The organism is Xanthomonas sp. NCPPB 1067 (genome assembly GCF_020783795.1).
Taxonomy (GTDB): Bacteria; Pseudomonadota; Gammaproteobacteria; order Xanthomonadales; family Xanthomonadaceae; genus Xanthomonas; species Xanthomonas melonis.
The window spans coordinates 1-57,671 of sequence record NZ_JAJGQG010000003.1 but is presented as its reverse complement, the minus strand read 5'-3'; the positions used below and the strand labels follow the sequence as shown (position 1 = coordinate 57,671).

The 57,671-nt window shown below is 65.2% G+C and carries 37 protein-coding genes, 1 other RNA gene and 1 pseudogene; 16 read left to right on the top strand and 23 right to left on the bottom strand.

Annotated features, from left to right (window positions below; translation table 11 throughout):
* Positions 1 to 352: 352 nt before the first annotated feature.
* The 3 genes from leuB to leuC all read right to left on the bottom strand — a co-directional run bounded on the left by leuB (position 353) and on the right by leuC (position 3,654).
* Positions 353 to 1,426: a 3-isopropylmalate dehydrogenase gene (leuB, locus tag LL962_RS03515; RefSeq protein ID WP_228315925.1), complete on the bottom strand. Its 1,074-nt coding sequence runs from the start codon at positions 1,424 to 1,426 to the stop codon at positions 353 to 355.
* A 64-nt stretch (positions 1,427 to 1,490) separates the two neighbouring features.
* Positions 1,491 to 2,138: a 3-isopropylmalate dehydratase small subunit gene (leuD, locus tag LL962_RS03510; RefSeq protein ID WP_228315924.1), complete on the bottom strand. Its 648-nt coding sequence runs from the start codon at positions 2,136 to 2,138 to the stop codon at positions 1,491 to 1,493.
* A 67-nt stretch (positions 2,139 to 2,205) separates the two neighbouring features.
* Complete coding sequence (gene leuC / locus LL962_RS03505; protein ID WP_228315923.1) at positions 2,206 to 3,654, bottom strand: 3-isopropylmalate dehydratase large subunit; 1,449 nt, start codon at positions 3,652 to 3,654, stop codon at positions 2,206 to 2,208.
* 117 nt (positions 3,655 to 3,771) lie between these two features.
* Here leuC and LL962_RS03500 point away from each other — a divergent pair, with 117 nt between their 5' ends.
* On the top strand, positions 3,772 to 4,656 hold the full coding sequence (locus LL962_RS03500; RefSeq protein ID WP_228315922.1) for a LysR family transcriptional regulator: 885 nt from the start codon (positions 3,772 to 3,774) through the stop codon (positions 4,654 to 4,656).
* Positions 4,657 to 4,705: 49 nt separating this feature from the next.
* Here the strand turns inward: LL962_RS03500 and LL962_RS03495 are convergent, their stop codons facing one another.
* A complete protein-coding gene (locus LL962_RS03495) occupies positions 4,706 to 7,696 on the bottom strand; it encodes a two-component regulator propeller domain-containing protein (RefSeq protein ID WP_228316027.1) in 2,991 nt (996 codons plus the stop codon).
* 349 nt (positions 7,697 to 8,045) lie between these two features.
* Between LL962_RS03495 and LL962_RS03490 the strand changes: the two genes are divergently transcribed.
* The 3 genes from LL962_RS03490 to LL962_RS03480 all read left to right on the top strand — a co-directional run bounded on the left by LL962_RS03490 (position 8,046) and on the right by LL962_RS03480 (position 10,877).
* Positions 8,046 to 8,699 (top strand): TetR/AcrR family transcriptional regulator, encoded by a 654-nt coding sequence (locus LL962_RS03490; RefSeq protein ID WP_104586800.1) that lies wholly within the window; start codon positions 8,046 to 8,048, stop codon positions 8,697 to 8,699.
* A 128-nt stretch (positions 8,700 to 8,827) separates the two neighbouring features.
* The gene (locus LL962_RS03485) at positions 8,828 to 9,484 is read left to right on the top strand and encodes a protein-L-isoaspartate O-methyltransferase family protein (RefSeq protein ID WP_104586801.1); all 657 of its coding nucleotides are present in this window, start codon (positions 8,828 to 8,830) and stop codon (positions 9,482 to 9,484) included.
* Positions 9,485 to 9,503: 19 nt separating this feature from the next.
* Positions 9,504 to 10,877 carry a TolC family outer membrane protein gene (locus LL962_RS03480; RefSeq protein ID WP_228315921.1) on the top strand — a complete coding sequence of 458 codons (1,374 nt, stop codon included), beginning with the start codon at positions 9,504 to 9,506 and terminating at the stop codon, positions 10,875 to 10,877.
* A 143-nt stretch (positions 10,878 to 11,020) separates the two neighbouring features.
* On the opposite strand, the gene waaA is transcribed toward LL962_RS03480, so the two are convergent.
* Complete coding sequence (waaA, locus tag LL962_RS03475; RefSeq protein WP_228315920.1) at positions 11,021 to 12,337, bottom strand: lipid IV(A) 3-deoxy-D-manno-octulosonic acid transferase; 1,317 nt, start codon at positions 12,335 to 12,337, stop codon at positions 11,021 to 11,023.
* Positions 12,338 to 12,413: 76 nt separating this feature from the next.
* On the opposite strand from waaA, the gene LL962_RS03470 reads away from it, so the two are divergent.
* Complete coding sequence (locus LL962_RS03470) at positions 12,414 to 13,334, top strand: LpxL/LpxP family Kdo(2)-lipid IV(A) lauroyl/palmitoleoyl acyltransferase (protein WP_228315919.1); 921 nt, start codon at positions 12,414 to 12,416, stop codon at positions 13,332 to 13,334.
* 45 nt (positions 13,335 to 13,379) lie between these two features.
* On the opposite strand, the gene LL962_RS03465 is transcribed toward LL962_RS03470, so the two are convergent.
* Genes LL962_RS03465 through LL962_RS03455 form a run of 3 tightly spaced genes read right to left on the bottom strand, consistent with a single transcriptional unit; the run spans position 13,380 to position 16,012 of the window.
* Positions 13,380 to 14,711 carry an O-antigen ligase family protein gene (locus tag LL962_RS03465; protein ID WP_228315918.1) on the bottom strand — a complete coding sequence of 444 codons (1,332 nt, stop codon included), beginning with the start codon at positions 14,709 to 14,711 and terminating at the stop codon, positions 13,380 to 13,382.
* Positions 14,692 to 15,804, bottom strand: a complete 1,113-nt coding sequence (locus LL962_RS03460) for a glycosyltransferase (RefSeq protein ID WP_228315917.1) — start codon at positions 15,802 to 15,804, stop codon at positions 14,692 to 14,694. Before LL962_RS03460 ends, LL962_RS03465 begins: the two co-directional genes overlap by 20 nt.
* 10 nt (positions 15,805 to 15,814) lie before the next feature.
* A complete protein-coding gene (locus LL962_RS03455) occupies positions 15,815 to 16,012 on the bottom strand; it encodes a zinc-finger domain-containing protein (protein ID WP_011038440.1) in 198 nt (65 codons plus the stop codon).
* Between the two features lie 325 nt (positions 16,013 to 16,337).
* On the opposite strand from LL962_RS03455, the gene LL962_RS03450 reads away from it, so the two are divergent.
* Complete coding sequence (locus tag LL962_RS03450) at positions 16,338 to 19,700, top strand: GH92 family glycosyl hydrolase (RefSeq protein WP_228315916.1); 3,363 nt, start codon at positions 16,338 to 16,340, stop codon at positions 19,698 to 19,700.
* A gap of 211 nt (positions 19,701 to 19,911) precedes the next feature.
* On the opposite strand, the gene LL962_RS03445 is transcribed toward LL962_RS03450, so the two are convergent.
* The 3 genes from LL962_RS03445 to LL962_RS03435 form a co-directional block, all read right to left on the bottom strand.
* A complete protein-coding gene (locus LL962_RS03445) occupies positions 19,912 to 22,221 on the bottom strand; it encodes an NADP-dependent malic enzyme (RefSeq protein ID WP_104586807.1) in 2,310 nt (769 codons plus the stop codon).
* Positions 22,222 to 22,399: 178 nt separating this feature from the next.
* Complete coding sequence (locus tag LL962_RS03440) at positions 22,400 to 23,746, bottom strand: dicarboxylate/amino acid:cation symporter (protein WP_104586808.1); 1,347 nt, start codon at positions 23,744 to 23,746, stop codon at positions 22,400 to 22,402.
* Positions 23,747 to 23,848: 102 nt separating this feature from the next.
* Positions 23,849 to 23,925, bottom strand: a non-coding RNA gene (locus LL962_RS03435) — sX9 sRNA.
* 246 nt (positions 23,926 to 24,171) lie between these two features.
* On the opposite strand from LL962_RS03435, the gene LL962_RS03430 reads away from it, so the two are divergent.
* From LL962_RS03430 to LL962_RS03420, 3 genes are all read left to right on the top strand, one after another.
* Complete coding sequence (locus tag LL962_RS03430; protein ID WP_228315915.1) at positions 24,172 to 25,341, top strand: OprO/OprP family phosphate-selective porin; 1,170 nt, start codon at positions 24,172 to 24,174, stop codon at positions 25,339 to 25,341.
* Between the two features lie 148 nt (positions 25,342 to 25,489).
* Positions 25,490 to 28,138, top strand: a complete 2,649-nt coding sequence (locus tag LL962_RS03425) for a hybrid sensor histidine kinase/response regulator (RefSeq protein WP_228315914.1) — start codon at positions 25,490 to 25,492, stop codon at positions 28,136 to 28,138.
* A gap of 154 nt (positions 28,139 to 28,292) precedes the next feature.
* Complete coding sequence (locus tag LL962_RS03420) at positions 28,293 to 30,413, top strand: TonB-dependent receptor (protein WP_228315913.1); 2,121 nt, start codon at positions 28,293 to 28,295, stop codon at positions 30,411 to 30,413.
* Between the two features lie 43 nt (positions 30,414 to 30,456).
* On the opposite strand, the gene LL962_RS03415 is transcribed toward LL962_RS03420, so the two are convergent.
* From LL962_RS03415 to LL962_RS03400, 4 genes are all read right to left on the bottom strand, one after another.
* Positions 30,457 to 31,095 (bottom strand): response regulator, encoded by a 639-nt coding sequence (locus tag LL962_RS03415; RefSeq protein WP_104586811.1) that lies wholly within the window; start codon positions 31,093 to 31,095, stop codon positions 30,457 to 30,459.
* Between the two features lie 176 nt (positions 31,096 to 31,271).
* Positions 31,272 to 32,321, bottom strand: coding sequence for an ABC transporter substrate-binding protein (locus LL962_RS03410; RefSeq protein ID WP_228315912.1), 1,050 nt, complete (start codon positions 32,319 to 32,321; stop codon positions 31,272 to 31,274).
* On the bottom strand, positions 32,321 to 33,706 hold the full coding sequence (locus LL962_RS03405) for a sensor histidine kinase (RefSeq protein ID WP_104586813.1): 1,386 nt from the start codon (positions 33,704 to 33,706) through the stop codon (positions 32,321 to 32,323). The genes LL962_RS03410 and LL962_RS03405 overlap by 1 nt, the downstream gene beginning before the upstream one ends.
* Positions 33,699 to 34,400 carry a response regulator transcription factor gene (locus LL962_RS03400; protein ID WP_104586814.1) on the bottom strand — a complete coding sequence of 234 codons (702 nt, stop codon included), beginning with the start codon at positions 34,398 to 34,400 and terminating at the stop codon, positions 33,699 to 33,701. The genes LL962_RS03405 and LL962_RS03400 overlap by 8 nt, the downstream gene beginning before the upstream one ends.
* 254 nt (positions 34,401 to 34,654) lie before the next feature.
* On the opposite strand from LL962_RS03400, the gene LL962_RS03395 reads away from it, so the two are divergent.
* From LL962_RS03395 to LL962_RS03380, 4 genes are all read left to right on the top strand, one after another.
* Positions 34,655 to 35,848, top strand: a complete 1,194-nt coding sequence (locus LL962_RS03395) for an OprO/OprP family phosphate-selective porin (protein WP_228315911.1) — start codon at positions 34,655 to 34,657, stop codon at positions 35,846 to 35,848.
* Between the two features lie 220 nt (positions 35,849 to 36,068).
* Positions 36,069 to 37,397, top strand: coding sequence for a CitMHS family transporter (locus LL962_RS03390; protein ID WP_228315910.1), 1,329 nt, complete (start codon positions 36,069 to 36,071; stop codon positions 37,395 to 37,397).
* 123 nt (positions 37,398 to 37,520) lie between these two features.
* A complete protein-coding gene (phbB, locus tag LL962_RS03385; protein WP_104586817.1) occupies positions 37,521 to 38,261 on the top strand; it encodes an acetoacetyl-CoA reductase in 741 nt (246 codons plus the stop codon).
* A 216-nt stretch (positions 38,262 to 38,477) separates the two neighbouring features.
* Positions 38,478 to 39,509 carry a LacI family DNA-binding transcriptional regulator gene (locus LL962_RS03380; protein ID WP_228315909.1) on the top strand — a complete coding sequence of 344 codons (1,032 nt, stop codon included), beginning with the start codon at positions 38,478 to 38,480 and terminating at the stop codon, positions 39,507 to 39,509.
* Between the two features lie 234 nt (positions 39,510 to 39,743).
* Here the strand turns inward: LL962_RS03380 and LL962_RS03375 are convergent, their stop codons facing one another.
* On the bottom strand, positions 39,744 to 41,069 hold the full coding sequence (locus LL962_RS03375; RefSeq protein WP_228315908.1) for an MFS transporter: 1,326 nt from the start codon (positions 41,067 to 41,069) through the stop codon (positions 39,744 to 39,746).
* A gap of 267 nt (positions 41,070 to 41,336) precedes the next feature.
* On the opposite strand from LL962_RS03375, the gene LL962_RS03370 reads away from it, so the two are divergent.
* The 3 genes and pseudogenes from LL962_RS03370 (at position 41,337) to LL962_RS21030 (ending at position 45,754) form a co-directional block, all read left to right on the top strand.
* On the top strand, positions 41,337 to 43,781 hold the full coding sequence (locus tag LL962_RS03370; protein ID WP_228315907.1) for a TonB-dependent receptor: 2,445 nt from the start codon (positions 41,337 to 41,339) through the stop codon (positions 43,779 to 43,781).
* A gap of 32 nt (positions 43,782 to 43,813) precedes the next feature.
* A pseudogene (locus LL962_RS03365) lies at positions 43,814 to 45,587 on the top strand (alpha-amylase family protein); the annotation flags it as partial.
* A gap of 2 nt (positions 45,588 to 45,589) precedes the next feature.
* The gene (locus LL962_RS21030; RefSeq protein ID WP_425509948.1) at positions 45,590 to 45,754 is read left to right on the top strand and encodes a hypothetical protein; all 165 of its coding nucleotides are present in this window, start codon (positions 45,590 to 45,592) and stop codon (positions 45,752 to 45,754) included.
* Between the two features lie 196 nt (positions 45,755 to 45,950).
* On the opposite strand, the gene LL962_RS03360 is transcribed toward LL962_RS21030, so the two are convergent.
* The 7 genes from LL962_RS03360 to LL962_RS03320 all read right to left on the bottom strand — a co-directional run bounded on the left by LL962_RS03360 (position 45,951) and on the right by LL962_RS03320 (position 57,519).
* A complete protein-coding gene (locus tag LL962_RS03360) occupies positions 45,951 to 46,631 on the bottom strand; it encodes a type 1 glutamine amidotransferase domain-containing protein (RefSeq protein ID WP_228316026.1) in 681 nt (226 codons plus the stop codon).
* A gap of 150 nt (positions 46,632 to 46,781) precedes the next feature.
* Positions 46,782 to 48,044, bottom strand: coding sequence for a flavohemoglobin expression-modulating QEGLA motif protein (locus LL962_RS03355; protein WP_228315905.1), 1,263 nt, complete (start codon positions 48,042 to 48,044; stop codon positions 46,782 to 46,784).
* Positions 48,044 to 49,135 (bottom strand): ribosome small subunit-dependent GTPase A, encoded by a 1,092-nt coding sequence (gene rsgA, locus LL962_RS03350; protein WP_228315904.1) that lies wholly within the window; start codon positions 49,133 to 49,135, stop codon positions 48,044 to 48,046. Before rsgA ends, LL962_RS03355 begins: the two co-directional genes overlap by 1 nt.
* A gap of 125 nt (positions 49,136 to 49,260) precedes the next feature.
* Positions 49,261 to 56,052, bottom strand: coding sequence for a calcium-binding protein (locus LL962_RS03335; RefSeq protein ID WP_304956879.1), 6,792 nt, complete (start codon positions 56,050 to 56,052; stop codon positions 49,261 to 49,263).
* Positions 56,053 to 56,081: 29 nt separating this feature from the next.
* On the bottom strand, positions 56,082 to 56,687 hold the full coding sequence (locus LL962_RS03330) for a hypothetical protein (RefSeq protein ID WP_228315903.1): 606 nt from the start codon (positions 56,685 to 56,687) through the stop codon (positions 56,082 to 56,084).
* Positions 56,688 to 56,821: 134 nt separating this feature from the next.
* Complete coding sequence (locus LL962_RS03325) at positions 56,822 to 56,962, bottom strand: hypothetical protein (RefSeq protein ID WP_167395201.1); 141 nt, start codon at positions 56,960 to 56,962, stop codon at positions 56,822 to 56,824.
* A 29-nt stretch (positions 56,963 to 56,991) separates the two neighbouring features.
* On the bottom strand, positions 56,992 to 57,519 hold the full coding sequence (locus LL962_RS03320) for a hypothetical protein (protein WP_228315902.1): 528 nt from the start codon (positions 57,517 to 57,519) through the stop codon (positions 56,992 to 56,994).
* Positions 57,520 to 57,671 lie beyond the last annotated feature (152 nt).

The window sequence follows — 57,671 nt, the reverse complement described above, 5'->3', positions numbered from 1 at the left end:
TTCCTTGGTTGATTGATCATGCTTTGGAGCGCGCCCTTCGCTGGCGGAATCATGGCAAAGCGACAGACGAACTGCATCGACTATCGACTGCTGAATCGAAAGCATTACGCCTACAACGGGCGTTGCTTGCCCATGAGCAACCGCAAAGAATGGAAGCGCGGTGGCGCGTCCAGGGGCGGGACCATGTGGCAGCATGGATGCCACCACTGAGCCTCCACGGACGGATTTACGACGTGTCCTGCCACTGGATGCGGCACCGCGCCATCGATAAGCCCAAAAACGAAAGCGGCCATCGCCCAAACAGGGCTATGACCGCCAGTACTTCGAAAAAACGATACATCCAACCAAAGCTTTATAACGCAGCCACCACCGCGTCGCCCATTGCCACCGTACCCACCCTGGTCGTGCCTTGGGACCAGATATCGGCAGTGCGCAGGCCTTGGTCGAGCACCTTGCCGACCGCTTGCTCGATCGCATCTGCTGCGGCAGATTGCGCAAACGTATAGCGCAACATCATCGCCACCGACAGAATCGTCGCCAGCGGATTGGCGATGCCCTGCCCCGCAATATCCGGAGCCGAGCCATGGCAGGGTTCGTACATGCCCTTGCTGTCGGCATCCAGTGACGCCGACGGCAGCATGCCGATCGAACCGGTGAGCATCGACGCCTGGTCGGACAAAATGTCGCCGAACATGTTGTCGGTCACGATCACGTCGAACTGCTTGGGCGCGCGCACCAGCTGCATCGCGGCATTGTCGACATACATGTGCGACAGCGCGATATCCGGGTAGTCCTTGGCCACTTCTTCGACCACTGCACGCCACAGCTGGCTCGATGCCAGCACATTGGCCTTGTCGACCGAGCACAGCTTCTTGCCGCGCAGGCGCGCCATCTCGAAGCCCGCCTTGGCGATGCGGCGGATCTCGCTTTCGCTGTAGGGCAAGGTGTCGTAGGCCTGGCGCTCGCCATTGTCCAAGGTGCGATTGCCGCGCGGCTGGCCGAAATAGATGCCGCCGGTGAGCTCGCGCAGGATCAGCAGATCCAGCCCGGCCACGATCTCGGGCTTGAGCGTGGACGCCTCGGCCAACTGCGGATACAGCAGGGCCGGGCGCAGGTTCGCGAACAGGCCCAACTGCGAGCGGATCTTCAGCAGCCCGCGCTCGGGGCGCAGCGCCGGGTCGATGGTGTCCCATTGCGGGCCACCCACCGCGCCCAGCAGCACCGCATCGGCAGCGCGCGCGCGCTCCAGCGTTTCATCGGCCAGCGGGCTACCGTACTTGTCGTACGCGGCGCCGCCCAGGTCGTCGTACACCAGGCTGTAGCCAAGACCGTACTGCGCGTCGATCCGCGTCAGCACCTTGACCGCTTCGGCCATGATTTCCGGCCCGATGCCGTCACCGGGAAGAATCAGAATCTGCTTGCTCATGCAATCCTCGTGGGTCGGCGCCGCGGCGCCAGATGTCGATGGGCCGTACCGGCCTGCGTGCAGATCAGCGCAGCGCCCCGAACAGCCAGGGCTGTCGTGCACGATGGGCCTGCTCGAACCGGTCGATCGCCTCGGCGTCCTGCAAGGTCAGGCCGATATCGTCCAGGCCATTGAGCAGGCAATGCTTGCGGAACGCGTCGATCTCGAAGGCGTACTCCACGCCATCGGGCCGGCGCACGCGCTGCGCATCCAGATCCACGGTGAGTTGGTAGCCTTCGGTGCGAAAGCACTGCGCGAACAAGGCATCCACGTCGGCTTCGGCCAGTACGATCGGCAACAGACCGTTCTTGAAGCTGTTGTTGTAGAAGATGTCGGCAAAGCTGGGCGCGATGACCGTGCGGAATCCGTATTCGTCCAGCGCCCACGGCGCATGTTCGCGCGAGGAGCCGCAGCCGAAGTTCTCGCGCGCCAGCAGCACGCTGGCGCCCTGGTAGCGCGGGAAGTTGAGCACGAAATCCGGGTTGAGGGGGCGCGTGCTGTTGTCGCGCCCCGGCTCGCCGATATCCAGGTACCGCCACTCGTCGAACAGGTTGGGCCCGAAACCGGTGCGCTTGATCGATTTCAGGAATTGCTTGGGAATGATCTGGTCGGTGTCGACATTGGCGCGATCCAGCGGCGCCACCAGTCCGGTGTGTTGGGTAAAAGGAGTCATTGAGAGAGGCCGGGATTTGGGATTTGGGATTGGGGATTCGAAAAGGCTGGGGATGGCGGAGCGCTTTTTACGAATCCCGAATCCCCATTCCCGAATCCCCAAGCTCACGCACATCGACAAAATGCCCGCTCACCGCCGCTGCGGCGGCCATCGCCGGGCTGACCAGGTGGGTGCGGCCACCGGCACCCTGGCGACCTTCGAAATTGCGGTTGGAGGTGGAAGCGCAATGCTCGCCGCTGCCCAGCTTGTCCGGATTCATCGCCAGGCACATCGAGCAGCCTGGCTCGCGCCATTCGAAGCCGGCCTCCAGGAATACCTTGTCCAGGCCTTCGGCCTCGGCTTGCGCCTTGACCAGGCCCGAGCCCGGTACCACCAGCGCCTGCTTGATGGTGGAGGCCACCTTGCGGCCCCTGGCAACCGCCGCGGCCGCACGCAGGTCCTCGATGCGCGAATTGGTGCATGAACCGATGAACACGCGATCCAGGCGGATCTCGGTGATCGGCTGGTTGGCGCGCAGGCCCATGTACTTGAGCGCGCGCTCGATCGAGTCGCGCCTGGTCGGATCCGGCTCGGCAGCGGGATCCGGCACCTGCTGATCCACCGCCAGCACCATCTCCGGCGAGGTCCCCCAGCTGACCTGCGGCTTGATGTCCTCGGCACGCAGTTCCACCACCGTGTCGAAGTGCGCGCCTGGGTCGGACACCAGCGTGCGCCACAACGCGACGGCCGCGTCCCATTCGGCGCCCTTGGGTGCGAACGGGCGACCTTGCACGTAGGCAATGGTCTTTTCGTCCACCGCCACCATGCCCACACGCGCCCCGGCTTCGATGGACATGTTGCAGATGGTCATGCGCCCTTCCATCGACAGCTCGGCAATGGCGCTGCCGGCAAATTCCAGCGCATGCCCGTTGCCGCCGGCGGTGCCGATCCTGCCGATCACCGCCAGCACGATGTCCTTGGCGGTGACGCCGAACGGCAAGCTGCCTTCGACGCGCACCTGCATGTTCTTCATCTTCTTGGCGATCAGGCACTGGGTGGCCAGCACGTGCTCGACCTCGGAGGTGCCGATGCCGTGCGCCAGCGCGCCGAATGCGCCGTGCGTGGACGTGTGGGAATCGCCGCAGACCACGGTCATGCCCGGCAAGGTGGCGCCCTGTTCGGGGCCGACCACGTGCACGATGCCCTGGCGGGTATCGTTCATCTTGAACTCGAGGATGCCGAAATCGTCGCAGTTCTCGTCCAGGGTCTGCACCTGCAGCCGCGACACTTCATCGGCGATCGCCTGCAGCCCGCCCTGGCGCTCGGTCCGCGTGGTCGGCACGTTGTGGTCGGGCGTGGCGATGTTGGCATCGATCCGCCATGGCTTGCGCCCGGCCAGACGCAGACCCTCGAAGGCCTGTGGCGAGGTCACTTCATGCAGGATGTGGCGGTCGATGTAGATCAACGACGAGCCGTCATCGCGGCGGGCGACCTCGTGCATTTCCCACAATTTGTCGTACAGGGTCTTGGCAGTCATTGCGTGGTCCGTTGGCGAAGGGTGGGCGAACCCATCTGGCTGGGTTCGATGCTAGGAGCTTGCCTCGGATAACACAAATTCATATTGTTTATTCAAGGAATGAATTATAGGAATGTTTTGGACCTCGCGAATCTGAGCGCGTTCGTGGCGATCGCCGAGAGCGGCAGTTTTTCTGGGGCAGGCGAGTCGCTGCACCTGACCCAACCGGCGGTGAGCAAGCGCATCGCGGTGCTTGAAGCACAACTGTCCGCACGGCTGTTCGATCGCCTGGGCCGCCAGGTCGTGCTGACCGAAGCGGGACAGGCCCTGCTGCCGCGCGCCCAGCGCATCCTGTCAGAGCTGGAAGACACCCGCCGCGTGCTGGAGCATCTGGGTGCGGCAGTCGGCGGCCGTCTGAGCCTGGCCACCAGTCACCATGTCGGCCTGCATCGTCTGCCGGCGCTGCTTCGCCAGTTTGCCGCGCAGCAGCCACAGGCAGCACTGGACATCCAGTTCCTGGATTCGGAGTTGGCATATGCGGCGGTACTGCGCGGCGAGGTGGAGCTGGCGGTGACCACGCTGGCACCTGACACGCGTGCGCCGCTGCGTGCGCAATCGATCTGGCACGACCGCCTGCAGGTCGTCGTCGCCCCGGACCATCCCTTGGCCGGTTTGCGCGAGGTGACGCTGGACGACGTGGCGGCGTATCCAGCGGTCCTGCCGGACGCAGGCACCTTCACCCATCGCATCGTCGCCGGCCTGTTCGCCGATCGTGGGGTGACCCCGCGCCTGCGCATGACCACCAACTATCTGGAAACGATCAAGATGCTGGTCTCGGTGGGCCTGGCCTGGAGCGTGCTGCCCGAGCGCATGATCGACCATCAGATCGTGGCGCTACCGGTGACCGATGTGGCGCTGTCGCGTGAGCTGGGCTGCGTGACCCACGGCGGGCGCACCTTGTCGCGCGCCGCGCAGGCCTTCGTCGCCTTGTTGAACGCGCAGGCCGACACGCCCATGCCCTGAGCGGGGCGCGTACGGACCCTCCAGCCCGGACGCTGGCGCGCTGCTGCGATTACTGGTCCACCAACCGATCGCGCCCCAACCGCTTGGCCTGATACAGCCGGCGATCGGCCAGGGCGAGCAGCTCGCGCCGGGTCGGCGCCTGCCCGCTCATCGCCATGCCCATGCTGGCGGTGCAGCGCACGCTGCTGCCGTGCGCGTCGATCTCGATCGCTGCCAGCCGTTGCCGCATGCCTTCGAACAGCATGCGCGCCTGCGCGGCATCCAGGCCAGTGGCTGCCAGCAGGAATTCTTCGCCGCCGTGGCGCGCGGCAAAACAACGCGCCTGTCCCTGTTCGCTCAGGACTTCGGCGACCGCGCACAACACCGCATCGCCCACCTCGTGGCCGTGCGCATCGTTGATGCGTTTGAAGTGATCGATATCCATCAGCGCCAATGCCAGCGGCGCGCCACCGGCCCGCGCTTCGTCGAACCATTGCTGCAGCACGCGCTCGGCCTCGCGGCGGTTCGGCAGCGCGGTCAACACGTCGTGGCTGGCGCGATACTCCAGCTGGCGCATCAGGGCTTCGCGCTCCTGACTGGCCTGTTGCAGGGCCAGGTTCTTGTCGCTCAACTCGCGTGTCCGCCGATCGATGACGGTGTTGAGCTGGCGCTGCCGATGGCGGTAACTGGCCGTACGCCACAGGTAGAACGCATAGATCAGGCCACCGGCCAGCAGCAGCCCCAGTGCGATCACTTCGCCGCGGCGCCACCACGGTGGGGCCAGCGCGATCATCATGCTGGACTCCCCTTGCAGCGCCGCCTGCCGCCAATCCACCGGCAGCGACATGGCCTGCACCCGAAAACGGAACTGCCCCGGCGGCAGGTTGGTGTATACCGCCTCGGTGGCACCGTCGGCATCCACCCAATCCGGGTCGAATCCCTCCAGCCGGTAGCGGTAGCGCACCTTGTCCGGGCCGCGGAAATTCAACCCCGCATAGCCGATGGCGATGCGACGGGTTTCGGCGCCGAACTGGTGCGGCCCGCTCAGCGGCTGCACCATGCCATCGACCAGCAGACGCTCGAACACGATCGGCACGCGATGCCCCTGCAGGGTACCGACCCGCGCAGGATCGATCACGCCCAGGCCGGCGGAGGTGGGAAACAACAGCTGCCCGGACTGCGTCAACCAGCCGGCCGGCGCGCTGCTGCCGTTGCCCTGGTTGCTGGGCATGCCATCGCTGCGATCCACCACTTCCACGCTCAATTGCTCGCGGGTGCCGGCATCGATCTGATCGAAGTCGCTGCGTGCGACGCGGAACACGCCGTGATTGCTGGACAACCATAGATGACCGCGGCCATCGTCGATCACCCGGAACACCTTGTCGCGCGGCAGTCCGACGCGATGGTCGTAGACGCGGAAGCGTTCGCCGCGCAGGCGCAGCAGGCCGCGATCGCTGGCGATCCACAGATCGCCAGCGGCATCGCGCAGGAAATCGAAGGCGTTCTGTCCGGGGAAGTCCTGCTCGCCCAGCCACGCGCGCGTGCTGCCGTCGGGCGACAACGCGGTCATGCCGCGGTCGGTACCGCTCCACACCACGCCTTGCGCATCACGGTACAGCGCCTGCACCGAACCGTCGGGCACGCCATCTGCAGCGGTGTATCGGTGCGCCTTGCCCTGGCGCCAGCGCACCAGGCCACCGGTGGTGCCGATCCACAGGTCCTCGCCGTCCGGCAGCACCGCACGCACCGACAGCGACGGCAGGCCGTCAGCCGCCCCGATGCGCGTGCGCACCTGGCCCTGCGCATCCAGGCGCAGCACGCCCTGGCTGTACGTTCCGGCCCAGACGCCGCCGTCTCCCGCATCGGCCAGCGACAGCACCGATTGCTCCAGCACGCGTCCATCGTCGCTGGGCAGCAAGGCGACCCGGTCGATCCGGCCGTCGCGCCAGCGATCCAGGCCCACCGCACTGCCCACCCACACCGTGCCGTCGGCGGTCTGCAGGACCGTGCGCACGTAGTCCGACGCCAATCCATCGGCCTGGGTAATGCCGTGCGCGGCGCCTTCGGCGATGCGGAACAGGCCATGCGTGCTGCCGACCCAGATCAGACCTTCGGCATCTTCCAGCAAGGCCGGGCTGGCCACGCCGGAAATGGCGATCTGTTCGTCCTGCGCCTGCGCACTGCTGTGGACCACCAGGGTGCCGGTCGGCAGGCTCATCCACAGATGTCCGCGCCGATCCAGCAGCAAGGCATCCACCCGCTCACCCTGGCGGAAGCGCTGCAGGCCGCCGCCGCGGCTCCACCACCACACGCCGTCATCGCCGGCGACCAGCAGGCCGCCGTTGCGATCGCTGGCCAGGCGTCGCACGGGCGCGGCCCGCATGCCGTGCGCCGCCCCCCAGGCCTCGACCGCCCCTCCCGCCGCCGGCAGGCGATACAGCCCGACCTCGGTGCCGATCCAGACATCGCCGCCGTCGTCGGCCTGCAGGGCGGTGATCCGTGCGCGCGGCAGCCCTGCCTGGCGGCCGATATCCAGCAACCGACCGTCCGGCTCGATGCGGTACAGCGTCTGCGGAGTTCCCACCCATAACGCGCCGTCGGTGCGACGCAGCAGCGCGCTCACCGCCAGATGGCGGGCCGAGGCGTCGCCCAGCTGTCGCCAGCGGCCATCCTGATAGTGGTAGACGCCATCGAAGGCGGTGCCGAACAGCATGCCGGCGCCGTCGCGCACCACCACGAAGACCCCGCCCAGTTCCGCTCCTGGCGTGTTCTGGCGGTCGTAGACGGTGAAATCGCGGCCGTTGAAGCGCGCCACACCTTCCCAGGTGCCGACCCAGATCAGCCCGTCCTCGCCCTGGGCGACGGCGTGCACCAGGTTGTGCGGCAAGCCGTCGTCCATGTTCCAGCGGGTGACGGTGTGATAGGCGGTGTGCTCCAGCGGCTGCGCGGCAGCCGGCAGGATTCCCAGTCCCTGGCAGCACAGCAGGATCCATAGCCAGGCAATGACCGCCCGCGACACGCCTGTGCCGCGAACGCAGCCTGCCTGCGCATCCGCCCCGATCCTGTCCACGCTCCCTTCCCCCGTCCATGCCCGATGGAGTTGCCCTGCGGCAAGCGCCGGCGGGCGTTGCGCCAATCTAGCACCGGGATTTTTGCCCCGCCTTAGGTACATCCCCCACAGCTGCCGGGCGCACCATGACACCGGGAGCATACAAATGTAACCGTGATGGATCATCACGATTGCCATGCGCCGCAGCTGCGAGCGATCGCGTGGAATTCCCGCCATCTGCGCGCGTACTCATCTGCCACGGCGTGGCGGAGATGGGTGGGCCGGATGGGGCGCGCATTCGTGCTGATGCGTTCAGCCCTTCCAGTATAAATATAGAACCGGATGGTCTAGTATTGAGCGCATGTCCAGCTCGCCCCCCCTCAAGTCCAAGGCCAGGAGCAACGGTCCCGGACGTCCCAAAGACCTCGGCAAGCGCGCCGCGATCCTCGACGCTGCGCGCGCCCTGTTCATGGAGCAGGGCTATGCCGGCGTCAGCATGGACGGGATCGCCGCCCAGGCCGGCGTCTCCAAGCTGACCGTGTACAGCCATTTCGGCGACAAGGAGAGCCTGTTTTCCGAGGCCATCCGTGCGCAATGCCAGCACATGATGCCGGACGACCTGTTCGATCACGCGCCCAAGGGTGCATTGCGCGACCAGCTGACCGAGATCGCCCATGCGTTCTTCGCCATGGTCAGCACCGAATCGGCCATTTCCACCCACCGCATGATGATGGCGCCGGGGACCGGCGACGTGCATGTGCGCGAAATGTTCTGGGACGCGGGCCCCAAGCGAACACAACAGGCACTGGCGGACTTTCTGGCCGCGCGGGTGGCCGACGGACAGCTCGACATTCCCGACCTGGCACGCGCCGCTTCGCAGTTCTTCTGCCTGCTCAAGGGCGAACTGTATGCATTGATGATGTGCGGGCTGCACGGCCAACCCAGCCGCGCACAGGTGGATGAGCACATCACCTCGAGTGTGGATTTCTTCTTGAAGGCCTATGCGTCGCGCTGACCGGCCAGCGCCTTTGGTGGCGGTGACTTCCGGCACTGCGCCGGCCGTCGGTGCGCGGCGATGCTAGATGCACCAGCCGCCCCGCGCACCGGTAAAATGTCCGCCCCACCGTGTTGGATAACCGCACCATGACGATCGATTTCACCCAGGCCCGCGAAAAAATGGTCGAACAGCAGATCCGGCCGTGGGACGTGCTGGACCTGCGCGTGCTCGACGTGCTGGCGCGCATGCCGCGCGAAGCTTTCGTGCCGGAGGCCTACAAGACGCTGGCCTATGTCGACGTGGAAATTCCGCTGTCGGCCGGCCACAAGATGATGAAGCCGGTGATCGAAGGCCGCATGCTGCAGGCGCTGGATCTGCAACCGGGCGAAGACGTGCTGGAAGTCGGCACCGGCAGCGGGTTTTCCACTGCCTGCCTGGCAGCACTGGCCCGCGAAGTGGTTAGCCTGGAGATCGACCCGGCATTGGCTGCCGCCGCACGCGCCAACCTGGACCGTACCGGCCTGGGCAGCAACGTCCGCATCGAAACCGCCGACGTCTTCGGCTGGCAGAGCGAGCGTCGCTTCGATGCCATCTGCGTGACCGGCGCCGTCGATACCCTGCCGGTCCAGTGGCTGCAGTGGCTGCGCCCGAACGGCCGGCTGTTCGTGGTGCGCGGTCACGATCCGGTCATGGAAGCGGTCCTGGTCCGTGGCGAGGTCAACGCGCCACGCATCGAATCGTTGTTCGAAACCGACCTCGCCTATCTGCAGGGCGCCGCACCGACGCCCCGATTCCAATTCTGATTCCAAGGAAGCTCCCCCGATGATCCGCCGATCCCTCGCCCTGGCCCTGGCCGCCGCCCTGTCACCGATGGCGGCGCACGCCACCGATCTGCTGCAGGTCTACGAAATGGCCCGCAATGGCGACCCGCAGCTGGCCGTGGCCGAGTCCACCCGGCTGGTGAATCGGGAGGGCCAGGTGCAGGCCCGGGCGGCATTGTTGCCGCAGCTGGATGGGCAGGCGAGCTACAGCAAGGCGCATCGCGAGATCGAAGGGCTGGACGGGCGTATCACCACCTCCTCGCGCTCGCAGCAGATCCAGGGCAGCCAGACCATCTTCAACTGGGCGCAGTTCTCCAATCTGCGCGCGCAGCGCGAGATCGCCAAAGCGGCGGATTTCACCCTGCAGTCGGCCAACAACAATCTGATCACCCGCACCTCGGCGGCGTACTTCCAGGTGTTGGTGGGGATCGAGTCGCTGGCAGCGGCGGAGACCAACGAGGCGGCGGCCAAGAAGCAGTTCGACTTCGCCGACAAGCGTCTGGAGGTCGGCCTGGCGCCGATCACCGACGTGCACGAAGCGCGTGCCCAGTACGACCAGGCGCGCGCCGACACCATCAATGCGCGCAACCTGTTGAAGGACTACTACCAGGCGCTGACCGAACTCACCGGCCAGCCGGTGACGGCCTTGCGCTCGCTGCCGGAGAGCTTCCGCCCCGAGGTGCCGGCGGCCTACGGCAATGTCGATCAATTGGTGGCCACCGCCATCGCCGACAACCCGGAACTCAAAGCGCAGCAGCTGCAGGTGAGCGCCGCCGAAGCGCAGGTCAATGCCGCGCGCGCCGGTCACCTGCCCACCGTGAGTCTGAACGGCAACATCGGGCGGACCAATAGCTGGGGCGGCGGCGCTGCCGAAAGCGGCGTCTTCACCACCCAGGGCCGCGACATCGACACCGACTCCATCGGCTTCACCGTCTCGATTCCGATCTTCGCCGGTGGCGCCACGCAGTCGGCCGTGCGCCAGGCGCTGTCGCGCCGCGATATCCAGCAGGACACCTACGAGCAGCAGAAGCGCGCGCTCGATCGCAATACACGCAATGCCTACCAGACCGTGGTCGCCGGCATCAGCGAGGTGGAAGCGCGCCGTCTGGCCGTGGTTTCGGCGCAGGCGGCCTACGACGCGTCGCAGGTCGGCCTGGAAGTGGGTACCCGCACCGTGTTGGACGTGGTGCAGAACCAGCGCACGCTGTATCAATCGCAGGTGGCCTATGCGCAGGCGCGCTACACCTTCCTGCAGAACCGGCTGTTGCTGGGCCAGGCGATCGGCAAGCTGGATATCGCCGACCTGCAGGACGTCAACCGCCTGTTGTCGCAGGATGCCGAGGCCGGGCTGCAGGGCAGCGGCTCGCTGCAGTAACGCAGCGCAGATGTTGCCGGGAAGGCGGGCTCAGGCCCGCCTTTTTCGTTTGCGACGGCAAGTGCCTGCAGGCGCGTGCACGGCGCCTGAGGTGGCCCCTGCCGACCCGTGATCGCGCGCGAATGGCAGCGCGCTGCTGCGGCTCACGGCAACGCACCCTCGCTGGCCACCGGCGGCAGATCCGGCGCGATCTGCACCAGCGTGCGCGCCACCGCGCCCTTGCCGTTGGCGACCAGCGCCAGGCCGGCGGCGACCATGGCTTCGCGCTGCGCCGGCTCGCTCAGCAGGCGCGCCAGTTCGCGGTGGACACAAGCGGCGTCATCGCAGATGGCAACCGCTTCGGCCTCGCGCATGCGCCGCGAGATTTCGGAGAAGTTGTGCAGATGCGGACCAGTGACCGCTGCGGTGCCCACGGCGGCCGGCTCGAGCAGGTTGTGCCCGCCGATCGGCTGCAGGCTGCCACCGACGAAGGCGACCTGGGCGCACGCATAGAAGCTCATCAGCTCGCCCAGGGTATCGATGACGAATACCGCATCGTGCGCCTGCGGCCACTGCTGCGCCTTGCGCGTGGCCACGCACCAACCACGTTCGCGCGCCAGTGCTTCCACCTTGCCGAAACGTTCGGGGTGACGCGGCGCCCACAGCAACAGCAGATCGGGAAATTGCGCCAGCAGCCGCGCATGGATATCGGCCACCGCCGCTTCCTCGCCTTCATGCGTGCTGGCGGCGATCCACACCGGTCGCGTGGCCGGCACATGCGCGCGGAACTGCGCCACCAGTGCAGGCAATTGCGCAGGCGCGGCGATGTCGAACTTGAGGTTGCCCAGCGCCACCACCTGGTCGGCCCGCGCGCCCAGGGTGATGAAACGCTCTGCATCGTCCTGCGACTGTGCCGCCACGCAGGTCACCGTGCGCAGCGCGCGACTGATCAACGGTGCCAGCACGCGGTAGCCACGCAGCGAGCGTGCCGACAGCCGGGCGTTGAGGATGTACAGCGGAATCCTGCGATCGCGGCAACCGAACAACATGTTCGGCCACAACTCGGTTTCCAGGATCAAGGCCAGCCGCGGGCGGAAATGTTCCAGGAAACGGCCCACGCTGCCGGGCACGTCGTAGGGAAGATAGACGTGATCCACCGCATCACCCCAGACCGCGCGCACGCGCTCGGAGCCGGTCGGCGTGATGGTGGTGATGACCCAGCGGATATCCGGCCGCTGCGCGCGCAAGGCGTTGACCAGCGGCACGGCCGCATTGACCTCGCCCACCGACACCGCATGCACCCAGACGCGCGGGCGGCCGCAGGCATGCGTGTACGACGCGTAGCGCTCGTTCCAGCGATTGAAGTATTCGCGCACGCGGAAGCCGCGCCACACCAGGTGGTACACCGTGATCGGCAGCAACAGATACAACAGCGCCGAGTACAGCCCACGCAATAGCCATTCGATCGGGTCTTTCCGCATCCGTGCAGGATACGGGAGCGCTCCGGCGTGCGCATGTGCACGCTGCCGCGTGCACGCGATCCCTTAGAATTGCCGCATGTCCGAGTCCGCCAACGTCGCCGTTCGCCCCTCCCTGCGCAACCCCAGGCACTGGCCCATGTATCTTGGCCTCGCAGTGATGGTGCTGGCCGGCCGCCTGCCCTGGACGCTGCAGCGCGCGGTGGGGCGCGGCGTGGGCTGGATCGCCATGCGCGTGGCGGGCACGCGCCGTCGCGCTGCCGAAGTGAACCTCAAGTTGTGCTTCCCCGAACAGGACGACGCCTGGCGGGCACGACTGCTGCGCGACAGCTTCGATGCGCTGGGTGTGGGCCTGTTCGAGTTCGCGCGCGCCTGGTGGGGCAGCATCGATGCGATTCGCCCGGGGGTGCAGATCGAAGGCCTGGAGCATCTGCAGCGGTTACAGGAGCAGCAGCGCGGCGTGCTGCTGGTGTCCGGCCACTTCATGACGCTGGAGATGTGCGGACGCCTGCTGTGCGAGTACGTGCCGCTGGCCGGCATGTACCGCAGGCACCGCAATCCGGTGTTCGAATGGGCGGTCAAGCGCGGGCGTCTGCGCTATGCCACGCACATGTTCGCCAACGAAGACCTGCGCGCCACCATCAAGCATCTCAAGCGCGGCGGCTTCCTGTGGTACGCACCCGACCAGGACATGCGCGGCAAGGACACCGTGTTCGTGCCGTTCTTCGGCCATCCGGCCTCCACCATCACCGCCACCCATCAACTGGCGCGATTGACCGGGTGCGCGGTGGTGCCGTACTTCCATCGCCGCGAGGGCGGGCGCTACATCCTCAAGATCGCACCGCCGCTGGCGGGCATTCCGTCCGACGACGTGATCGCCGATACCACCCAGGTCAATGCGGCGATCGAAGACATGGTGCGCGAAGCGCCGGATCAATACTTGTGGATCCACCGCCGCTTCAAGCGCCAGCCCGGCGGGCGCAGCGCGTTCTATCGATGACCCGGCGGGTCCGCGTGCGCGGACCGGACTTCATCACGCGATCGCTCAGCGCGGCGGCGGATCGCCATCGTCGTTGAGCAGTGCGCCGGCATACAACCCGGCCAGCATCAGACTCAACCCGCCCCAGAAGCTGGAATAGAACGCCAGGTGCGTGTTGAGCGGGAAGACCGTTGCCACCAGCGCGATCATCGCCGGACGCGCCTGCTCGCGTGCGGCCGCGCTCGAATAGCGCCACGCGCGCCATGCCTGCGCCGCACCGGCGAGCCAGAGCAGCAACCCGACCACCCCGGTTTCGGCCAGGATTTCCAGCACGATCTGGTGCGCATGGAAGGCCGGACCATCGCCCCAGGCCGGCGCCTGGGTCGGGGCCGGATTGCAGGCCGGGTACGCCTGACGGAAGCCGCGCGCGCCCACGCCATTGATCGGATGCTCGCCGATCATGCACAGTGCCGCACCCCAGATCTGGGCACGCCCGGACAAGGCCTGGTCCACGCCCTGTTCGCCATCGCCGAACGCCAGGGCGGTACGCTGGATGCGCTCGCGCGCCTGCGGCGCCACTGCCACCACGCCACCGCCCAGCAGCGCGCCGGCCACCGCTACCGCCAGCAGCCGGCGGCCACCCAGCAATTGCCAGCCGGACAGCAGCACGATCACCGCATAGGTGATCCACGATGCGCGCGAACCTGCCAGCACCAGCACGATGCCGACCGCCGCCGCCGCGCTCCCCCAGGCCCAGACCGTGCGCCGCCCCAGCGCCAGCAACAGGAAGGGCGACAGGCTGGCCAGGGTCTGCCCGAACTTGAGGTTGCATGGCCCCAGCGCACCGCTGAGGCGGTCCACCAGCGCCAGCTCCTGCGCGGTACATAGTCCATGGCCGCTGATCAGTTGCTTGAGCTGATCCAGGCCGAAGAACAGCGGGCTGCTGCCGATCACCGCCTGCGCCAATGCGTCCAGTGTCCACACCCCGCCGATCACCGCCAGCCCGGTGAAGGTGCGACGGCGGCGCTGCGCATTGGCCACTGCGATCGCGCATAGCCACATGAACGGCAGGTAGCGCAGATCCGTGGCCGACTTGCGCAATGCACGGCCGGCATCCACCGCATCGAACGCCGACAGCATCTGCGGCAGCCAGTAGGCCAGGAACAGCACGCTGGTCAGGGCCCAGGCCGCGCCGCTGAGCAAGCCGGTACCGCCGCGGAAGCGCGCGTGCAGCAAACGGTAGGCGGCGAACACCGCGCCCAGCGACAACACCGTTTCGGCCAGCCCGGGCGTGGGCCATAGCGCGACGAACAGGATCACCCAGGCCGGCGCCCAGCGGCCGACGTCCGGGGTCAATACGGGTGGGCGCGCCATGGCGTCAGCGGCGGAGTTCGTCATAGACCTTCAAGGTGGCCGATTGCATGGCCTGCAACGTATAGGGAATGACCGCCGGAGCCGCAGGCGCCTGCCGCAGCAGGGCCAGCGCCTGCGCGCACAGGTCTGCGGCATCGAAAGGCGCGACCGCGCCGCATGGCTGCAGCTCGGCAAGCAGTTCACCGACCCCGCCGTGTGCCCAGCCCAGTACCGGCCTCCCGACCGACAGGGCTTCGACCACGGTGCGGCCGAAGGCTTCGGGTTTGCGCGACAGTTGCAGCACCAGATCGCTGGCGGCATAGGCCTCGGCGATGCGCGCGGTGGGCTCGGTGAACGCCACGGCCTCGGCCACGCCCAAGCGGGCGGCCTCGGCCTCCAGTTCGCGCACATAGGCCTCGCGGCCGGGTTCGCGCGCCCCCGGCAGCCACAGCCAGGCCGCCACGCCGGCCGCACGCACGTCGGCCAGCAGTTGCAGACCGTCGGCATGGCCCTTCAGGCGGGTGCCGCGACCCGGCAACAACAGCAGCGGCGCCTCGGCCGGCAGGCCGGGCAACAGGCTCTGGACCCAGGCGCGCGCGCGGCGATCCGGCCGCGGACGGCGCGGAAACTGGGCGATGTCCACGCCGCGCGCAATGGTGCGCAGGCGGGCCGCCTCGGTGCGCGGGTAGTGCGTGCCCACGTAGTCGCGCACCGTGCGCGAGACGCAGATGACCCGCTCGCCGTAGGTCATCACCGCACTGTAGCGGCTGGGCGAGTTGAGGCCGTGGACGGTGGTGACGAAGCGCGGCCGCGTCGCGGCCGGCATGCCGCGCAGCGCGTACCACCCCAACCAGGCCGGCAACCGCGAGCGCGCATGCACGATGTCGGCCCCGAGTCCGGCGAACAGCCGGCGCAGGCCGACCACATGCCGCAGCGTCAACAAGGACTTGCGGCCGATATCCAGGGTCAGATGCTCGCCACCGGCATCCAGCAAGGGCTGGACCAGGCGACCGCCGGCTGACACGACCACGGCGCGATGCCCCGCCTGCACCAGGGCGGCGGCGATTTCCAGGGTGGAGCGCTCGACGCCGCCGGACTGCAGTGCCGGCAGCAGTTGCACCACGGTCAGGCGGTGCATCCGGCCAGTATCAGTCGGCGAGCACGAACAGCGCGCCGCAATACGGGCACTTGGCCTCGCAGTTGGGCTCGTCCTCGATCGGCAGGTACACGCGCGGATGCGAGTTCCACAGCGCCATCGCAGGCGTCGGGCAGCTCAGCGGCAGGTCGCCGCGGTGCACGGTGTAACGCTTTTCGGCATTGGCGGGCGCGGTGGCGGTCTGGCTCATGGCGGTGCGATCGGAAGGCAAAGGCAGAGCGCGGATTCTAGCAGCCTGCATGATGATCGGCCCATCGACCGAGGAGTCACGGCCCGTGCGGACGGTAGGCGCATCGTTTGCCGTCGCGCTGCCGATCCCATCGCCGAGGCCGCTGTGGATGCATCGAGCCGCTTGCACTCGCCTGCCGACGGCGCTGCAGCGCAACGACACTGCGCCGGGCATGCCGCCTATCATCGGGAGTCGGCGCTCCGCCATCCGGCTGCGCGCCCCCCGACGGGCGCAGCATCGGCCCAGCGCACGGGCGGCCGCGCCCGCCCCAAGGAGACATCACCCCGTGACCTTGCCTGTTGCCCAGCTGCACCCGCGCGGTCTGCCGCGAACGCTCGCGGTTGCCCTGCTGTATTCCGCTACGCTGCCGGCACTGGCAGCGACGCACTTCGCAAGCAGCTTCGACGGCGGTGACCCGACGCCAGTGCAGGTGGCAGAAACTGCCGTCCATGTCGCCATTGGCGCCGGGCCGTCAACGCCATATGCAGCCAAGCCGAACGCCGGCTATACCGGCCCCCATGCGTTGGCGTATACGACGCAGGGAGTGGGCGGGCGGCGCAGATTGTTCGCCACCGATCTTCCGATCGATGCACACACGACATTGTCTTGGATGGTGTTGCCGGAAAGTGTGGGCAACGACCATGTGGCATCCACGTATGTCTCGTTGGACCTGCTATTGGATGACGGCACGCGCGTCTCTGCCAGCGCAGCGCGCGACCAGCAGGGCGTTGCACTGGACGCGCAGGCGCAAGGCGATTCGAAGACGCTGTATCCGCAGCAGTGGACGCGCAAGCAGGTGCGGTTGGGGGATGTGGCCGGGTTGCGCGGGCGTCGTGTGCGTGCGATCGAACTGGAGGTGGCGCCGCCTGCGGGCGCGAGCGTTGCCGGGTGGATCGACGATATCGCCATCGCCGAGGTGCAACTGGTAACGCCGGCCCGCCCATCGGACTGGGTGCTGACCACGCGCGGCACGCAATCCAACGGCACGTTCTCGCGCGGCAACAACTTCCCTGCGACGGCGGTGCCGCATGGGTTCAACTTCTGGACGCCGGTGACCGATGCCGGAACGCTGAGCTGGCTGTATCGCTGGAACGAGCACAACGATGCGGACAACCGGCCGCGCCTGCAGGCGCTGTCGCTCAGCCATCAACCGAGCCCGTGGATGGGGGATCGGCAGACGTTTCAGGTGATGCCCTCGCTCGGTGCTGGCGTGCCGGAAACCGATCGAAGAAAGCGCGCACTGGCGTTCTCGCATGCCAACGAAGTCGCACGCCCCTATCGCTATGCGGTGCAGTTCGACAACGGCATCCAGGCCGAGATCGCGCCCACCGATCATGCGGCGCTGTTCCGTTTTCGCTTCCCGGACCAGGGCGATGCCAATCTGCTGTTCGACAATGTGGATGGGCGCGGCGGGCTACACCTGGATGCCGCAACGCAGACACTGTCCGGCTACACCGATGTGCGCAGCGGGCTGTCGACCGGGGCGACGCGCATGTACGTGTATGCGAGCTTCGACCGGCCGTGGACGGGCAGCGGGAGCATCGACAGCGGGCGGCCGACCGGTTGGATCAAGTTCGATGCCGGCAGCGCACGGCAGGTGCAGGTGCGTATCGCGACCTCGTTGATCTCGCTGGACCAGGCCAGGCACAACCTGGCGCTCGAGATCGCATCCGAGGCCAGTATCGAGCAGATCGCCGCGCAAGCGCAGGACGCGTGGGATGTGTTGCTGGGACGGTTCGACGTGCCCGATGCGACTGCCGACCAGAAGACCACGCTGTATTCCAATCTCTACCGGCTCTACCTGTATCCGAACTCCGGGCATGAAAACGTCGGCAGCGCGCAGGCACCGGACTGGCGCTACGCAAGCCAGAACAGCTGGTCGGACGACAACATCGATGGCAGCGCGGTGCGCAGCTTCGCACCGATCCGCGATGGCCGGGTCTACGTCAACAACGGGCTGTGGGACACCTTTCGCACCGCATGGCCGGCGTATGCGCTCTTTGCGCCCGACGACGCCGGACGCCTTGTGCAGGGCTTTATCGAACAAGCGCGTGCAGGCGGCTGGATCGCGCGCTGGTCGTCGCCCGGTTATGCCGATCTGATGGTCGGCACCAGTTCCGACGTGGCGTTCGCCGATGCCTGGCTCAAGGGCGTGCGCGGCTTCGAACCGGCCGAGGCCTATGCGGCGGCGTTGAAGAACGCAACCGTGGTGCCGCCGGACCGGCACGTGGGCCGCAAGGGCATGGCGCGTTCGACGTTCCGCGGCTACACCGATACCGACACGCACGAGGGCATGTCGTGGTCGCTGGAAGGCGCGCTCAACGACTTCGGCATCGCCAACATGGCCGATGCCTTGTCCCGCCAGGCGAGCACGGCGGAAGATCGTGAGCGGTATGCGACCGAGGCGGTGTATTTCCGCCATCGCGCGGCCGGATACGCGGCCTTGTTCGACCCTGGGGTCGGATTCTTCCAGGGGCGCACACCCGATGGCGCGTGGCGCGTGAATCCGGCGCAGTACGACCCACGCGTCTGGGGCAACGACTACACCGAGTCCAGCGGCTGGACGTTTGCGTTCACCGCGCCACACGATGGCCAGGGTCTGGCTACGTTGTACGGCGGGCGTGGCGCCTTGGCGGCAAAGCTGGACAGCTTCTTCGCCACGCCTGAAACCGGCGAATCGGCATTTGCCGGCTCCTATGGCAACGCCATCCACGAGATGACCGAAGCACGCGATGTGCGCATGGGCATGTATGCGCACAGCAACCAGCCGGCGCACCACATTCCGTGGATGTACCTGTATGCCGGGCAGCCGTGGAAAACCCAGCAGCTGACGCGCGAGATCCTGACGCGGCTCTACCTGGGCAGCGAGATCGGCCAGGGCTATGCAGGCGATGAAGACAATGGCGAGATGTCGGCGTGGTATCTGTTCGCGGCACTGGGCATCTATCCGTTGCGCATGGGCGCGGCGGAGTACGTGATCGGCTCGCCGTTGTTCCGCCATGCGCGCGTGCGCCTGCCCGGCGGCGGCACGCTGACCGTCAATGCGCCGCAGAATTCGCCGCAGAACGTGTACGTGCAATCGCTCAGGGTCAACGGCAAACCGTGGCGCAAGACCTGGTTGCCGCATGCGGCGATTGCCAAGGGCGCGACGCTGGATTTCGTGATGGGACCAGCGCCATCGCGCTGGGGCAGCGAGCCGGACGCTGCGCCGCCGTCGTTGACGCCAGCGGGTGAACGCCCTGCCCCGTTGCATGACCTACTGGGTGCCAGCGCACGCGTGACGCAGGCCGATGGTCGCGCGCTGGCGGCTTTGCATGACGACGATGCGGGCAGCGCAAGCGCGGTGTCGCAGGCCACGGCACTGACATTCAGCGGCCTTGATCGCGGTGAAGCCATGCTTTACACCGTGACCAACGGCAACGCCGGGATTGCGTCGGCCGCCTGGACGCTGGAAGCACGCACTGCAGAAGGCACGTGGCGCGTCGTCGACGCGCGCCGCGAGGAGCGCTTTCAATGGCCGCTGCAAACGCGCCCGTTCCGGATCGCGACGCCAGGCTCGTATGCGGAGTATCGGCTGCGTTGGACGGCGCCCGCGCGTGCGCAGGTGGCGGAGATCGAGTTACTGGGTGCAGTGCCGGAGGGGCGCTGAGGAGTGAGGTTTTGGGCGTGATCGCTTGGGATGACGACGACCCGCGACGCCTGCTGTTTGCGTTGCTAAGCCCTACCCTCACCCCAACCCCTCTCCCGTGGGGAGAGGGGCTCTGGGCCGTTGTCTTGCCGGCCGAGCGCTTACCGCTTCAAATCGAGCGACACTCGGCCAATCAAGTCTTGGACAGCTCGCAAGTCTTCGACACCTCGACTCACTCGTTGCCTTTTTCGGTTGACGATTTTTCCGCATCGCGCTGCTTGCGGATCTGCGCATCCACCGCCGCGATCGCGGTCATGTTCATCACCCGGCGCGAGGTGGCACTGGTGGTGAGGATGTGCACCGGCTTGGAGATGCCCATCAGGATCGGGCCGATCGCCACGCCATCGGTGAACACGCGCACCAGGTTGTAGGCGATGTTGGCCGCTTCCAGGTTCGGCAGCACGAACAGGTTGGCGCGGCCCTTGAGCGTGCTGTTGGGCATGATCTGCTTGCGCAGCGCTTCGTCCCAGGCGGTGTCGCCCTGCATCTCGCCATCGATATTGAGCTCGGGCTTGCGCTTGAGCAGGGCTTCGCGCACCTGGCGCATCTTCAGCGCATCGCGCGAATCATGGCTGCCGAAATTGGAATGCGACAGCAACGCGATATTGGGCTCGATGCCGAACAGTTTGAGGCGGTACGCGGCCTGCAGCGTCGCTTCGACCACCTGCTCGACGGTGGGGTCTTCCTGCACATGGGTATCGAGGAAGAAGAACACGCCGAGCTGGTTGATCACGCCGGTCATCGCCGAGGTGGAGCTGACACGCGGCTCCAGCGGGATCACGCTGCGTGCGTAGCCCAGCTTCTTGTGGAAGCGACCGACCACGCCGGACAGCATCGCGTCGGCTTCGCCGCGCGCCACCATCACTGCCGCGATCAGGGTCGGGCGCGAACGCATCAGCTCCTTGGCCGCGGTGACGGTCACGCCACGGCGTTCGGTGAGCGCATGGTAGTACTGCCAGTAATCGTTGAAGCGGGGGTCGTCGAGGATGTTGGTGATCTCGAAGTCCACACCGGCGGTCAGGCGCAGGCCCATGCGTTGGATACGCGCCTCGATGACGTCCGGGCGGCCGATCAGGATCGGCAAGGCCAGACCTTCGTCGACCACGTTCTGCACCGCGCGCAGCACCACTTCTTCTTCGCCTTCGGCATACACCACGCGCTGTTTGTCGGCGCGGGCGCGGTCGTACACCGGCTTCATCATCAGGCTGGTGCGGTAGACGAACTGGCCGAGCTTGTCGCGATACGCCTCCATGTCGGTGATCGGGCGCGTGGCCACGCCCGAGTCCATCGCCGCCTGCGCAACCGCAGACGACAGTTCCACCAGCAGGCGCGGGTCCAGCGGACGCGGAATCAGGTAGTCAGGACCGAAACTCGGGGTCTCGCCGCCGTAGGCCGCGCCCAGGTCGGAGGCTTCGCGCCGTGCCATCGCCGCGATCGCCTTGACGCAGGCGATCTTCATCTCCTCGTTGATGCCGGTGGCGCCCACGTCCAGCGCGCCACGGAACAGATAGGGGAAGCACAGCACGTTGTTGATCTGGTTCGGGTAGTCCGACCGGCCGGTACCGATGATGCAATCCGGACGCACCGCCTTGGCCGCCTCCGGGGTGATCTCCGGGTTGGGATTGGCCAGCGCGAAGATCACCGGCTGGCGCGCCATGCTGGCGACCATTTCCGGCTTGAGGATGCCGGCGGCCGACAGGCCCAGGAAGATGTCCGCGCCTTCGACGATCTCGGCCAGGGTGCGCTTGTCGGTATCGCGCGCGTAGCGCTGCTTGTCCGGGTCCAGGTCGGTGCGACCGGTGTGGATCACGCCGTCGCGATCCAGCGCCAGGATGTTCTCCGGCTTCAGCCCCAGCGAGACCAGCATGTTGACGCAGGAGATGCCGGCCGCGCCCATGCCGGTGGTGGCCAGCTTGACCTCTTCGATCTTCTTGCCGGTGACCACCAGCGCATTGAGCACGGCGGCGCCGACGATGATCGCGGTGCCGTGCTGGTCGTCATGGAACACCGGAATGTTCATGCGCTCGCGCAGCTTGCGCTCGACGATGAAACATTCCGGCGCCTTGATGTCTTCGAGGTTGATGCCGCCGAAGGTGGGCTCCAGGCTGGCGATGATGTCCACCAGCTTGTCCGGATCGTTCTCGTTGATCTCGATATCGAACACGTCGATGCCGGCGAATTTCTGGAACAGCACGCCCTTGCCTTCCATCACCGGCTTGGACGCCAGCGGGCCGATGTTGCCCAGGCCCAGCACCGCGGTCCCGTTGCTGATGACCGCCACCAGATTGCCGCGTGCAGTGAGTTCGCTGGCCTGGGTGGCGTCCTCGACGATCGCTTCGCAGGCAAACGCCACGCCCGGCGAATACGCCAGCGACAGATCGCGCTGGGTCAGCATCGGCTTGGTCGCGGTGACCTTGATCTTGCCGGCCGGCTGCTGGCGGTGATAGTCGAGGGCGGCCTGTTTGAAGTCGTCGGTGGACATCGGCTGTGTAAGTCTCGAAGGCGCAGGAGGGCTGAATTCTACCCTCCTGCCTGAACAAGGGCCTGTCGCGCAGCTGTCGGCGCGGCAGGAATGGAGCATCGCCAGCCATCGGCGGCCAACGCAGAACGGCCCTGCACCCCGCCGGGAGCGCCGACGGAGGACAGGGCCGCAGGAAGCCTCAGCGTGCGCTGACCGGAGCGACCGTATCGGTCGAGGCCGGTGGCGCCTGCAGCGGCGGCGAGCCGCCATCCAGCACCAGCTTCAGCTGGTCGCGATCCAGCGCGTTCTCCCAGCGCGACACCACCACGGTGGCCACTGCGTTACCGATGAAGTTGGTCAGCGAGCGGCACTCGCTCATGAAGCGGTCCACGCCCAGGATCAGCGCCATGCCGGCCACCGGCACGTCCGGCACCACCGACAGCGTGGCCGCCAGGGTGATGAAGCCGGCGCCGGTCACGCCGGCCGCACCCTTGGAGCTGAGCATGGCCACCGCCAGCAAGGTGATCTGCTGGCCCAGGGTCAGGTCCACGTTGGTGGCCTGGGCGATGAACAGCGCGGCCAGGGTCATGTAGATGTTGGTACCGTCCAGATTGAACGAATAACCGGTCGGTACCACCAGGCCCACCACCGACTTCTCGCAGCCGGCCTTTTCCATCTTTTCCATCAGCGAAGGCAATGCCGACTCCGACGAGGACGTGCCCAGCACCAGCAGCAGCTCGGCCTTGAGGTAGCGGATCAGCTTGAGCACCGAAAAACCGCAGAACCGGCACACCAGGCCCAGGATCACCAGAACGAACAGCAACGAGGTGATGTAAAACGAGCCCACCAGCCAGGCCAGATTGACCAGCGATTCCACGCCGTACTTGCCGATGGTGAAGGCGATCGCGCCGAACGCACCGATCGGCGCGGCCTTCATCAGGATGTGCACCAGGCGGAACACCGGCGCGGTCAGCGCCTCCAGGAAGCTCAGTACCGGCCGGCCACGCTCGCCCACCAGCGCCAGCGCGATGCCGAACAGCACCGCCACGAACAGCACCTGCAGGATGTTGCCATCCACGAACGCGCTGATCAGCGTGGCCGGGATGATGTCCATCAGGAAACCGACCAGGCTCAACTCGTGCGACTTCTGCACATAGGTGTTGACCGCGCTCTGATCCAGCTCGGCCGGGTTGATGTTCATGCCGGCACCCGGCTGCACCACGTGCGCCACCACCATGCCCACCACCAGCGCCAGCGTGGAGAAGAACAGGAAGTAGGTCATCGCCTTGGCGAAGACCCGGCCTACCGTCTTGAGGTGGGTCATGCCGGCGATGCCGGTGACGATGGTCAGGAAGATCACCGGAGCGATGATCATCTTCACCAGCTTGATGAAGGCATCGCCCAGCGGCTTGAGGCTCTCGGCGAAGGCGGGCTCGAAATGCCCCAACAGGGCGCCGAGGACGATCGCCACCACCACCTGGAAATACAGCTGGCGGTAGAAGGGCACGGACGCCGGCACCGGGCCGGCAGGCTTGCTGATGTGCATGACACCACTCCGAGGGAACTGGAGGTGCCTTGCGCGGCACCCGGTGCGGGCATTCTGGCCGGACGGCGCCGCCACGACCGATAGCCCATTGGTACTACGAGAGCCTGACAGAGCGTAGCGAGCGATCGTCAGGCGGGTGTGGACGGCGCGCCCGGAACCGCAGTGTACGATGGGGACATGCCGATTCCGGGCAGCGGCCGCATCCTCCGGGTGCCTGCGCCGTCGGTGTCGTCAGCCGCTGTGAACATTGTCCCGCAGACGGAAGGCCCCCTACACTTCAGCCGCAGCGCCGGCGGCCGTTAACTGCATTTAACGCAGACACCGACGTTGCCGTGTTGCCCGTTTGTCCTGCGCGCTTCTGAAGCCGTTCACCGTGACCGCCATGGCAGGACGCCCCGGCCTTTCCATTGCCGAAGATCACTCCTATGCGCCTCAATCCGCTCGTTCTGGCGTTGGCGTTTGCCGCCGCCCCTGCCGCCCATGCGGCCACCTCGCTCGAAAACTGGCCGACCAAGTACGCCTTCGGTGATGGCACCGAGCTCGCGCTGACCGGCAACTTCGCCTACGACGACAACAATTTCTCCGGCGACGACCGCCTGGAGGACCGTACCGACTTCCGCCGCAAGGAATTCGGCGCCACCGTGAAGAAGAAGGGCGTCTACGACGCCATGGTGTACTTCGACTTCGAGTCCAAACTGTGGCTGGACGTGTTCTTCCGTTTCGAAACCAAGGCGCTGCTGGGCCAGGACTACGGCCGCGTGCGACTAGGCTACATGAAGGTGCCGGTGGGCCTGGAAGCGGTGCAGAGCTCGCGTGCGGGCAGCTTCATGGAGCTGGGCCTGCCGGTGCAGGCAGTGTTCCAGGGCCGCCGGACCGGCGTGGAGTGGACCCTGGAGCGGCCACGCTACCTGTTGCAGGCCGGCGCCTACGGCGGCCAGGACCTGCAGGGCGACAATCCGGGCACCACCCAGGCCGTGCATGCGGCGTGGACGCCGCACAAGGCCGATGGCGACGTGCTGCACCTGGGCATCGCCGGTTCGGTGGAGAACCCGCGTGGCTTCACCGACGGCCGTGGCGTGGCGTTCGGCCCGCGCGTGCGCCTGCGGGCACGCCCGGAAGCCGGCCTGACCGACGTCCGGCTGATCGACACCGGCACCATCCTGGACGTGGACCACGTGATCCGCACCGGCGTGGAAGCGGTATGGATCCATGGCCCGTTCTCGCTGCAGAGCGAGGCGCTGCGTGCCGAGGTGGCGCGTAACGAGGGCTTGCCGCACTTCATCGCCCAGGGCCAGTACCTCTACGGCACCTGGTCCTTGACCGGCGAGTCGCGCAGCTACGCCGGCGGCGTGCCGGGCAATATCAAGCCGGCGCACGAATACGGCGCCGTCGAACTCACCGCCCGCTACAGCCATCTGAATCTGGAAGACAACAACGTCCATGGCGGCCGTCAGCACGACACCACCATCGGCGCCAACTGGTACCTCACCAGCCACTTCAAGTTCCAGGCCAACTACAGCTGGGTGGATGCCTCGCGCAATGGCGTGCACGTGACCCCGAAGGTCATGGAGCTGCGGGCGCAGGTGCAGTTCTAGCCCGCGAAGGCGCCCGTTCGCGGGCCGCTGCGCTGGCGCGCGATAGGGCCTGCGCTCGCATGCCGCCGCAGATGTTCCGGCACGGCCGCATCCCCTGCCCGGGTGCGGCCGTCGTCGTTTGCGGCATGCCTCGGCCATACTTGCCGGCATGTACGCCTCGCGACGCCGCCGCCTGCTGCTCACCCTGGCCATCGTGCTGGGCGGCATGGTGGTGGCCATGCTCGCAGCCGAGCACTTCGTGCAACAGAGCGCGCTGCGCGAGGAAAGCACCACCGTGCGCCGCCAGCTGCGCCTGTATGCACAGGCGCTGCAACAACGCGTCGATCGCTACCGCACCCTGCCGCAGATCCTGGCGCTGGACCCGGAGCTGCGCGCGGCCGTATCGACAGCCTTGTCGCCCGCGCAGGTGGAACAGCTCAATCGCAAGCTCGAACGCGCCAACAATGTCACCCGTTCGTCCACGCTGACGCTGATCGACCGTAACGGCACCGCGTTGGCGGCAAGCAATTGGCGTGCCGCGCGCAGCAACGTGGGCGTGGACTACGCGTTCCGGCCGTACTACCAGCAGGCGCTGGCCAAGGGCAGCGGCAGCTTCTACGGCATCGGCATGACCACCAGCGAGCCGGGCTACTTCCTGTCGCAGGCCATCGTCGACGACACCGGCCAGGTACAGGGCGTGGTGGTGATCAAGATCGCGCTGGCCGCGCTGGAACGCGAGTGGCTGCAGACCCCGGACATCGTGCTGGCCTCCGACGCGCACGGGGTGGTGTTCCTGGCCAGCCGCGCCAGCTGGCGCTACCGCATGCTGGCGCCACTGAGCCCGCGCGACCGTCGCGAATTGCGCAGCACCCGCCAGTACGCCGATCAGGGCCTGCTGCCGCTGCGGCGGCGCCTGATCGAGCAGACCGGCGATGGCGGAGTGCTGGTGGATGTCCGCGACCCGCCACTGGACGCGCCGGTGCTGTGGCAGACCCTGGAAGTGCCCGAGAGCGGCTGGCGCCTGCATCTGCTGCATGACACGCGCAGCAGCGGTGCGGCCGGCCGTGCCGCGGCGATCGCCGCGGCCGGGGCCTGGCTGGCGCTGGCGCTGCTGTGGTTGTTCGTACAGCAGCGGCGGCGCCTGGCGGCATTGCGCCAGCGCAGCCGGCAGGAGCTGGAAACGGTGCTGCAACAGCATGCCGAAGAACTGCGTACCGCCCAGGACGGGGTGGTGGCCGCCGCGCAGCAGGCCAATGCCGGCCTGAGCCGCAGCCTGGAGCACCTGCCGCAAGGCGTGGTGGTGATCGATGCCGCGCTCGATCTGGTCGCCTGGAATTCGCGCTATGTGGAGCTGTTCCGGTTCCCACCGGAGCTGCTGCAGATCGGCCGCCCGATCGAGGACCTGTTCCGCTACAACGCCCGCCGCGGGCTGCTGGGGCCGGGGCCGATCGAGGCCGCCATCGAGCGGCGCCTGAATCACCTGCGCAGCGGCAAGCCGCATATGCGCGAGAGCGAGAAGGAAGACGGCACGGTGCTGGAGATCCGCGGCAACCCGTTGCCCGATGGCGGCTTCGTCACCAGCTACGCCGACATCACCAGCTACAAGAACGCTGCCCGCGAACTGCGCTCGCTAGCCGATGCGCTGGAACACCGCGTGGCCGAGCGCACCCGCGACCTGGCCGCGGCCAAGCGCGAGGCCGAAAGCGCCAACCGCTACAAGACCCGTTTCGTCGCCTCGGCCGTGCACGATCTGCTGCAGCCGCTCAACGCCGCGCGCATGTTCGTCTCACTATTGCGCGGGCAGGTGCACGAGGCCGGCAGCGCGCGCGTGGTGGACAACATCGACGGCGCACTGGCCGCGCAGGACGCCATCCTCAACAGCCTGCTGGACATCGCGCGCCTGGAAGCCGGCAGCCTGAAGACGCAGGTGCGCGACTTCGCGCTCGGCCCGCTGCTGGAGGCGCTGGCGCGCGAGTTCGGCATCCTGGCCGAAGACCGCGGCCTGGCTCTGGAATGGGTGCCGACCTCGGCGGTGGTGTTGAGCGACGAGAACCTGCTGCGCCGCATCCTGCAGAATTTCCTGTCCAATGCGATCCGCTACACCCCGCGCGGGCGCGTGCTGATCGGCTGCCGCAGGCGGGGCGGCTGGTTGCGCATCGAGGTCCACGACCAGGGGCCGGGCATTCCCGAGTCCTTGCAGCACGAAATCTTCGAGGAATTCCGCCGCCTGGACGACGGGGTGGCCAACGATCGCGGCGCCGGCCTGGGTCTGGCCATCGTCGAACGCATCGGCCGCTTGCTCGGGCACCGCATCGGGCTGCGCTCCACCTTGGGCAGCGGTAGCGTGTTCTCGGTCAGCGTGCCGCTGGGCGAACGTGCAGCCATCGCCACGCGCCCGCCGCCACCGCCCGCCACGGCGCACGAACCCGGCAACGACCCCATCCTGCACGGCTGCCGGGTGTGGTGCGTGGACGACGATCCACGCGTGTGCGAGGCCACGCGCGCCCTGCTGGAACGCTGGGAATGCCGGGTGGATTTCGCCGGCGGTCCGGACGATGCACTGGCCGCCGCTACGGCCGGCGACGGCCCCGAATTGCTGCTGCTGGACGTGCGCATGGGCCACCACTACGGCCCGATGCTGCTGCCACAGCTGGTGGAGCACTGGCAGCGCGAGCCGCGCGTGATCCTGGTCACCGCCGAACCCAGCGCCGCCCTGCGCGATCACGCGCTCGAGGCGGGCTGGGGTTTCCTGTCCAAGCCGGTGCGCCCGCCGGCACTACGCGCGCTGATCACGCAGATGCTGCTGCGGCGCGGCTGACCGGGTTAGGCCATCGCTGCAGCCCGAGGGCACCGTGCATGCCACGCAACCGCAGTCGCGAGCGGCGGAAAGCGCGCCTGCTACACTATCGATAATGATTCCCATTTTGATCGCCATCGTTGCGCGATCGCCTGTCGCATTGGAGTTCCTGCCCATGACCTCTCCCACGCCCCGAACGGCACGCCTGCCGCTCGCCGTTGTTCTGTCCTTGCTCGGTGCGCAGGCCGCATTTGCCCAGTCGCAGGTCACCGATACGCTCGAAACGGTGGTGGTCGCCGCCGCACGTTCGAACATGACGGTGGCCGAATCGCCGCAAACGGTGCTGATCATCGACAAGGCGCAGATCCAGCAGCAGCTGACGCTGTCCAGCAATTCCTCGGACGTGCTCGCCAACCTGATTCCCTCCTACACGCCCAGCCGCGGCAAGATGAACGGTAGCGGCGAAACGCTGCGCGGCCGCGTGCCGCTGATCCTGATCGACGGCATCCCGCAGTCCAATCCGATCCGCCCTACCGGCCGTGAAGCACACACCATCGATTTCGCCATGGTCGAGCGGATCGAGGTGATTCAGGGCGCCAACGCGATCAACGGCCTGGGCGCCACCGGCGGCACCATCAACATCATCACCCGTCGTCCGCAGGACGGCGCGCTGAATCAGCACCTCGACGTGCAGGCCACCGCGCCCACCGCCCAGACCCGCGCCGAAACCGCCAGCTACGAGACCCGCTATCGCGTGGACGGGCGCAGCGACCGGCTGGATTACCTGTTTTCGGCCAGCTACGCCGATCAGGGACTGCATGTGGATGGGCAGGGCCGGCCGATCGGCGCGGACAACATCCAGGGCGACCTGATGACCTCCAGGAGCTACGACGTGCTGGCCAAAGTCGGCTATGCACTCACCGACACCCAGCGCCTGAGCCTGAGCGTCAATCGCTACCGCATCAAGAACGACAACGACTACATCGGCATTCCGGGCGACCGCGCACGGCGCCTGCCCACCACCTCGGTCCGCGGCACCCCCGAAGGCAGCGCGCCGCACAACGAGGTGTTGACCTCGGGTCTGTCGTATACCCACGACGACCTGGCCGGCATGCAGTTGAACGCGCTGGTGTTCAATCAGGAATTCGAAGGTTTGTTCGGTGCGGCCAACACGTCCACCTTCCAGGACCCGCTGATCGCTCCGCTCGGCCGCCTGTACGATCAGTCGCGTTCGGTCGCGTCCAAGTGGGGCAGCAAGGTCACCCTGAGCAAGGACGACCTGCTCGACGACCGGCTCAAGCTCACCGGCGGCTTCGATCTGCTGGCCGATACCGGCAAGCAGGATCTCTACGGCACCGGACGCACCTACGTGCCGGAATCGGATTTCCGGAACCTGTCGCTGTTCGTGCAGGGCGAATACGCGTTGCTGCCTGCGCTGGCCCTGCACGCTGGCGTGCGCCGCGAAGAGGCCGAACTGCAGATCGACAGCTATCGGACCCTGTGGCGCTACAACCGGGTCGACGTGGAAGGCGGCACGCTCGACTTCAGCCAGACCCTGTACAACGCCGGCCTGGTCTATACGCCGGTCGAAGGCGTGAACGTGTTCACCAGCTATTCCGAAGGATTCGGCATGCCCGACGTGGGCCGCGTGCTGCGCGCGATCGACGCCCCGGGCACGCGCGTGGCCGACCTGGACATGCTGGAGCCGATCCTGACCAGGAGCATCGAAGCCGGCACCCGCATCGAGCGCGGCGCATTCGATGCGGACCTCAGCTATTTCCGCTCCGACTCGGACCTGGGCACGCGCGTGGTGCCGCTCAACGGCGCCTTCATGATGAGCCGCGAGAAGACCCGCGTGCAGGGCGTGGACGCCAGCCTGGGCTACCGGCCCACTGCGGGGCATCGCCTGCGCCTGTCGTATGCGTACACGCGCGGCCGCTACGACAGCGACAACGATGGCCGCCTGGACGCACGCCTGGATGGGCTCAATGTGGCGCCCAATCGCGTGATCGCCTCCTGGTCGGCGCAATGGACACCCAGGTTCGCCTCGTTCGTGCAGGCACAGCATGCCTTCAGCCAGTCCTTCGACGACCCCGACCAACGCTTCAGCGGCTACTCGCTGGTGGACGCCACAGTCACCTATGCGCTGCCGCGCGGTGCGCTGCGCATGGGCGTGGCCAACCTGTTCGACAAGCAGTACATCACCTACTACTCGCAATCGGCGCTGGTCGAGCCGCTGCGATACTTCGCCGGGCGTGGCCGCACGCTGACGCTGGGCTATTCGCTGGACTTCTGAGCATCGGCGGCGCACGCCTGCCGCAGGCGTGCGCCCGATTGCGTCAGCCCTCGCCTTCCGGCTCCAGCGCCTTGACCAGGACCGCCGCCTGGGTACGGCTGTAGCAATCGAGCTTCTTCAAGATGGCGGTGACGTGCACCTTGACGGTGTTCTCGGCCAGCCCCAACTCGTGGGCGATCTGCTTGTTGAGCAGGCCGTCGGCCAGGCTCAGCAGCACGCGGAACTGCTGCGGGGTCAGCTGCGCCAGTTTGGCGGCCAGCTGCGCGTCGGCCTCCGAACGCTCGGCGGTCATCGGCGGGAACCAGGTGCCGCCCTCCAGCACGCTGGCCACCGCACTGCCGATGGTCTCGGCCGGCGTGGACTTGGGAATGAAACCGGCCGCACCGAACTGCTGCGCGCGCCGGATCACGCGCGGATGATCGTTGGAGGAAATCACCACCACCGGAATGTCCGGGTGTTCGCCGCGCACGTGCAGCAGTGCCGAAAATCCACGCGCGCCCGGCATGGCCAGATCCAGCAGGACCAGTTCGGCCTGCGGATGCGCGCGCAGCATCGTGCCCAATGTGCTGGCACTGGAGGCTTCCACCACCTGTGCCTGCGGCAAGGTCTGCCGCAGCACGTGGATCACGGCGGCACGGAACAGCGGATGGTCGTCGGCGACGAGAATGGTGAGATCGGCCATGCGCCAAGTCTGGCACAGCGGCACCTCGCTTTGCCGCACCGGCCTCTCCCGCTGGCGGCACGGGCTGGCGCAGATGCGCGCAGGCGCCGCGATGCACGCATGCCTCGCCGGATCCTGCCGGCTGGCACGTTGCCGATCACCTGCACCACACGTGCAGCGCACCGTGCGCAGCCGCGCTAGTGCGGCGGCTGCGTGCTGGCCCGCCAGGCCTCCAGGAACTGGCGGCGCTTGAGCTTGTCCAGGTAGACCAGCAGGCCGGGACCGAGCGGAATCGGCCGGAACGGTGGCTGCGCCGAGCCGCCGCGGCCGCCGGCGGCCGGCAGGATCGGCATCAGCCGCGCCTCGCGCGAGAGCACCTGTTGGCCGCGTGGCGACAGCAGATAGTCGAGAAACCTGCGTGCTTCGGCCGCATGCGGCGCGCTCTTGGGGATCACCGCCGTGCGCAGTGCCACCAGCGTGTAGTCCTGCGGCTGCACGATGCCCAGCGGCGCGCCCGCATCGGCGCGTGCCTGCGCGTAGGAGCCGAGCACGTTGTAGGCCAGCAGCAGCTCGCCGCGGCTGACGCGGTCCAGCAAGGCGCCAGTGCGCTCTTCCAGATGTACCTGGTTTGCCCCCAACGCGGCCAGCAGCGCGCCGGCGATGCTGCCGACCTGGCCATCCTGCGTCGCGAACAGATAGCCCACCCCGCTGCGTTCCACATCGTAGGTGCCCACCTTGCCGCGCAGCGGTGCATCCGGTTCGCGCAGCAGCGCCAGCAACTGGCGCCGGGTACGCGGTACGCGCGCGGCCGCCAGCCTGCGCGTGTTGTAGACGATGGCCACGGGCTCGTAGCTGATGCCGAACACCTCGTGTCGCCACTGCGCCCAGGCCGGCAGCGCCTCGGTCTGTGGGGAGCGATGCGCCAGGGCGTGGCCGTCGTTCACCAGCTTGGTCTGCAGGTCCATGCTGGCGCTGATCAGCATGTCCGCCTGCGGCGCATCGGCGGCCGGATGCAGGTAACGCGCATAGATATCCCAGGCGATGGTGTCTTCGTAGACCACTTCGGTGCCGGGATGCAGGCGCTGGTAGTCCCGGATCACCGCCGAGAACACCTCCAGATCGGTGGATCCCTGCACGCGCAGCTGCGCCTGCACCCCGCCCTGGGCAGGAAACCGCCGCACGTCGCCAGGCGCCGACCACGCCAGGCCGCAGGCCAGCCACAGTGCCATCGCGCAGAGCATGCGCATCACCTGGTGCCTCCCGGAAAGTGCAACGAGGCGATCAGGCCGCCACCGATGCGATTGGACAGATCGATGCGCCCGCCATGCGCCTGGACCACGCGCTTGACGATGGCCAGGCCCAGCCCGGCCCCACCGGCCGGCGCATCCGGCCCGCGTGCGAAACGTTCGAACACCCGCTCGGCGTCGGCGGCCGGAATGCCCGGCCCATGGTCGGCAATGGTGAGCACGTGCTGATTGCCATCGCCAGTCAGGGCCACCTGCAGCGGCGCACCGCCTCCGTACTTGCAGGCATTGTCGATCAGGTTCTTGAGCGCCTCGCGCAGCAGCAGCGCATCGCCGCGCAGCAACGCCGGTTGCGGATCGATGGCCAATTGCACGCGCGGTGCGCCCTCGCCGTGCGGCAAGGCCTCGTGCAACGCCTGGTGCAGTACCTCGGCCAGATCCACGGTGGCGAAGCGTTGCAGATGGGCACGATGGATCACGCTGGCATCGCTGAGCAACTGGTTGAGCAGGCGGCTCATATGGCTGGCGTTGCGCTCGATCGCGGCCAGGCTGCGTTGCATCTCGCGCGGGTCGTCGTCGTCCATGGCCAGCTGCGCCTGCGCGCGCAGTGCGGCCAGTGGCGTACGCATCTGGTGCGCCGCATCGGCCATGAATGCACGCAATGTCTCGTTGCTGGATGCAAGCCGCGCCATGAAGCGGTTGAGCGCCGCCACCATGAGCTGCAGTTCCTGCGGCGCCGGCACGTTCAGGGGTTTGAGGTCGGATGGTTCGCGCCGCGACAGATCGCCTTCGATACGCTGCAGCGGCCGCAACGCGCGGTACACCCCCAGCCATACCAGGCCCAGCGCCAGCAGCGACAGCACCCCGATCGCGATCAGCGCATTGAGCACCACATCGCGCGCCACCGCATCGCGCGCACGCCGGGTCTGACCGACCTGCACGCGCACCTCGCCCTGTTCGGAGGCCGAAGCCACCCGATGCATCACCACCACGAAGCGCACCGGCTCACCGCTGTACTGCGCATCGAACAGCACCGGCCGCGCGTCGCCTGGCATCTGCGCGGGCAACGGCAGGCCCTCTTCGCCGGTGATGGTGCGGCCCTGCGCATCGAACACGCGATAGAACACGCGGTCTTCCGGCGCCATGCCGAGCAGATCCAGCGAGGCATACGGCAGATCCACCTGCCAGTCGCCGCCGACCAAGGCCACGCTGTCGATGATGGACAAGGCCGAGGACACCAGCAGATGATCGTAGGAGCGATTGGCCGCGCGCTCGCCGTAGTCGCGCGCGGCGAAGAACAGCACCACCGCGCCCAGCAACGACAGACTGCCCAGATACAGCAGCAAGGTGCGCCGGATCGACGGTGCCACCGTCAGCGGCTCAGCCATCGGCGCCCGGCTCCACCGGCGCATGCGGGTCGGCGGCTTCCAGTTTGTAGCCGGCGCCGCGCACGGTGACGATGCGCACCGGCGCCGCGGCGAGCTTGCGCCGCAGGCGGCCGACATACAGCTCGATCGCATTGGGCCCTGCATCGTCGTCGAAGCCGAACAGGCCGTTGCCGATATCGTCCTTGCCGACCACCTGCCCCAGCCGGCCGATCAGGATTTCCAGCAGGCGATACTCGCGATTTGGCAGCTCGATCGGCATGCCATCGAGCATCAGGGTATGCGCTGCATTGTCGAACACGAATCCGCCGATCTGCACCACCTCGCTGGCCTGGCCACGGTTGCGCCGCAGCAGTACGCGGCAGCGCGCTTCGAACTCGCGAAAATCGAACGGCTTGCCCAGGTAATCGTCGGCGCCGACATCCAGCGCCTGCACGCGGTCTTCGATTCCGTCGCGCGCGGTGAGCATCAGCACCGGCGTGGTGTCGCCGCGCTCGCGCATCCCGGCCAGCACGCGCAGCCCATCGAGCTTGGGCAGGCCGATATCCAGCACCACCAGATCGAAACTCTGGTAGCGCAACACGCTTGCCGCCGCCAACCCGTCGGCCTGCCAGTCCACCGCGTGCCCGCTGCGGCGCATCCGCCGCACGATGGCATCGGCGAGGTCGGCGTTGTCTTCGACTAGGAGAAGGCGCATGGGGCGGGGAGTGGGGAGTCGGGATTGGGGAGTCGTAACAGCGCTTGGCCGGCCGGAAGGTAACAGGCCCTGCACACAAAAGCTCGCCGCAATTGCGATTCTGCTCTTGCGAATCCCCAATCCCGACTCCCCAATCCCGGCCACCCAACGACAGGTCCATGACAGCTTCGCCCGACTAGGCTGCTGCCAACGCGCCGCAGCGGCTTGTGCGGCGCATCGCCGAACGTGTTTCACACATGTACCTGGGAGGGTCTGTGAGCAACCACACCTTGCGTCTGCGCGCCTGCGCCGCCTGCATGGCGGTAGGCCTGGCACCGGCAGCGCATGCAGCCGATGCCGATGGCCCGATCACCGCCGAGGTGGGTGGGCGCATCCACTGGGATTTCACCGTGTTCGACAACGACGAGCGCGGTACGCCCGAGCGCAACGATACCCAGTTCCGGCGGGCGTGGCTGGACGTGGCCGGCAAGTTCTACGGCGTCAACTACAAGGCCGAAGCCGAATTCGCCGGCCTGCAATACGAACCGGGCAGCCGCGGCATCCTGGCGCGCGATGTGTATCTGGCCAAGAAGTTCTCTGCCGGCACGCTGACCATCGGGCAGTTCAAGCAGTACTTCTCGCTGGACGACCGCACCGGCTCCAACTACGGCCCATTCCTGGAACGCGGCTACGCCTCCACCACGCTGGCGCCGATCTATCGGAAGGCGATTTCCTGGCAGACCAATCGCCCGGATGCGACCTGGTCCACCGCGCTCTACAGCCTGGAAAGCATCGACAATTCGTCCACCAAGGGCAGTGCGCTCGGCACGCGCCTGACCTTTGCACCGGAGATGGGCCAGGCGCGCCTGCGCCATCTGGGTGTCTCGCTGGCGCACGAACGCTACGCGCGCCCCGGCAGCGCCGGCACCGCGCCGCTGCTGATACGCCCGCGTCCGGAGAACGACCTGGCCAACAACAGCCGCATCACCCTGGCACGGTTTGCCGATGGCCGCGATACCGCGTTCGACAAATGGTCGCTGGAATACGCCGAAGTCGTCGGCCCATGGTCGTGGCAGACCGAATTCAGTGGCGGCCTGCTCGACGATGGCAGCCAGCACGCCACGGTGCTGGCCAGCTATGGGCTGGTCAGCTGGTTCGTCACCGGCGAATCGCGCGGCTACGATCGCAAGACCGGGCGTTTCAGCCGCATCGCCACGCCCAACCGCCGCAGCGGTGCCCTCGAACTGGCCTTGCGCTACGACTACATGCGCGGCGATCAACACCTGGACGGCCAGCCCGCCTTCATCGATGCCAGCACGCAATCGTGGACGCTGGGTGGCAACTGGTACTTCAAGCCGAACCTGCGCGTGATGCTCAACGTCATCGACAGCCGCAATCGCGACCGTGCCATGGGCGCGGTGGTCGACCACACGCTCGCGGTCACCGGCCGCTTCCAGTACGACTTCTGATGCGCTGCCTGCCCAACACATCGAAACAGCGGATCACGCCCATGCCGCGCAGTGCAGTCATCGACCTGTCTGCGTCGCAGTCGCATGACGCGATGCGCGATCGCTGCGCAGACGCACGTACGCAAACCGGTCGCTGTGCAGCGCACGCCCATCTTCGTCGCGCACCCCGCACGACGCGTCCCACACTCTCGCTGCTGTACGCCTCAAAGGATTCGCCCGCATGCTGACCGCGCTCGGTTTCGGAATGGTGATCACCTTCATGTACCTGATCATGAGCAAGCGGCTGTCGCCGCTGGTGGCGCTGATCACGGTACCGATCGTCTTCGCATTGCTGGGCGGCTTCGGCACCGGCATCAACGAGATGATGCTCGACGGCATCAAGAAGATCGCGCCCACCGGCGTGATGCTGATGTTCGCCATCCTTTACTTCGGGGTGATGATCGATGCCGGCCTGTTCGATCCGCTGGTCGGACGCATCCTGCGGCTGGTCAAGGGCGATCCGCTCAAGATCGTGATGGGCACGGCGATCCTGGCGATGCTGATCTCTCTCGATGGCGATGGTTCCACCACCTACATGATCACCGTCTCGGCGATGCTGCCGCTGTACCAGCGCCTTGGCATGAACGCGCTCAACATGACCTGCGTGACCATCCTCGCCAGTGGCGTGATGAACCTGACCCCGTGGGGCGGCCCCACCGCGCGTGCGGCCACCGCCCTGCATGTGGATCCGGCCGACGTGTTCGTGCCGCTGGTGCCGGCCATGCTGGTGGCCATCGCCGGCATCCTCGCGCTGGCGTGGTATCTGGGCATGCGCGAGCGCCGCCGCCTGGGCGTGGTGCACCTGCCAACCGATGGCAACTGGCTGGAAACCAGCCTGCCCGACGACAACGATGCACTGCCGCGCGTGGAGGAGACCGACGACGTCAAGCGCCCCAAGCTGCTGTGGGTGAACCTGCTGCTGACGCTGGCACTGATGGCGGCGCTGGTGGTGGGCGTGCTGCCGATGCCGGTGTTGTTCATGATCGGCTTCGCGCTGGCGCTGATGATCAACTACCCCAACCTGGCCGAGCAGCGCCGCCGCCTGGTCAACCATGCAGGCAATGTGTTGTCGGTGGTGTCGCTGATTTTCGCTGCCGGCATCTTCACCGGCATCCTGTCCAACACCGGCATGGTCGAAGCGATGTCGCGCAGTTTTCTCGCCATCATTCCCGACAGCTGGGGCCCGTACCTAGCGGTGATCACCGCCATCGTCAGCATGCCGTTTACGTTCTTCATGTCCAACGACGCGTTCTATTTCGGCGTGCTGCCGATCCTGTCCGAAGCCGCCGGCCACTACGGCATCACTCCGGTGGAAATGGCGCGCGCTTCGCTCGCCGGCCAGCCGGTGCATCTGCTCAGTCCCCTGGTGCCCTCGACCTACCTGCTGGTCGGCATGGCCAAGGTCGATTTCGCCGACCACCAGCGCTTCACGCTGAAGTGGGCGGTGCTGATTTCGATGCTGATGCTGGGCGGCGGATTGGTGTTTGGCCTGTTTCCGTTGGCGCGCTGACCGCCGCCGGGATTCGGCATTCGGCATTCGGGATTGGGGATTCGCAAGAGCGAATACCGATGCCCGCCGTTGCCAATCCCATCATCCCCAATCCCGAATCCCAATTCCGAAGGAGTGACACCAATGACGCTTCGCATCGCATACGTCACCAGCGGCATGGGCAGTGTCGGCACCGCGATCTGCCAGAGGCTGGCGCGCAGCGGGCATACCGTGGTGGCCGGCTGCGGCCCCAACTCGCCGCGCAAGTCGGCCTGGCTGCGCGAGCAGCGGGAACAGGGCTTCGACTTCGTTGCCTCCGAAGGCAATGCCGCCGATTGGGACTCCACCGTGGCCGCGTTCGCCAAGGTCAAGGCCGAGGTCGGCGAGATCGATGTGCTGGTCAACAACGCCGGCGGTAGCCGCGATACCCTGTTCCGGCAGATGAGCCGCGACGACTGGAATGCGGTGATCGCCAGCAACCTGCATTCGCTGTTCAACATCACCAAGCAGGTGGTCGATGGCATGACGGCGCGCGGCTGGGGACGCATCGTCAACATCGGCTCGGTCAGCGCGCACAAGGGGCAGATCGGGCAGATCAACTTCGCCACCGCCAAGGCGGCCATGCACGGCTTCAGCCGGGCACTGGCGCAGGAAGTCGCCTCGCGCGGGGTCACCGTCAACACCATCTCGCCCGGCTACATCGCCAGTGCGTCGATCAGCAGCTTCCCGCCGGACGTCCTCGACCGCTTGGCCACCTCGGTGCCGGTGCGCCGCCTGGGCAAGCCCGCCGAGGTGGCCGGCCTGTGCGCCTGGCTGGCCTCCGACGATGCGGCCTATGTGACCGGCGCCGACTACGCGGTCAACGGCGGCCTGTATATGGGCTGAGCAGGCGCACGCCCGCCTGCAGTGCTGCCAGACGCGCCCTCCCGCATGGCTCGCTGCCCGCCTGCCGACCATGTCCGGCGCCGGGTCCCCGTGTGCGCGGCAGCGACATCCGTGCGCGTTGGCGCCTCGCCCGCCCGCACAAGCGGCCGCCACTGCGCGAACGACCCGCCTGCAATGCGAACTGATTACACTCTGGCTTTTCCGCAGTGCGCTGCCATGGCCAAACCTTCAGAACGCACCACGCCGAATGCTCGCCCGCAGATGGCCGACATCGCCCGCATGGCGGGTGTGTCCGAATCCACCGTATCGCGCGCATTGGCTGGTAGCCCTGTGGTGGCCGAGCGCACCCGCGCCTACATCAAGCAGATCGCCACCGAGGCCGGCTACCAGGTCGATCCGGTGGCGCGCAGCCTGCGCGCCAAGCGCTCCAACACGGTGAGCGTGGCGGTGCCGATGATGCACGCGCTGGATCAACCGCTGTCGGACCCGTTCCTGATGACCATGCTGGCGCTGCTGGCCGAAGAGCTCACCGGGCGCGGCTACAGCATGCTGCTGTCCAAACTCGACCGCCACCAGGATGGCTGGGTGGAACAGCTGGCGCGCGGCAACCGTTCCGACGGGGTGATCGTGCTGGGGCAGAGCTCCGAACATGCGGCACTGGACCAGGCCGCGCGCGAGGGCCTGCCGCTGGCCGTGTGGGGCAGCCGCATCGATGGGCAGGCCTACATCAGCGTGGGCAGCGACAACTTCCAGGGCGGCGCCCTCGCCACCGAGCACCTGATCGCCAGCGGCCGCCGACGCATCGCCTTCCTCGGCGACGACCAGCTCCCCGAAGTGGCCCCGCGCTTTGCCGGCTATCGCCACGCATTGGAACGGCACGGCTTGGAATTCGACACGCGGCTGCATGCGCGCAGCCATTTCGTCAGCGAAAATGCCTACCGCCTCACGCGCGCCATGCTCAAGAAGACCGATCCCCCCGACGGCCTGTTCGCCGCCTCGGACCTCATCGCGGTGGGCGCCATCCGCGCCCTGGTCGAAGCCGGCCACCGCGTGCCGCAGGACATCTCGCTGGTGGGTTTCGACGACATCCCGCTGGCCGCCTACAGCCAGCCACCGCTGACCACGGTGCGGCAGGATCTCAACCTGGCCGCACGCCTGCTGGTGGACCGCCTGCTCGCCTTGATCGCCGGCGAGCCGGTGCAGTCGGTGGAAATGCCGGTGAAGCTGATGGTGCGCGAGTCGGCTTGAGGCGGGGATTCGGGATTCGGGATTCGGGATTCGGGATTGGGGATTGGGGATTGGGGATTGGGGATTGGGAGATGCCAGACCGGCAATCCGCTTCCTTCTCCCGCCTGCGGGAGAAGGTGCCCGAAGGGCGGATGAGGGCCGGCGGCCAGCCGATCCACCGTACTCGCCCCCCAGGCAACCCGGCAGGCACGCGCGTGTGGCATCTTCGGCAGCCAGCGATGTCAGCCCCGCATGCTACGCCCCTGCCGGGATCGTCCCCGGCTTGCGGACCCGTACGCACAGCATCGCCACCGCCGCGGCCAGCATCAGCGCGCCAGCCAGGCGGATCACATTGCGCGGGTCGCCATGCAATAGCCGCTCGTAATACAGCGGCAAGGTCACGATCTGGATCAGCATCGGCAATACGATGAACAGATTGAACAGCCCCATGTACACGCCGGTGCGCTCGGCCGGAATGCTGTCGGCCAGCATCAGGTACGGGTTGCCCATCATGCTGGCCCAGGCCAGGCCGATGCCGATCATCGGCAACAGCAACAGCCAGCGGCTCTCGATACCCGGCAGCATCCACATGCCGATGCCGGCTGCCACCAGACAGGCGGCATGGGTGTACTTGGGGCCGAAGCGGCGGACCACCGGCACCATCGCGAAGGCCGCCAGAAACGCGACGAAATTGTAGAAACCGCCGATCTGCCCGTTGACCAGGCCCGCCTCGCGGAAACCGTGCGAGTTCGCATCGGTGGTGCCGAACAAGGTGGTCGACAGCGACAGCACGATGTATTGCCAGTAGCAGAAGATCGCATACCACTGGAACAGCATCACCGGCGCCAGCTGGCGCATGGTCGGCGGCATCGCACGCAGCGCACCGCCGATTTCGCGCACCACCGCACCCAGGCCGGCGCCGCACTGGCGCAGGCGGGCGATCTCGGCCGGCGGGATCACCGGCTCGCGCACGCTGCGCGCTGTCAACAGGATGGAGGCAGCGGAAAACCCAGCACCGATCACGAAGGCCGCGATGGTGACGTAGGGAATGTGATGCGCGTTGGCGGCATCCTGGTTCATGCCCATCCACACCAGCAGCGGCGGGGTGAGATAGGCCAGGGTCTGCGCCAGCCCGGTGAACGCGCTTTGGGTGAGGTAGCCCAACGGACGTTGCGCAGGCGCCAGGACGTCGCTGACCAGCGCACGGTAGGGCTCCATCGCCACGTTGTTGGCCGCATCCAGTATCCACAGCAGGCACACCGCCATCCACAGCGCAGTACTGAAGGGCATGGCGAGCAGGCACAGGCTGCACACCAGCGCCCCCAGCACCATGTACGGCATGCGCCGCCCCCACCGCGTCACCGAGCGATCGCTCCACGCACCCACGAACGGCTGCAGCACCAACCCGGTAATGGGTCCGGCCAGCCACAGGTACGGCAGGCTCGCATGGTCGGCGCCCAGGTAGTTGTAGATCGGGCTCATGTTGCTCTGCTGCAGCCCGAAGCTGTACTGCACGCCGAAGAAGCCGGCGTTGAGCGCCAGGATGCGCATGAAGGAGAACGGAGAGGCAGTCGACGACATGCAGGGCCCAGGGCATCGGTACGGCTCCCAGTGGCCGCATCGCACTGTACCTTGCCGGTCCTGCAATCGATTGTAACGCTGCATTGCAACACAGTCGCTGAGTAGCGCAAGTACCGCCTGAATTTGACTTCAGATGCTGCGCTGCAGGATTGCAATCGATTGTAGACGGGCGTATCACTGCGTTTGCACTGCAGGCCGGACGGCCACTCCCTGGGAGGGATCGATGCAGGCGTCGGCTTACCATCACCTGTGAGAGAGAGAATCGCGATGTCCACCTTGCACACCCTGCGCCTGCACGCCCTGGCCTGCGCGGTCGCCTCGTGCCTGTGCGCGCCTGTCGCGCTGGCCCAGCAGGCCGCCACCACTCCGCCGGCTTCCGACAGCAGCGCGGTCGATCTGGACGCAGTGTTCGTTACCGGCACCTCCACTGCCACGACCAAACTGAAGTCCAGCGTGTCGGTCAGTACGGTCGGTGCCGAGGCGATCGAACAGTCCGCGCCGCGCAGCACGGCTGAAATCTTCCGCAACATCCCCGGCATCCGCTCCGAGTCCAGCGGCGGCGAAGGCAACGCCAACATCGCCGTGCGTGGCTTGCCGGTGGCGTCCGGCGGCGCCAAGTTCCTGCAGCTGCAGGAAGACGGCCTGCCGGTGATGGAGTTCGGCGACATCGCCTTCGGCAACGCCGACATCTTCCTGCGCTCGGATTTCAGCCTGGACCGCATCGAGGCGATCCGCGGTGGTTCGGCGTCCACCTTCACCAGCAACGCGCCCGGCGGCATCATCAACTTCATCAGCAAGACCGGCGACACCGCAGGCGGCAGCGTCGGCGTCAGCCGTGGTCTGGACTACGACAACACCCGCATCGATTTCAATTACGGTGCGCCGTTTGCCGAGCAGTGGCAGTTCAACATCGGCGGCTTCTTCCGCCAGGGCGACGGCGTGCGCGATGCCGGCTACACCACCGACAAGGGCGGCCAGCTCAAGGCCAACCTCACCCGCCTGTTCGACAACGGCTACGTGCGCCTGTACGGCAAATACCTCAACGACCGCGCCGCCGGCTACCTGCCGGTGCCCACCTCCGTGCGCGGCCGCGATGGTGCGCCGGACCTGGGCGGTTTCCCCGGCTTCGATCCCGGCAACGACACCTTGTACAGCCGCAATTTCCGCACCGACGTGGGCCTGGACGGCAACAACCGGCCGCGCCGCACCGACCTGAGCGATGGCATGCACCCGATCTCGCGCACCATCGGCGCCGAGGCCTGGTTCGACCTGGGCAGTGGCTGGAACCTGAGCGAGAAGTTCCGTATCGCCGACAATAGCGGCCGCTTCGTCAGTCCGTTCCCCGCCGAGGTCACCGACGCCGCATCGCTGGCCGCTTCCATCGGCGGTGCCGGTGCGCAGCTGGTGCAGGCCGGCGGTGCCGACGCCGGCCAGGCCTACACCGGCAACGCGATCCGCACGCACCTGTTCAACGTGGCCATCAACGACCTGGGCAACGTCACCAACGACCTCAGCGTCTCGCGCGAGTTCGGTGGCGACGGACGCACGCTCAACCTGCGCATGGGCTATTACAGCTCGCGCCAGACCATCGACATGGACTGGACCTGGAACTCCTACGTGCAGAGCCTGGGCCGCGACTCGCGCCTGCTCAACGTGGTGGATGCCGCCGGCGTGATGCGTTCGCAGAATGGTCTGTACGCCTACGGCACCCCGTTCTGGGGTGATTGCTGCATCACCCGCAGCTACGACGTGCGCTACGACGTCAATGCGCCCTATGTGGCGCTGACCTTCGACAGCGACAGGTTCAGCATCGACGGCAGCCTGCGCTACGACATGGGCGATGCACGCGGCAGCTACAACGGCACCGCCATCGCGCAGAACCTGGACGTCAATGGCGATGGCGTGATCCAGCCGGTGGAACAGCGCGTGGCCACGGTCGACACCGCCAATGCGCGCCCGGTGGACTACGACTGGAATTACCTGTCGTACTCGCTGGGCGGCAATTACCTGATCACCGACGACCTGGGCGCCTTCGCGCGCATCAGCCGCGGCGCGCGCGCCAACGCAGACCGGCTGTTGTTCGGCGTGGTCCGCGACGACGGTTCGGTGTCGTCCGACGAAGGCGTCAACGTGGTGCGCCAGGCCGAAGCCGGCCTGAAGTGGCGCCGCGACGGGCTGAGCCTGTTCGCCACCGCGTTCTCGGCGCGCACCCAGGAACAGAACTTCGAAGTCACCAGCCAGCGTTTCTTCAACCGCAGCTACGAAGCGCATGGCGTGGAGCTGGAAGCCAGCTATCGCTACGGAGGTTTCAACCTCAACGGCGGCCTGACCTGGACCGACGCAGAGATCTCCCGCGACCAGATCACCCCGACGAACACCGGGAACGTGCCGCGTCGCCAGGCCGATGTGGTGTGGCAGCTCACCCCCAGCTACCGCGGCGACGGCTATCAGTTCGGCGTCAACCTGATCGGCACCACCGACGCCTATACGCAGGACTCCAACCAGTTGAAGATGCCTGGCTACACGCAGGTGAACCTGTTCGGCGACTACCGCGTGACCGATGCGCTGACCGTCGCGCTCAACGTCAACAACCTGTTCAACACCTTCGGCCTGACCGAGGCCGAAGAAGCCAGCATCCCGGCCAACGGCATCATTCGCGCGCGCTCGATTGCCGGCCGCACCACCAGCATCAGCCTGCGTTACGACTTCTAAGGATCGGTGCCGGGCGCTGCCCGGCCGCTTTCATGAACACCTCCCCCCTCGATATCACCCCCTGGCGCGCGGCATTTGCCGCACCACTGGATGCACCGCAGGCAAGCGCGCTGCTGGCGCGCTTCGACCACCATGCGCCGCGCCTGCTGACGGCGCTGCACTCGTTATACGGCGAACGCAGCGGCTATGCGCAGTGGCTGACGCGCTGGCTGGGCGCACTGAGCCGCAGCGCACAGCAACGCCCGCAGGCGCTGCAGCAACTGGATGCGACACGTCGGCCCGGCTGGTTCGGCGAACAACACATGCTGGGCTACAGCGCCTATGTGGACCGTTTTGCCGGCTCGCTGCGGGGTGTGTCCGAGCGCGTGCCCTACCTGCAGGAACTGGGAGTGCGCTACCTGCACCTGCTCCCCTTCCTGCGTGCACGCGCCGGCGACAACGACGGCGGCTTTGCGGTCAGCGATTACGGCCAGGTCGACCCCAGTCTTGGCAGCAACGAGGATCTGGTCGCGCTCACCACCCGCTTGCGCGAGGCCGGCATCAGCCTGTGTGCGGACTTCGTGCTCAACCACACTGCCGACGACCACGCCTGGGCACAGGCCGCACGCGCCGGCGATGCACGCTATCTCGATTACTACCATCACTTCGCCGATCGCACCCAGCCCGACCAGTACGAAACCACGCTGGGGCAGGTCTTCCCGCACACCGCACCCGGCAACTTCACCTGGGTGCAGGCCACCGGGCAATGGATGTGGACCACGTTCTATCCGTATCAATGGGATCTGAACTGGAGCAACCCGGCGGTGTTCGGCGAGATGGCGCTGGCGCTACTGCAACTGGCCAACCTGGGCGTGGAAGCCTTTCGCCTGGATTCCACCGCTTATCTGTGGAAGCGCCCCGGCACCAACTGCATGAACCAACCCGAGGCCCACACCCTGCTGGTGGCGCTGCGCGCGGTCGCCGACATCGTGGCGCCCTCGGTGGCGATGAAGGCCGAGGCCATCGTGCCGATGGCCGAATTGCCGCCGTACTTCGGCAGCGGCCCCGACCAGGGCCACGAATGCCATCTGGCCTATCACAGCACCCTGATGGCTGCTGGCTGGTCGGCGCTGGCACTGCAACGCGGCGACATTCTGCACAACGTCATTGCCAACAGCCCGCCGTTGCCGGCCAACTGCGCGTGGCTGAGCTATGTGCGCTGCCACGACGACATCGGCTGGAACGTGCTGCAACACGAAGCCGCAGGCAATGCCGTGCAGCCGCCCTTCTCGTTGCGCGAGGTGGCGCGCTTCTATGCCAACGACGTGCCGGGCAGCTACGCGCGTGGCGAAAGCTTCCAGAGCAGCGGCGATGGGGTGCATGGCACCAACGGCATGACTGCGGCACTGACCGGCATCCAGGCGGCAGTCGAAGACGGCGATGCAGCCGCGCTGACGCTGGCAGTGGACCGGGTGCTGCTGCTCTACGCGCTCGCCCTGGCGATGCCCGGCATACCGCTGATCTACATGGGCGATGAACTCGGCTTGCCCAACGACAGCCACTATCGCGACGACCCGCTACGCCGACATGAAGGCCGCTGGTTGCATCGGCCGGCGATCGACTGGCAGATCGCCGCGCAACGCGAGGATGCAGACAGTGTGAGCGGCAAGGTCTACCGCCGCCTGCGGGCATTGATCCGGCAACGCGCCGCAACGCCCGCATTGGCAGCAGATCAACCCTTGGGGAGCCTCGCGCTGAGCGACCCGTGCCTGTTCGCACTGACGCGTGGCGATCGGTTTATCGCCGTTCACAACTTCAGCGACCGCGCAGTGCAAGCGTATCTTCCGGTCAACGCACAGACGCAATGGAAGTTCAGTGCAGCCACGCAATGCACTACCTCACGCAATGGCGACCACATAGCGACCGAACCGCTGAGCGCAGGGGCACACCTGCATCTTCCGGCTTACGCAGTGCGATGGCTGGAGCGTTGCTGACCGCGAGCCACAACCGGACGAAAGCACCGGCTTGGTCAAGCCCAGATCGCACTCCCTTCCCCCGCCTGCGGGGGAAGGTGCCCGACAGGGCGGATGGGGACAGACACGTAAAGCAGTCCCCTAAAAACCGAAACGCGATCTGCCCACCCAGCACCCGGCGTGGACATACCGGTTACCGCCTTGCCACCGCCCATTCCTAGCGCGCAAGCAACGCCAACAGCGCCTCGGCAGCCTTCTCCGAGGAAGCCGGGTTCTGACCGGTGACCAGGGTGCCATCGGTGACCACGTACTCGCCCCAATCCGCACCTTTTTGATACTTGCCACCGAGCTCGGTCAGCACGTCTTCGACAAGGAACGGCACGATCTTGGTCAGGCCCACGCCCTCTTCCTCACCATTGGTGAAACCGGTGACGCGACGGCCGTTGACCAGCGGCTTGCCGTCGCTACCCTTGACCCGGCGCAGCACGCCCGGCGCATGGCAGACCAGGCCATGCGGTTTGTCGGCCTTGGCGAAGGCCTCGATCAGCGCGATCGAATGCGTATCTTCGGCCAGATCCCACAGCGGGCCATGGCCGCCCGGGTAGAACAACGCATCGAAATCGTCCGCCTTGACGTCTGCCAGACGGTGCGTGCTTGCCAGTGCCTTCTGCGCATCCGGGTCCTGCTTGAAGCGTTTGGTGGCGTCGGTCTGCGCATCGGGCTCGTCGCTCTTCGGATCCAGCGGCGGCTGGCCGCCCTTGGGAGAGGCCAGGGTGATGTCCGCCCCGGCGTCCTTGAACACGTAGTATGGCGCGGCGAATTCCTCCAGCCAGAAACCGGTCTTCTTGCCCGTGTCGCCAAGCTGGTCGTGGGAGGTGAGTACCATCAGGACTTTCATCGCATTGCCTCGCATCATGGCCCACTCGGGCGAGGCAGCCAGTGTGCGGTTCGGCCCGTTGCAGCGTCGTGTAGAGCACGCTGCGCGCACCGCACCGTTCATCAATGTGGGCAATGCATCATCGCGACAGCATCAACGCGCGCCGCCGTATCACACGTTGATCGCCGGCGGCTGCAGCTGATCCATGCGGATGCGATTTGCGAACAACGAGAACGCCAGCATGCCGGCCAGCCCGCTGGCGCGGCTCACCCACGGCGGCAGCCAGCGCGGCGCCACCAGCACGCCGCTGTCGAACAGCGGCGCAAACCGCGCGACATCGCCCAGTGCCATCTTGCCGGCGAACAGATAACGGCAGAGCTGCAGTTGGTCACGTTGCAGGGCGTGGCGGAAGAAGGTGTGCACGGCCACCAGCCCGCGCAGGTACACGGTGTCCTTGGTGAACGCTCCGCCGCCATGGGTGGGGACGCCGCGGAAGACCCGCTGCGCCGAGGAAAAACTCTCCGCGGCGCTCTGCCCGCCGTCGGTGAAATAGCGGAACACCTCGATGAAATCCGCACCCGCACGCGCCATCGCGATCGCTTCGATGCGCATGCTGATGCGCTTCATGCGTTCGATATCGATGCTGCCGGTGATCTGCTCGGCAAAGGTCGCCAGACCTTCCTGTGTCGCGGTGGTGCGCGGCGAGGAAATGCCCAGGCTGGGCAGATACAGCTGCGCGCGCCCGTTGAGCGCGGTGAGCGAATGCACCAGCGCCTCGTGATGGAACAGCTGCGCGCGGTCGTAATCGCTGAAGGTGGCGCCGCTGCGCAGGCGGATGCGGTGCGCGCCTGCGGCCGCCTTGGCGAGCAGGTCCGGATCCAGCGTCACGGTGATCACGCGCCCTTCGAAGAAGCCGTCCAGATCGTTCTGCAACTGCATGCGCAAGGCCGTGGCCGAGACCGGCACCTGCTCTTCCGGGGCCAGCAGTTCGCGATCCAGTTCCTGCGCGATCTGGATGAAGTGCCGCGCCGCTTCGCGCGTGCTCGGGCCGTTGCCCGGCATCGGATCGTCGGGCACGCCGAACAGTTGCGCCGAGTAATCGCTGACCGCCGCCGTGCCCAGCGACTCCAGCAGGCCGGCGGCCAGGTCCCAACTATGGGTCGAATCGATCAGGTAGGCGCCGAGCGGATGGTGCGGATCGGCCGCCTTGGCGATCGCGGCGAGTTCGCGGCGGGTCTCGCCAAAGTCCAGCGCCGGGTAGTCCACCTGCGGCAGCGCCGGCTGCCCGCGCGCCACGCTCTGCAGAAACGGCTCCTGCAATGCGCGCGGCCAGCTTGCCAGGGCCAGCAGGCGCACACCGCGCACGGCCTTGACCAGGCGCGCATCCAGCGCTGCGTGGTGGACGATGTCCGGCGGGCCCTTGCGCGATGGCATCAGCGCCGCCCGGGGCGATCGACGCTGGCCGGGCGCCTGCCCGACCCCTTGCCGCGATTGTTCTGCGCCACGCGGGTGGCAAGCTTCTCCGCCGCGCTGGCCACTTCCACGCGCAGTTTCATGTAGTTGGCCACCCGCTCCGGATCCAGCTCGCCGGCCTCGATCGCCGCCCGCACCGCACAACCCGGCTCGGCGACATGCGCGCAATCGTTGAAGCGGCACTGCGCCGCCAACGCCTCCACATCGGAGAAGCCGCCCTCGGCCAGATCTTCCTCGCCGGTGGGCTTGAGTTCGCGCATGCCGGGCGTATCGATCAGACACGCACCGGTCGGCAGCGGGATCAACGCGCGGTGCGTGGTGGTATGCCGACCGCGCGAATCGTTCTCGCGCACCGCGTTGGTCTTCATCTTCTCGGTGCCCAGCAAGGTGTTGGTCAGGGTGGACTTGCCCGCACCGGACGAGCCCACCAGCACCGCGGTACGGCCATCGCCCAGCCATGGCCGCAGCGCCGCCACGCTGTCCGGATCCCGGGCATTGACCGCGCGCAGCGGGATGTCCTGCGCCTCCAGTTCCTCGAGCACCGCCAACGCATCGTCGGCGTATTCGGTCTGGTCGGCCTTGGTCAGCACCACCACCGGCTGCGCCCCGCCGCCGCCGACCAGCAACAGGTAGCGCTCGATGCGGCGCGGATTGAAGTCCGCATCCAGCCCGCACACGATGAACACCGTATCGATATTGGCCGCGATCACCTGCTGGTGGTAATGCTCACCGGCCGCCCCGCGCTTGATCGACGTGCGCCGCGGCAGCAGCGCCACGATGCGCCTGCCCTCCATCAGCACCCAATCGCCCACCGCCGCCCGCTCATGGCTGGGAAAGCGCGGTCGCTGCCACTCCGGCAGCGACTCGGCCTTCAGGCCCGCCTCCGGCGCATCGGCCACCACATAGCCGGTGCGATGCTGCTCCACCACCCGCGCCGGTAACGCCTGCGGGTGCGCAGCAAAGAGCGCCTGCCAGGCCGCCTCCTCCGGCGGCCCAGGCCAGGGCCAGCCGATGGATTGAAGGGTGGGGTAATCAGGGGAAGGCGTGTTCATGGGGGGATTCTACGCTCACTGCCATTTGCGACATCCACCACCGATCAGCGCCAATGGATTACAGCCCACACCCCGCAAGCCCGTCCTGATGTTTGCGGGGTATGGATTCAGCAACAAGCTGACCGTCAGACAGCAGCAATCAGGAGATGTGGCTGATTGCCGCGTTCGCCCCAGGTCTGCACATAGACCTCATTACCCGTTTCGCCCTGGGACATCGCACCAATCAACTGACTCAATTCCGCCCCACCGACCAAGCTGTCCACTTGATCTGCGCTGAGCTCCATCCGGTTCTTGTCGTGCAGACGGTCGACACGATTGGCGGCGTCCGCGTACCAGTCCTTGAACGTCAAACTACCGGACTGGTCGTTCAGTATTGCAACTATGTCATCGCCCACTCGGGTGAAGCTGAATTGATCGAAGCCTGCACCGTCCACCTGCAGCATATCGTCACCATAAGCATCGACATTGACGATGGTGTCGTGGCCTTGCCCAGCGGTGTAGCCATAAAAGTCATCGCCATCACCGCCAACCAACGTGTCGTCCCCATCGTTGCCATCCAGATCGTCACCACCATCGCCCCCATATAGAACGTCGCGGCCGGCACCGCCATAGATGGTGTCATAGTCTCCCAAGCCGCTCAGCACATTGTCTTGGGCGTTCCCGCGCAACCAATTTCTAGAATCATTCCCAGTACCGTTGACGGCGGCGCCAATCAGGATCAGCGACTCCAGGTCTCCATTCAAAGTGAAATCGATACTGGCGGCCACCGTGTCGCCATTGCGATCAGGGTGTTCACTCATTGCGGGAATGCCAGGCGCTGCCAACTCGCCGGCATAGGATGCCGTCGCGTTGCTCGAGAACTGCATTGCCATTGGGAATGAAGGGGCCTCGCCCTCGGTTTCGACGATGACATCACCAAGACTGTCGACATAGTAGAGATCATTTCCACTACCTCCTTCCATGCGATCGGCGCCGGACCCACCAATAAGCGTGTCGTCACCCCACGCACCGATCAAGGTGTCATTCCCCGCTCCACCATCCATCCAGTCGGCTTGGTAAGAATAATCGCCCACGGCCGCCGCGGTCAGGATATTGGCTCCTGCATTGCCCTGCAGGCTGTTGGATTTTCCATTCCCGGTCCCGTTGAGATCGGCAGACCCATCGAGGATCAACTGCTGCAAGTTCACGCCGAGCGTGTAGTCGATACTGCTGATCACCGTATTGATGTCTGTCCGCCAAAAATCTTCAAATCCGCTGTTGTATCCATCATCGAAAATGGAGTCACCAGCATCATCTACCACGTAGATATCGCCTCCCCTTCCCCCGCGCATCACATCTGCACCGGCACCACCGTCGAGTAGATCATCACCGCTTTCGCCTTCCAATTGGTCGTTACCATCCAACCCGAACAGCCGATCATTGCCGATGTTTCCACGCAAGATGTCGCCGGTGGCAGTCCCGTTCAAGGTCAGGTCGGGGTTCACGGCACTGGCACGCACCCATGCGGAATCCCAGACAGTTCCGTTGGCGAAGACCATCGATTCGATCGCTGCCATGCCACTTTCACTGAAGAATCCAATGATGGTGAGCGGCGATTGACCCTCCACATACATCTGCAAGTCATCGCCCAGCTTGTAGAGGGTGAAATCGCTTGGGGATAGGTCATCGTTGAAAATTATCCGATCTGTTCCGCCGTGGTCTTGTATCGCCTGGATTCCATAGCCCTTGCCGAACACGTAGGTATCTCCGGCATTACCGCCGGAAATGTGTACATCACCTGGCCCGAGATCGAACCAGGTGGCTCCCGCCATTTCATAATGATGATCACGCGCAGCACTCTGAATGCCGATGACGTAGCCGCCAGTATCATAGAAATTGGTATAGCTCGAACCGCCGATGTTGACTTCGATAGGTTCGAGAGGTGCACCAAGTTTTTTCAGAATTTCGTCTTGATCCCAGATATTGCCATCGGCGAAGCGCAAACCATTTATCGCCCCCCCACTCCCCCATTGTTCGGCTGTCAGAAAATGACCCAACGCCATCAATCGGTCGGTGTAGCCATCGATATCGATCACCAAAGCATCACCCGAGCGCGCGAGGCGGATGTTTTCCGTGGTAATTCCTTCACCAAGCTCAATCAAATCGTGGCCGGGCTCCTCTGTACGCCAATTACTAACGAAATCCAGTCCCGAGCCAATGCCAAAGCGATAAACGTCATTCCCGGCACCACCATTCACAATATCCGAACCACCGCCTCCCACCAGAATATCGTCACCCGCACCACCTGACAAGCTATCATTTCCGGCGCCACCGAAGATGACGTCATCATTCTCCAGCCCTTGGACAATATCATTACCTAAACCAGAATCGATAAATTCATCGCCCGGATAGAATACAATAATATTGTCGTTACGATACGACCCTCGCATTGATTGATAAAATATCTCCTGTGCATCCCATACAGTGCCATCAGCAAATACGACCTGCTCGATCAAATCAAAAGTAAGAACCCCCGAAGATTGATAATAGTAAAATCCTTCCAATGCAATGGAGTCACCGGTCCCTTCAATGACGACTTGCAAAGAACCGCCATAAATATCGTCGTTATAGAAGATGATATCTTCTTTCAGAACACTGGCATCGAACCTAAGCGTGTCGATGTCATCGAACTGCGGCAGACCCCGGTGCCAACCACCTTTTTCATGGATGAAGTCGCGACCGTAACCGCGGCCAAACTCGTAGGTATCCCCACCCCAACCTCCATAAAGTGCATCGCTACCTGCTCCACCATTCAGGATATCAGTGTCATCCCCACCACTGATTGAGTCATTGCCTGCGCCACCTATAAGAATATCGTTTCCGTCATCCCCATAAATAAAGTCATCACCCTCCCCGCCGTCCAGATAGTCGTCACCCCCCGCATCTAACTGCCAATAATAATAAACGTGGAGAAAGTCCCCTCTCAGCGTATCCTGGCCGTTTCCACCATAAATTCTATCGTTCCCCAACATTCCAACTAGACGATCATCGCCGTCATATCCGTAAATCTCATCGTCCCACGAATTTCCTTCAATCTCATCCGCACCGCGCCACAACATTTCTGGCAAAAGCTCGCTGCCGTCGGCCAGCAAGATACGTGCGGTCGGCCCATTTGCACCAGCATACCCCTCAATGGCGAGGCTCTGGCCAGTCTCGATAACGGTCATTATCAGAGCGCCATTCTTGAGCGCGTAGCGCATACCTTCTGGTCTGGCGATATCAACTAGCTGTACCTGCCGAACATCGGCAGCGGGGTCGAAGGCGATGCTGTCGTTACCGTAGCCGGTACCGTAACGAAAAACGTCGGCGCCCGCTCCGCCGGACAGATGGTCGTCGCCAGCTCCACCATCGAGAAGATCGTCGCCGTCGCCGCCTTCGAGCAGGTCATCTCCGCCACCACCGAATACAAGATCGTTGCCGGTTCCGCCATTGAGCGAATCATTGCCTTCCTGGCCGTACAGTCTGTCGTTACCCGCCTCGCCGTACAGTTCGTCGTCCTGGTCGCTGCCTTGCAACTCATCATCGCCCGCAGTACCACCGCCAAGTAAGCTCAGAGCTTCAGCTCGATCCATCGTCGAGCCATCGCCAAACACGATCCGGTGCCTGCCGCTGTCGCGCGCAAGAAAACCTTCCAGGCGAACCGATTGGTCTGTACTGAATGTCATTACCAGCGCGTTCCCACTGCGCCGGAACGTCGCCTGATTTCGCGACAATCCGCTTAGCGCGATGGTGTCGCTTCCCGCCGATTGGCTACCCAAACCAATCACCTCATCATGACCATCACCGGCCCTGATCAGGTAAGTGTCGTTTCCTTCTGCACCGATGAGGGTGTCGTTGCCGGTGCCACCGTCGAGTTGATCGTCGCCCCGGCCACCGTCGAGGTAGTCATCGCCCGTGTTGCCAGAGAGCTTGTCGTTGCCGGCGAAATTGCCGACCTGATCGTCGCCGTAGAGGCTGTCATTGCCTTCGCCGCCGACCAACTGATCGTTGCCGCCCATGCCGAGAACCGTGTCGTCCCCAAGACCGCCATTGATCGTATCGTTGCCCTGCTCGCTTTCCGGGGCATCGAAATCGTCGCCGACAATAAGGTCGTAGCCTGTGCCGCCGTTGATGACGTCTGCACCAGCGCCCCCCAGCAAGGTGTCGGCATCATCGCCACCGTCGATAACATCATCGCCGCCCTGTCCATTGATCCAATCCATGCCAACACCGCCGCTGATGCGATCAGCGCCATGGAATTGGAGACCCAACTGGCCGACCACGAAGTCACCGTAGATGGTGTCGTTGCCCGCATCGCCAGAGATCGTGTCGTTGCCGCCGCCACCCCAGATCTGATCCTGGCCGTCACCGCCATGCAGGCTGTCGTTACCCTGGCGAGACGGGTCCATCCCCACGGTATCGCCAAGAAGGACATCGTCGTCCTGGCCGCCCCAGATCTGGTCGTTACCGCCGTCGCCCCGCAACTCGTCGTTGCCGGCACCGCCATCGATGATGTCATCGCCGTCGGCACGCGCTGCAGACGACAAATTGGCAACCTCTTCGCCTGCAAGGACGCCGTTGATCCGATCCCCGAAGATCAGGTCGTCGCCGTCGTTGCCCGTCAGAATATCGCTGTCATGTCCGCCGGAGATCACGTCGTTGCCGATGCCGCCGCCGACAATATCGTTGCCCTCTCCGCTCATGATCAGATCCGAACCGCCGCCACCGTCGATGACGTCGCCACCATCGGCGAATAGTTCCGGGTCGGGGAAGAACGACGGCCCACCGTTCCGGACGGTGCCGACCAACCCCAGAAAGACGTCTTCATAGTAGGTGCGCGCATCTTCCGCATTGCCGCTGCGCAGACCGACCATGAAACCCACACCACTGGCCAACATCCTGTCGGTGGGCGGATCGCCGATCCAGCGATCCAGATTACGCGCCGTCCTGGCCACTTCGACGATGAAATCGTTGCCATCGCCACCATTGATGATGTCGCTGCCAGATCCGCCATTGATGACATCGATACCGCCAGCGGCGTCGATGGCATCATCGCCGAAACCCGTATAGAACGCCTCTGCCTCTTCATTACCTTGAAAGACGCCATTGATGCTGGCACCTTCTGGCGTCAGATCGCCATCCCACTTCGTGCCCGATGGTGGCAGAACACCTATCTCTCCGCCGAGAGAAATTCCTAATTGGCCGTTCTGCCACCGCTCGACATGGATCGTGTCGCCGCTAAGCAGATTGGTGATAATTAATCTATGGACCGGATCCACAATCATGGTCAATCGCAAGTTACCGGTGGAATCGGCCCACGTCGTCTCCGTCAGGCGGACACCTGCCGTCACTGCTACGTTGTCGACATACACAGCGCCATCGCCGCCGCTGTCGTAGATGCGGTCTGCACTGACTAGAAGGGATTCGTTGGTAAGAAAGCGGTATGTGTCGAATCCAGCGCCACCGTACAGGAGATCATCGCCCGATCCACCACTGATATCGTCGTCGCCGTTGCCACCCAGGACCAGATCGTCGCCGCCGCCAACTGCGATGGTGTTGTTGCCGTGCAGAGCCACCACAACGTCCGAGCGAACGTCGAAATCGGAACCGACGTAGCGCATGGCGGCACCATCCTGAACGCCCCAGCGTGCACGCTCCAGAAGATTCATATCGAGGGCAAGATTTTGTGTTCTTGCAGAGACGTATTGGCTGAGTGATTCGATGCCTCGCTTCCGTTGGTCGCCGAGTGCTTCCGCATCGAAAACGATGTAGCCGTTACCGCGCGTCAGAACTTCGGTGAGCCAACCGGTGAATTTTTTATCGGGCGTTCTACCATTCGCCTGTTGATAGATTCCGGCGAGCAAGACGTCTACCAAGGCACCCGCCAAATTAATATGTTTTTCAACGCCATTTTCATGGATCACAAATGAATTTTCCGCTCCACGCAAATTCGTGGCGGCGATTTTCGCCAGGTCAGCCGCAAGCGTATCTAGCGAAGATTCCCCTGAAAGTTGGCGCTGCACCAACAATTCCAACAACGTGCTGTCTCTATCGTTTTCGGGAGATATGTTTTTATACGCACCCTCAAAAATTCTTGGTAGCAGCTCTTTGTAACTCGTGGAAGCCTGAAGAAAATTTTCGGAACTCATGAACCCGGCGAGCAGTGTCATTGAGTGGAGATTGACGGCTCTTGAGAAATCAGCGCCAATGCTACCTCCCCACCCAAAGAGATCTTCTGCCTGGGGATCTAATACAATCGGACTTCCATTATTTATCTTGAATGCATTGTCAGTTACGTAGCTAAGCACCTCTCCCGCAACCACGATCTGCTGCACATTGGCTTTCCGCGCGTTGTACTCAAGCTGATCGTAATCTCGGAACGACTGCGGGATATCATACCCAGCAACTTCCAATATAGTCTCGTATGCCTCGTACGTAAATGAAGCCGCCGACAACTCAAACGGCGCTTGGTCGAAGACAATCGCCTTCTTATCGAAATAGACTGCCATCAACGAAGCAAGGCCACCACCGAGAGAATGGCCGGTAAAACTGGTCTTGGCCGGATCCACATTTTGCAGCTTAAGGACCTCCAGATAGAAGACGGTCGCCTCTAATGACTGAGAGATTGTCCCCAGGCCCGCCGGAATATTGCCCGACAGCCAATCGTTCACCGTGGCTCCTTCTTCGTTGGTCGTCCCTGCATACGAAACGACCACCTCACCGGTAGCTACGTTCCTGTAGGCCCGGGCCATGAAGCCTGTCACGGATACGGATTCGGCGATCTGCGTCCAACCATCCGGAAGCTGAAGCGTATTCAGCTCGGTCCTGACACTTGATTTAGCTCCATACACATTCGCCGCCAACAATGCATAATCAAGCTGTGCCTTGCTAAAATCCATGGCATACCATCCTTTTAATGTTTAGGTAGTTATTTACAAACCGCGTAATCGCGCTTTTTATAAAATTCGGAAATCAGTTTTGGAGGGCCTGAACTGGGCTGTCCTGTTACGTAAGCAATATCATCCCAGGATAGATAAGTCACGGGCCTGTCTGCATGACGAAAGCCCCAGTTACCCGTTCCCGACAAATTGATGCCCATCCGTTCGATAGGTGCGTCGTGTTGGTCAATCTTCTGCATCACGCCCTTTCGCCAGCGATAGACATTGATCAGATAGGAACCCGCAGGCTTGCCGACACAAAACACTTCGGCTGTTTCGTTGGCATGAACGACCAGATATGCGTCACCTTGAATAATATCAAAAGACCCCATACTACTCGCGCCTCTCATCCCTGAATTTTTTGTTGACCAAAAAACTTTCAATGGGGCATAGCTTATTTCTTGATAGATAGGGGGGCCATCATTGCTATTAGGAAAACCGCTCTTCAGTGCTACCGAATACCGATCCACATCGATACGACGCCCATCGCTAAGCCACACCTGCTCCTTCCAGCGCATGGTGTCCTTATTGCTGCAACCACTCAACACCGCAGCCATTACCAGCCCCCCAACTACTACCCATCCGCGCATCGTCATCGCATCGCCCTCGTTAAATCCTTCTTGTGAAACAGCTCATACACTGCACGCGGGTAACCCAAAATGTACTTGCGAAATACCTACCGCATTGCGCAAGCGCACTTCATGGTTGCAACAAATCCTGGACATCAATCCTACCCCTTAAACGATTCGGCGATCTGGCTCCAAGCACCAAGAAGCCGAAGCGTATTCAGATCGGTCCTGACACTTGATTTAGCTCCATACACATTCGCTGCCAACAATGCATAATCGAGCTGCAGTTGATTGAATTCCATGAATCTCCACTCCTTTTTTGAATTTTAATTCACTGGCAAATTGCGTGTTTACGATCACTGTAGAACTCAGAAATTCGCATCGGCGGCCCGGCACTTCTTTGTCCCGTTACATAGGAGATATCATCCCAGGACAGATAGGTCACAGGTCTATCGGCATGACGAAAGCCCCAATTCCCGGTTCCCGACAGATTGATACTCATGCGCTCGATAGGCGCTTCACGCTGATCAATCTTCTGCATCACACCCTTCCGCCAGCGATAGACATTGATCAGATAGGAACCCGGATGCTTGCCGACACAAAACTTTTCAGCATCTTCACTAGCATACACAACCAGATAAGCGTCACCTTGGATAACATCGAAAGATCGCAGGCTAGTTGCTCCTTCCATACCGGCACCCTTGGTTGACCAGTGCACACCCAATGGCGCGTAGGTTATTTCCTGGTAAATAGGCGGCCCATCGGTCGAGTTGGGAAAGCCACTCTTCAGAGCTACTGAATATCGATCCACATCAATGCGACGCCCATCGCTGAGCCACACCTGCTCCTTCCAGCGCATTGTGTCTTTGTTGCTGAAACCGCTCAACAAGGCGGCAGACATCAGTCCAGCAACCATCGCCCACCTACACATCTTCATCGCGCCGCACCTCGTTGATTACTTCTTTTTAAAATTAACCAGCACTCAGACCAGTCCAGCGAAAGTGCATTCAC

Bases quoted from the DNA above. Each gene is read 5' to 3' on its own strand.
- leuB (WP_228315925.1), bottom strand. From the start codon at position 1,426: ATGAGCAAGCAGATTCTGATTCTTCCCGGTGACGGCATCGGGCCGGAA.
- leuD (WP_228315924.1), bottom strand. From the start codon at position 2,138: ATGACTCCTTTTACCCAACACACCGGACTGGTGGCGCCGCTGGATCGC.
- leuC (WP_228315923.1), bottom strand. From the start codon at position 3,654: ATGACTGCCAAGACCCTGTACGACAAATTGTGGGAAATGCACGAGGTC.
- LL962_RS03490 (WP_104586800.1), top strand. From the start codon at position 8,046: ATGTCCAGCTCGCCCCCCCTCAAGTCCAAGGCCAGGAGCAACGGTCCC.
- LL962_RS03485 (WP_104586801.1), top strand. From the start codon at position 8,828: ATGACGATCGATTTCACCCAGGCCCGCGAAAAAATGGTCGAACAGCAG.
- LL962_RS03480 (WP_228315921.1), top strand. From the start codon at position 9,504: ATGATCCGCCGATCCCTCGCCCTGGCCCTGGCCGCCGCCCTGTCACCG.
- waaA (WP_228315920.1), bottom strand. From the start codon at position 12,337: ATGCGGAAAGACCCGATCGAATGGCTATTGCGTGGGCTGTACTCGGCG.
- LL962_RS03470 (WP_228315919.1), top strand. From the start codon at position 12,414: ATGTCCGAGTCCGCCAACGTCGCCGTTCGCCCCTCCCTGCGCAACCCC.
- LL962_RS03465 (WP_228315918.1), bottom strand. From the start codon at position 14,711: ATGACGAACTCCGCCGCTGACGCCATGGCGCGCCCACCCGTATTGACC.
- LL962_RS03460 (WP_228315917.1), bottom strand. From the start codon at position 15,804: ATGCACCGCCTGACCGTGGTGCAACTGCTGCCGGCACTGCAGTCCGGC.
- LL962_RS03455 (WP_011038440.1), bottom strand. From the start codon at position 16,012: ATGAGCCAGACCGCCACCGCGCCCGCCAATGCCGAAAAGCGTTACACC.
- LL962_RS03445 (WP_104586807.1), bottom strand. From the start codon at position 22,221: ATGTCCACCGACGACTTCAAACAGGCCGCCCTCGACTATCACCGCCAG.
- LL962_RS03440 (WP_104586808.1), bottom strand. From the start codon at position 23,746: ATGCACATCAGCAAGCCTGCCGGCCCGGTGCCGGCGTCCGTGCCCTTC.
- LL962_RS03430 (WP_228315915.1), top strand. From the start codon at position 24,172: ATGCGCCTCAATCCGCTCGTTCTGGCGTTGGCGTTTGCCGCCGCCCCT.
- LL962_RS03425 (WP_228315914.1), top strand. From the start codon at position 25,490: ATGTACGCCTCGCGACGCCGCCGCCTGCTGCTCACCCTGGCCATCGTG.
- LL962_RS03420 (WP_228315913.1), top strand. From the start codon at position 28,293: ATGACCTCTCCCACGCCCCGAACGGCACGCCTGCCGCTCGCCGTTGTT.
- LL962_RS03415 (WP_104586811.1), bottom strand. From the start codon at position 31,095: ATGGCCGATCTCACCATTCTCGTCGCCGACGACCATCCGCTGTTCCGT.
- LL962_RS03410 (WP_228315912.1), bottom strand. From the start codon at position 32,321: ATGCGCATGCTCTGCGCGATGGCACTGTGGCTGGCCTGCGGCCTGGCG.
- LL962_RS03405 (WP_104586813.1), bottom strand. From the start codon at position 33,706: ATGGCTGAGCCGCTGACGGTGGCACCGTCGATCCGGCGCACCTTGCTG.
- LL962_RS03400 (WP_104586814.1), bottom strand. From the start codon at position 34,400: ATGCGCCTTCTCCTAGTCGAAGACAACGCCGACCTCGCCGATGCCATC.
- LL962_RS03390 (WP_228315910.1), top strand. From the start codon at position 36,069: ATGCTGACCGCGCTCGGTTTCGGAATGGTGATCACCTTCATGTACCTG.
- phbB (WP_104586817.1), top strand. From the start codon at position 37,521: ATGACGCTTCGCATCGCATACGTCACCAGCGGCATGGGCAGTGTCGGC.
- LL962_RS03380 (WP_228315909.1), top strand. From the start codon at position 38,478: ATGGCCAAACCTTCAGAACGCACCACGCCGAATGCTCGCCCGCAGATG.
- LL962_RS03375 (WP_228315908.1), bottom strand. From the start codon at position 41,069: ATGTCGTCGACTGCCTCTCCGTTCTCCTTCATGCGCATCCTGGCGCTC.
- LL962_RS03370 (WP_228315907.1), top strand. From the start codon at position 41,337: ATGTCCACCTTGCACACCCTGCGCCTGCACGCCCTGGCCTGCGCGGTC.
- LL962_RS03360 (WP_228316026.1), bottom strand. From the start codon at position 46,631: ATGAAAGTCCTGATGGTACTCACCTCCCACGACCAGCTTGGCGACACG.
- LL962_RS03355 (WP_228315905.1), bottom strand. From the start codon at position 48,044: ATGCCATCGCGCAAGGGCCCGCCGGACATCGTCCACCACGCAGCGCTG.
- rsgA (WP_228315904.1), bottom strand. From the start codon at position 49,135: ATGAACACGCCTTCCCCTGATTACCCCACCCTTCAATCCATCGGCTGG.
- LL962_RS03335 (WP_304956879.1), bottom strand. From the start codon at position 56,052: ATGGATTTTAGCAAGGCACAGCTTGATTATGCATTGTTGGCGGCGAAT.
- LL962_RS03330 (WP_228315903.1), bottom strand. From the start codon at position 56,687: ATGACGATGCGCGGATGGGTAGTAGTTGGGGGGCTGGTAATGGCTGCG.
- LL962_RS03325 (WP_167395201.1), bottom strand. From the start codon at position 56,962: ATGGAATTCAATCAACTGCAGCTCGATTATGCATTGTTGGCAGCGAAT.
- LL962_RS03320 (WP_228315902.1), bottom strand. From the start codon at position 57,519: ATGCGCTGGAAGGAGCAGGTGTGGCTCAGCGATGGGCGTCGCATTGAT.